Consider the following 57,671-nt stretch of genomic DNA (forward strand, 5'->3'; position numbering starts at 1 on the left):
ACAAATAGCTTGTTTGACATATCTCTTAGTTCCTGTGGAATATTTAAGTTTTTAGCAGAAGATATTAAAAGGTCATGAGCTGCTAAAGAACCCTTTTTGCCTATATTGTTAAAGGAATAATCTACGCCGTATTCGTGAGCATCCACTACAACTTCAGGCATGAATTTATTAAATGCCTTGTGTACCGCTATGGTTTCTGGAAGATCGAATTTTAAATGGTCACGATTAGAATCTATTAAAGTAGCTGTTTGTCTTTGGAAGTAGTATGAACCGTCTCCATTAAATCTTGGAACCATCACTACAGATACCTTGTCCAATACTTCAGTTCCCAAACCTCCAGAAGCTAGATTTTTTGCAACTGCAAGCATTGCTTCCCCTGCAGCTGGTTCATTTCCGTGAATTTGTCCTTGAAGCCAAACTATAGGTCTTCCAAGTTTTAATACGTCAGATGGCTTCTCATAACCTTCCTTAGTAAATACTAACATCGGTATTGGTCTTTTTTCTTGTGTATATCCTATTATAGAAACCTTCATATTCGACGATGTTTTTTGCATGTCATATATAAAATCCATCATTTCCTCATGGGAAGTAAAATCCGTCTTGCCAGCTTTAAAAGCTGGAGTTAAAATTGTTCCTGCAGGTTTTTTGAAATAGTTTTGTATTATCTCCACTGGTTGTTTATAATAGTCCTCTGCTGCGTAAGGTGCTGCAAAAACCTTTACAGATGAAAGCAACATAACTGAAAGGGTTAAAGATGACACCACTTTCTTGAAAGTTTTTTTACTTAACATTATATGTTCCCCCTTTTGAAATTATTACCATAATATTATCATAATGTAATTTTATTCCATAGTCAACCTCCATTTTGTAACATAGTTTTATATAAAATTTGAATATGACTAGAAAATATTTATAAATATTGTATAATTATTCTTATACTTAAAAGGTTTTACAAGGAGGATACTGGAAATGACATCAATTAAACGTAAGCTAAAATTTAAAAAGAAAACTAATGCGAAGAGCATGAAAAGTAAATTAGTACTAATTATGCTTTCTCTAACTTTAAGTAGTTTAATGGTACTAAGCATATTTTCAGGCTATAATATTTTTTTAAATACTGAGGTAATATTTACCAATAACATATCTGAAAATACTAAATTACTTGATTCTTATGTTCAACAACATATTTCTTCAATTAGCGATAATTTATTAACTTTTTCTTCATTACCTAGACTTAAAAATGTTAATTCAACTCTAAGCTCTTATACAAAAGTAACTAATGCTAGTGGAGAAATTAAACTAGAGCCTAAGACACCTTCTGAAAATGATCTGCTTCAAGTGCTAAAAACCTTTGCCCTTAATAATAAAGGTGTAAGATCCATATTACTTGGTGCAGAAGAAAATATGGGTTATATTGAATATCCTTTAGGGATAAAATCTAATAATTATAACCCCATAACAGAGGATTGGTATCAAATAGCAAAATCTGATGTAAACAAAGTACATATACTAGATTCTTATATGAATTCCTATGGCGAAATTACTTCTACTTTAGTAAAAGCTATTAAAGATGATAATAATAAGTTAAAAGGCGTAGCCGCCTTTAACATAAATCTAGATAATTTAAATAAAACCATAACAAATGTAAATATAGGGAAAACAGGCTTTACTGTTGTCGTAGATAAACAAGGCACAATAATAGCCCACCCTAAGAATACTGAACTTATTGGCAAACCTATAAGTAACTTAGAAATAGCTGAATTAGATGGAACTAACTTTAAAGAAAGAAAGATTTCTGCTAATGTTGACAATAAAAATTATGAAATATTTATTAGTACTTCTGCTGACCATGATTTAGGATGGAATTATATAAGTTTTATAGAAAAAGCTGAATTTACTTCTATGTTTTACTCAACTTTATTTAAAAATATAATAATACTTATGATTTGTGCTCTCATATGTATTTTAGTTTCTCTGTATATATCAAATAAAATTACTTTACCTTTAAAAGCCGTTGCTTCACATTTTCGCTCCTTAGGTAATGGAGACTTTACAGTAACCCTTAATCAAAAGTACATGGATATAGAAGATGAAATAGGAATAATGGCAAAATCAGCTAATGAAATGCAACATTCTATTAAAGAAATTTTATTAAATGTACAGAATTCAGCGCAAAACTTAGATGAACAATCCCAGCACTTATTTAATTCTTCTGAGGGAATGCTAATGGTTACTTCAGACGTATCCGCTTCTATACAAAATGTATCTAAGGGATCTTCAGAGCAATCTACAGATTTAAATAAGGTAAATTCCTTAATGAATCGTTTTTCTGAAGACCTTAAAAATATTTTAGATGACATTAATGAAGTAGAGAATAGTTCTTCTTCAATAAATAATCTACTATCAAACAGCGATAATAAAATGAACAATCTATCACAGTCTGTGGAATCAATAAATAGTAAGTTTAATAATTTAGTAACCACTATAAATACATTACATACTAATATAGATAAAATAACAGAAATTAACGTATTCATAAATAACATTGCAGAACAAACAAACCTACTAGCCCTTAATGCCGCCATAGAAGCTGCAAGAGCTGGAGAACACGGAAGAAGCTTTGCTGTAGTAGCTGACGAGGTTAGAAAATTAGCTGAACAAAGCAAAGATTCATCAATACAAATTGCAAACATTGTAGAAATGGTTGCTGGACAATCCAGCGATATAATTAGTGTATCTAACGAAGTTGAAAAAAATATGACTTACCAATTAGAAAATATAGACTTGGTTGTAAGCTCTTTTAAGGACATAAACGAAGACCTTAACAAACTTATACCAAAGATTCACTCAGTTAGCGATTCTTCAATCAAAATAGATAAAGAAAGAGGTAACATAGTAACCTTCTTAGAAAATACATCGGCTATATCAGAAGAGATTGCTGCTTCCTCACAGGAAATTGCCGCTTCCTCAGAAGAAATGAATTCTTCAATTGAAAGGCTATCTGAATCTGCTGAAATATTAAAGGATACTAGCCAAAATATAATTACAAAACTTAATGAATTTAAACTTAATTAGTGAAAAGCTCTCCTAGGAGGGCTTTTTTCATTTTATTTGTATCCATACATTTGAAGTATTCATAATTGTGTGACATAATAAAATATAGGTTTTAACGAAGGTGGAGATATTATGAAAGAATTTAAACATATTTTTGGCCCCATACCCTCAAGGAGACTGGGAATGTCCTTAGGAGTTAGTCCTATTCCCAAAAAGTATTGTAATTTTTCCTGTGTGTACTGTCAAATTGGCAGAACAGACCACATGACAGATAAAAGAGAAGATTTTTTCCCTGTAGAAAATATAATAGATGAATTTAAAGAATACATAAAAGAAAATGATGATTACCATGTGGTAACCGTTGTTGGTGAAGGTGAACCAACCTTATATAAATCCTTAGGAAAGCTCATAGCAGAACTTAAAAAATTAACATCAAAACCCATTGCAGTAATTACCAATGGAGCTAATTTAGGAGACAAATCCGTTCGCGAAGATTTAATGGAGTGCGACCTGCTTCTTCCTTCCCTAGATGCTTTTGATGAAGCTTCCTTTAAAGCTCTTCATCGTCCTCATGGCAGAGTAAAGTTTCTAAAAAGCTATGAAGGACTTGTAGAACTATCTCAAAAATTCAAAGGGGAACTTTGGATAGAAGTTATGCTCATCGAAGGAATTAACACCAGTGAAGAAGCCCTAATAAAACTTAAAGCCTTATTAGATAAAGTAAAGTATACAAAAGTTTATATAAACGCTCCTGTTAGGCCGCCAGCGGAAGGTAATATTGTAGTCCCTCCTAAGGAAAGTATAGAGAGGGCAGTTAATATTTTAGGTGGTTTTTCTATAGATACCTTGACCACAGGAAAGTTTTCTAGCGGAATTGTAGATAATTATGAAGGGATTTTGAGCATAATAAAAAGGCATCCTATGAATCAATTTGAAATTGAAGCTTTCTTAAAGGATAGGAACTGCAGTGAAGATGAGATTAAAAACATTTTTAATATATTAAAAGAGGATGTTACAGTAGAAATAATTGAGTACAAAGGCTTTTATACCTATAGAGGCTTAATATAAGGGGGAAATATATTATGCATCCAGTAAAAAGAGTAGCAGCAATCCATGATTTATCAGGCTTTGGCAGAGCCTCGCTAACTTCAATTATACCAATTTTATCTTCCATGGGAATACAAGTTTGTCCCCTTCCCACTGCTATACTTTCCACCCATACTGGTGGCTTTGAAGATTATACCTTTGTAGACTTAACAGATTCTATGGAGGGTTTTATGAATCATTGGCATTCATTAAATATAGATTTTGATTGCATATATAGTGGATTTTTAGGTTCAGTCAGACAAATTAATATAGTGTCTAAGTTTATAGATCTCTTTAGAACGGAAAATAACTTAGTAGTCATAGACCCTGTTATGGGAGATAACGGAAAGCTTTATGTTACCATGAACATGGAAATGGTTGAAAACATGAGAAATTTAATTTCTAAAGCGGACATTATTACTCCAAACTTTACAGAAGCTGCCTACCTTTTAGGAGAAGATCCTAATACGAAAATATCAGAATGTAAGGTTAAGGAATGGATGGTAAGACTCAGCGAAATGGGTCCTAAAATTGTTATAATAACCAGTGTACCTGATAATCACAAAAAACATAAAGAAACTCATGTACTTGCCTATAACAAAGAGGATAATGTGTTTTGGAAAGTAAGTAGTAAACATATCCCAGCCTTTTACCCTGGCACAGGTGATGCCTTTACCAGTGTGCTAGTTGGAGGTCTTTTACAAGGAGACAGCCTTCCCCTAGCTCTAGATAGAGGAGTGCAATTTATTTCAACTTGCATTAAAGCAAGCTATGGCTTTAAATATCCTACCAGGGAAGGTGTTCTTTTAGAAAAAGTCCTTGATACTCTAAAATTACCGGTGATAGTTAGTAGCTATGAGTTAATCTAGATAATAAATGATGAAGAAAAGAGTATAGATGATGGTAGATTTTTCCATCATCTATACTCTTTTCTCAATACTCTATTATCTAACAGCTTGCCTAACTCCTAAATCTGCGTCATCAAATCTCCCATAAGTTCATACATAAATCTCTGTTCATGGGTTATGTGCTCTAGTAATGTCTGCCATATCTTATCCTCTTTGCCATACTCTTTAACTTTATCTAGAAGGCTTAAGAAATGCATATCATGCATGCAAAACTCATTTATTAATTGTCTTAGCCCCATAACCATATAAGGCATAGGATTAGATCCTCTTTTTAATTTTTCAGCCTTAGCTTTTAGTTCACTAAAAACTTTATTTATATGCATTAGTTCATTTACAATTTCTGTAGATAAATTCTTTTTAGTTAAATCCGCTACGGTTTTAATAAAAATAGGATGCTCGCTAGAAATATCCGACCATAAAATTAATTCATTGAAAACACAGTTTAAATTATTTACTAAGGTATAGCAATACAATGTTTTTCCCCCTAAAAATTATCACAATGACAATATATGTAACTACCCCGGAGGTGGTGACAAAAAAAGGTTACAATCTGTGATATAAATCATAGGTCTCTATAAAATAATATGCTATTATATACCTAGCTTAATTTTGAGGAGGTCCTTAATGAAAAAAGTTGGTATTATAAATTGCTATGACGTTTCAACAAGATGTTCAGGCTCAGGTTGCTTTAAAGCCTTTAACAATAAAACTGGAGCCTTTGAAGAATATGAAGGAGAAGAAATAGAATTAGTAAGTTTTGTCCATTGTAATGGTTGCAATGAAGCTTCTGTAGAAGAGGTTTTAAGTAAAGCTAAAAAAATGAAAGCTGTAGGAGTAGAATATATACATCTTTCTTCTTGTGTTAAAGCTAAGTGCCCTTTATATGATAATTTCATGATAGAACTTTCAAAAGAACATAATGTGGTAGGATATACGCATAGCAAAAAGAAAGGGAGCCTTTAAGTTTATTCTTAAAGACTTCCTTTCTTTTTAAAATAAATTTTCCCCTACTACTCCGCTACCGCCAAATATTATTATATTTTTATAAGCCTTCATCCCTACATATTGTCTTTGTTCTGTTAAATCCATGGAATTACTTACAAGCATTATTGGAGCATTGTTATAGGTAGCATAAACACTTCCAACCAAGGAATCTGGAAAACTTACTCCTGATGCAATAGCAATGGCCTCTCCATTTATATTAAAATGTTTTAAAACACTCATATTAGTTTTGTATCTATCACTTCCGCTTAATCTTATTATGTCACTATCCTTTAACAGGGTTAGTTCGGATAATGTATTTTTAACATTTAAACTTACTACCCCTTCTCCCCCTACGATGTATGCCTTTGAAGGTTTTATTTTCTTAATATAAGCTTCTGCATCTTTAGTCAAAGTATTTTTAGAGGTAAGTATTATTGGGTATTTATTCATTTGAGCAATACTGGCTATACTTAATGCATCTGCAAAGCCTTCACCGCTAGCTATTATCACAGGGGTTCCCTCTGATATATTTAACTTAGTATTGGTCTTGATATTGGTATCATATCTATCCTTACCCTCAAATCTTTCAATGTTACTAATTCCTAAAGCTTTTATGGAGTTTACCAAATTATCCTGCACTGCACCTTTTCCTCCAACTATGTATACCTTACCGCTTTTATCCATATGTTCTTTAAGATAATCTATAGTCTCTTTATCATTTTTAGCATTGTTACCTATTAATAACAATGGAGCTTTTAAACTACTAGCTAAAGTACTTGCGGATATTTGATCTGTAAAATTATAACCATTGGCAATAACTACAGTAGATGCCTTCTCTGTATACATCTTTTTAGCTATGGAAGTGGCTGTTCCAAATCTATCTGCTCCCGCCAGTCTAGTTGTATTTACTATAACTTCTTCTTCCTCGCTGTAAATAGCTTTAATATCATCTATATATAAATTACCTTTAGTCATAGGCCCAATATTACCTGATGAAATTGACATTATTCTTATTCCCTGGTTTCCACTTATCTTAAAGGGAGTTACAATATTATCAGGTACTTGAGCTTTAACGTATTTCCATCCAGTCCAATCCACTCCAGATTCTGAAGTTAGATTTAGGTTTTGTACTTGGCCATTTCCATCTACTAAGGCCATTCTCATCCAATAGCCTTGTGACTCTGGAGTTCCATAAACCCACATGCCAATTCCCTTTGGTCTACCTGAAACCTCTATGTCTTCTCCAGGCCCTGCATATACTCCAAGGGTAGTATTTTTTTCGCCCTTAGTAAAATCAAAATTTATTTTTAAAGAGCCATTGCCAGTCTTCACAGGATCCTTACCATATACGCCCTTTTCTAAAGAGACTATTTCTCCTTTGCCTGTAGTATTTACCTTCCAACTTATATCCTTTTCAAAATCCCAAAGGATTTGAGACGGTTGTCCAACCGCTACGTCAATAGTAGTAGAAATATTAGTTCCTTTGAATTTAGCAGTGACTTTTCCAACACCACTTTTATCTTTTGTGTAAAGTACTCCATAGCTGTCTATTGTTCCAACATCTTCTGAAACTTCCCATACTATATCTTCATTTTTTAATTTTACATTTCTACCTTGGTATTCAGCGTTAACATTTAAAGAGATTTGAGTATTTTTCTCCGCTGAAATTTGTTTAGCGCTAGGATTTATTTTATCTGGAACAGCAATTTCCACCCAAGTTCTTCCTACAATTTCACCATTATAACTTAATAAAATTTCAACTTGTCCAGCTTTTCCAGTGGAGCTAAACAATCCATTTTGGTCAATTCCTCCAAAGGAATCATCTGAAAGGGACCAAGTCAAATTATTACTTGGAAGGGACGCTTCTTCTCCAGACTTATCTCTTCCATGGGCTTTAAATTGAACTGTAGATTCTGGAGTAAAGCTTTTGTCAAAAGGTTCAATATGAGCTGTAGCAAATTCACCATCTGATTGGTATTTTGTTACTACTAGCCATGAGTTTCCAACTCTTCTTTCTCTCCCTTCAGAAGGTTTATTACTTACGGATAGTGTATTACTAACTGGTTTTTTTGAAATATAGGTAGTAGAACCTCCACCATCTAAATTTAAAGCTTGTACCGCTCCCATATCCTTCATAAGTCTTCCTAAATCAAGTAGTGATATGCCAGCTGAGTAAGGTTCCTGTCTTCCATCAACAGTTATGAAAAATACTGAACCGTCCTCCTTTATCCCTACTGCTGTTCTTGGCTCTCTTTCAGCGGAAAGGCCCTCGTTAACATATCCATCCTTTACAAGTAGCGCACTTCCACCTAAAGCTTCTTCTAAATCGTCCTTTACTTCTTTATATGTTTCCCCATCTCCAATTATAGGAGTTCCGTCTTTTAATATACCGAAAAAATCCCACCCTGCCGCATGGCTTGTTTTAATTCCTTTTCCATCTTTATGTATCACTCCTATAGGCTCTCCAGTTACCATATAGTAAAAGTCTCCATTTACCCCTGCAACCACCTTTTCTTCTGAGGTTGAAGCTGCTTTTGCCTGAGAAGTCAAGGTTTCCATTCCATAGCCATCTTTATCTCCTGGAGTGCCTGCCTCAATGCCTACATATGGATTTTTAGTATCCACCTCTGCTACAAGCACTTCTAACCTTTTACCATATCTATCATTAAAAGAATATCTCTTTTCCTTAACTCCTGGAACTAATACAAATTCTTCCTTGTTAATTTCTTTGGATACTAAACTAGAGGTAAAATCAAATTTACCTAACGCTTGTACACTAATAGGACTAAACACATTAGCAACCACCGTTGTAAATACAATCATGCTAGCAACCCTTTTGCTAAATATACCTTTGTTTCTTACGTTCATTACTTTTCCTCCTGTATTCAATAGTACAATATAATGATACAACAAATTCTCTATGATTTGGTTACATTTACACATTATTAATAAATATTACGAAGTTTTTTTATAGAAAGTATTATTGAATTCTAAAAAGAGAGATGGCTCTTTTTAGAACTCTCTCTCTTTTAAATTATTTACTAATATTATTCATTTCCCCTTGAACTTTTAGTTGTACTTTATCTGCATGTTCCTTTAGCATGATTGAAATTATAAAGAACACTACAAGCATTCCTCCAAGTACTGCTATATCTTTTCCGAGTATGGAGTAATCTACCCCTGATATTACTTCCCTTAATCCTGATACACAGTAGGTAAATGGCATTAAAGGATTTAATACTTTAAATAATCTTGGTACAATCTCTAATGGGAATGTACCTGCGCAGGAAGTTAACTGAAATATTAATAATACTATTGAAAGCAATCTTCCCGCTTGTCCAAGTAAGAATATTAAGCATTGAATTATAGCAATAAATACAAAGGACATAAATATATTAAATGCAAAATATAAAGGTATATTGTCAGGCTTTAATCCTAATGCTAGTACTATTATACTTGCTAATACTGATTGAAGTAATCCTATAAATCCATAGGATAAGAATTTACCTGCTACAATTGAAACTGGACCTGCTTCTACATCTGCATCTACCTTATCTGTAATGATGAAGAACATCATTATTACTCCAACCCATAGGGAAAGCGGAATAAAGTAAGGTGCAAATCCTGACCCATAGTTTTTAACTGCATAAATTGGTTTTTCAGCCATTATAACTGGTTCTGAAACAAATTTACCCATGGTATCGCTATTATTTACTAGATTTTTATTTATTTTATCTGATCCTTCTTTTAGCTTATCACTAAGTTCTTCTGAACCCTCTGTAAGTTTTGTCATTCCAGTATATAATTCATCAGTACCATTGTATAATTTGCTTACTCCCTCTGATAACTGAGGTACCTTTTCATTTAATTCCTTAAGTCCACCATTTAATGCTAATGAACCATTATATAACTTATTTACTCCCTCTGATACAGTTGGCATTACCGCTATTAAGCTTTCTGCCATTTTAATATTATCTTCTGTTAATGCATTTTGTGCAACCTGTAAAAGTTTTTCATTGTCCTTTAAATCCTTCTGCATTTTTAATAACTGATTTAAAAGTTTAGGTCCATTAGCAAGGTTTTTCATCTGTTCAGGAGTTATATTTTTCTGTATTGCTAAAATTATTGGTTTAGCTGTATTTAAATCCTGTTGTAATACTTGCAATTTATCTAAACTAGCTTGCATATTTTTATCTGTACTAACCTTATTAACTAATGATTTAACCGCAGTTAAGCTTTCTCCATTTTTATCTAAATCACCCTTCAAAGTTGCTAACTGTGGAAGAATATTATTTAAGTACTCTACATTTTCTTTACTTAAAGATGTCTTAACATTATTTATAAGGGCAGTGTTTTCTTTAACCTGATTTTGCATCAACGCTAAATCATTTAAACTTGCATCAGCATTTCCTAACTTTTCAAGGCTATCCAGCAAGGATACTAGCTTATCAGAGTTATTTAACATTGACATTAATGGAAGCATTTTGTTCATATCAATTGTACTTAAGCTTTCTGTATCCTTTAGTAGTTTATTTACATTGGCCATATTTTCAGCCTTTGTCAATGTTTTAATCTCTGGTATATTTGTTAATGAATTTATATCTATTTCTTTAAAATCTAGTGCAACTTTTCCTAAGACCTGTATATTTTGTGGAGTCATAATTCCAGGTACTATTTCTAATATTGATGTGTCTGCATCTTTTAATACTACAGCATCCTTCATTAAAGTTTCAGCACCCTTAATTGTATTAGGATTTTTTAATGCTTCTAATGAGCCCTTTGAAGATAACCTTGTTAATTTATCTAAATTAACTTTAAATAATTTTAATCCATTACTTAATTCAGATGATCCGTTGTAAAGCTTCCTTACTCCTTCTTCCATGGTAGGAACGTTTTTCTTAAACTCTACAACTCCACCTTTAAGTTTTTCTGTTCCTTCTTGTGCCTTTATCATTCCATCTTTTAATTGCGTACTTCCATCAGCGGCTTTATTTAAGCCATCCTTTAATTCAAAAAGACTATCAAAAGTAGCTTTTGTATATTCTTTTGTTATACTTTTTACAATTTCAGCTTTTAATTCTCCAGAAACCTTGCCATTAATTTGAGCTGCAAGAAAGTTTTTCTTATCATTAGATGTATAAATTATTTCAGGTTGCTCAGGCTTTCCATCCTTTGCGCTTATAATCTTTTTTGAAAAATCTTCTGGAATAACGAACATAGCATAATAACCTTTTTTTGCTTTTAATCCTTTTTCTGCTTCATCAATAGAAACAAATTTCCAGCCAATTTTATCATTACCTTTTAAGTTATCAACTACATTTTTTCCATAATTAACTTCTTCATTATCTTTTATGCTTCCTTTATCCATATTTACTACAGCAACGGGCATGTCATGTAATCTATTGTATGGATCCCAAAAGGCATATAGGTAAAGTAAGCTATACAAAAGAGGAACTATTATTATTGCAGTAACAGATACTCTTATGAATCTGTTTTTAAATATACTTGAAATATCTCTTTTAGCTACCTTTAAAAAATTCATTATTTCACCTCTCCTTTAATGTTATGTTTTTATACTGACCAGTCAGTTATATTTATACTGCTTTTTTCGATATTTGTCAATTATTTTTTTTAACTATTTGCATATAAAAAAGAGACCTAAGCACCTAGTACTTAAGCCTCTATTCCTGTTAATATATAATTCATAAGATTATCTACTACTTCATCCACATTATTTTTATCACTGTTTATAAGCTCATACACTGCAGTAGAGCATAACATTCCAAAAATAGTGTATGCCATAAAAGATTTTTCTCCACTTTTTATAAATCCATCCTTCATAGCTTCCTCTAAATATTCTTCAATATCCTTTATATACTCATGTATGCTATCTCTTAACTGAAGTTGCCTCAATTCCTGACCCCAAAGTTGACTCATTACAACTTTAAAAAAGTCTCTTTTTTCATAAACTAAGCTTATCTGAACTTTGCATAAAGTTTTAAGCTTTAATATTGAATTACTTTCTTCTTTCACTGCCCCTTCAATTCTGCCTTTAATTAAATTCATGCCTTCTTCTATTATATATTTAAATATTTCTTCCTTGCTTTTAAAATGATAATATAAGGTTCCCTTTGCCACTCCAGCTTGTGCCGCTACCTCATCCATAGTAGCCCCATCATAGCCATATATAGAAAAAACCTTTATGGCTGACTCAAATATTGATCTCTTTGTTTTATTCATAATAACCCTCTCTAACTCTTTATTGACCAGTCAGTATAATCTTAAGTACATTATACTATTTTTTATATATAACACAATAGATTGAAAAAAAGAGATAGCTCTTTTTAGAACTATCTCTAACCCTTTTATTCTATAATAACTTCTTCATTCTTTAGATATTCTTCTAACATTTGCTTTTGAATCTTAGCTTTCTGTAGGCTTGGGTTATCCTTTCTTATTAATTCATAAACAGATGCTCCAACTATTTCTGTGGCTGTTCTAAATCTTTCTTCACTAATTCTATCTATAGTGTCATAAGGCTGATGGTACCATGGTTCTAAATCTGCTGTTACAGGATCTCTCCATATGAAGTTTCCTGCATCAATGCCCGCTGCCCAGAAAGATACATGGTCACTTGCTCCTCTTTTAAATGGAGCTTTTATAACCTCTCCATAGCCTAATCTTTGAGCTACTTCTCTAGCTGTTCTAGCAACTAAATTATCTTCTCCATCATTAACATTAACATATAATGTAGTTTGCTTTTCTCCTGCTGTACCTACCATGTCCATGTTAAAGTTTGCTATAATTCTAGTCTTTTCATCTTCTGATAGAGTAGAAACATAATAAGCTGATCCTAATAATCCAACTTCTTCAGAGCCACAAGCAACGAAACGTATTTCTGTATCTATTGGGAAGGAAGAAAATATACGAGCAAGTTCTAGCATTGCCGCTACTCCAGTGATGTTATCATTTGCTCCTGGAGCTGTTGGCACTGAATCATAGTGAGCAGATACCACTACTATATTTCCATTGTCCTGATTTTTATGAGGCTTTCTTGTAGCTATAACATTTTGAGATGTATTGTATCTATTTATTTTTAAGTTTACAACACTTCCTTCTTCTAGCATTTCGCCAGCATCTTTATTTAATGTAGCATAAGGAATTGTACTTATAACTGTGGAAGATATACTTAATCTTCTCCAATCGTCATTTTGAATTATTACTGCTTTCGCTCCCGCTTCTTCTGCATTTACTAATATTGATTTATACATAGCAGTAGTCTTTTGAGATGCTTTAACAAGAGCAATATTTCCTTTTACTTTGTCAGTAAACTCTTCTTTTGCTCCAAATCCACAATTTACGATTTCTCCAGTAACTCCATCTTCAGAAGTAATTACTGTACCTTTATTCACTTGAATATGTAGGTCCTTAATTTCTGGTTTTAACATTTTTAAATATCCAACGTTATTTTCATAAGTAAACTCTTGAACTTGTACATCGTATTTATATCCTTCAAATTCTCTAGCAATATACTGGGCAGCTTGTCTCTCTTCTGGAGAACTAGCTACTTTAGGTCCAAGATTAACTGATAAATCTTCTAATGTTTTCATCATTCTCTTAACACTAATTCTTGAAATAACCTTTTGATCAAAGGCAATTGGTGATGCATAAGCAGTTACAGAAAAGCATAAAACCATTAAGCTGGTGAGTAAAAATGTAATTTTCTTTTTGATTTTCATCGATAAACCTCCTAAAATTATATTTGTAATCAATATAATCTTTATGCGAATGTGATTTTAAATAGTACTATATTTCATATAAAAAAGAGATAGCTCTCTTTTAGAACTATCTCTAATGAAATTTGCTATTGCAGCTCCAAACTATTTTCAAGAGTTGCTACAGCAGCCATATATGAAATTATATCTTGCTGCAATGTATTCTTAGCCTTAGAAAGCTGAAGCTCTGCACTTAATAAATCTAAATAAGTTATTTGTCCTAGATTATAGTTTTCTTGTGCAATTTCTAAATTGATTTCAGCAGCTTCTATGTTTAACTTATCAGCTTCTATACCATTTTCTAAAGATTTTAAAGTATTATATTGAGTCCTTAGTCGAACTTCTATGGAATTTGGCATCTGCTCTAATTGATTCTTTAAACCTTCAAGCTTAATTTCTGTTGAATCTTTATTAGCATTTGAAAATCTGTCATAAATATTATATTCAATCTCAGTGTTTTCAATCTCCTGCTTTAATGCCTTTATATTATAACTGTTTTCTATTGCAGTTTGTATCCTTTTATAAATGAGGGAATCATTAAACTTTACATACTCTATAGGCTTTGAAGTAAGTACTATCTCTGTATTAAGATCAATTCCTAAATCATTTTTTAGAGAGATTACTGAAGATTTCATTTTACTCTGTGCTGAGCTAAGGTTTGCCTCATATGTTGCCATAGTAGCTTTAAACTGCTCAATATCTGAAGCCTTAGCCAGTCCCACATTAATCTTGGCATTTATCGAGTTCATTTCCTTCTGTAGTTTTGATATTTCTTCATTTATGTAATCTATATTTTGCTGTGCCGCAAGTATATTTTGATATTCATTTGTTATTGTTACTTTAGCAGTTTTTAAATTAACTTCTCTTTCATGCTTTTTATTATTTAAATTATATAGGGCTACAGGAACATTTAATTTTAAAGTCTTTTCACCATCTTCCTCCAAAGAATTACTTCCACTATCTTTATAAGCCATTGCTTGATGATACTGTCTATCTAAAATTTCAATATATCTATCATCAAGGAGTATTTGATTATAACTAGTTTCCACACGCTTCAATGCATCTTCTAATGAAAGATTTAGTGACGCACTGCCATCGGCTATTATTTTTGAATTTATTTCAGAACTACTAGTAGAATTATCTACAACTGCATACACGGGTAATGAAATCCCTACTGCCATTACCAATGCCATAAAAACAGCAAATTTCTTTTTCATATACTCACCTCTTAAGTTATTTTAATCCAGGTCCAACGCCAGTAGCATTGTTCATTTTTACTTGCTCTAACCATGCATCTAATTGAGCATTTTTTAGATTAATTTGTGCCTCAGCTTTTGCGCTTTCAGCCTCTAAAAACTGATTTATGGTAATGGTATCATTATCATACTTTATTTTCGCTGATTCATAATTTGATTTTGCAAGGTCATAATTAATCTGCTGATTTTCCATAGCCTTCATACATCCTACAAGAGTCTTATAGCCATTGGTAATCTCTAGTTGAATATTTATTTTAGCTTTTTCTAAATCACTTTCAGCTCTATCAATTTCATATTGGGTTTTCTTAACGTAAAACATATAATCCGTACGAAGAGAGCCTTTATCATATTCAAATTCCTTTTTCTTTGCATCCAGTGTACTTTGAGCATTAACTATTTCTCCCCTGCTAACTAGTGCATCCTTTATATAATCATCTAAAGATTTAATTTTCTTTACAGGAACTATATTATTGTCAATTAATGCAGCGTAACTTTTTGATATATCCCTTCCCATTGCCAAGTTAATATCCATATAAGCTGAATCAAGACTCTTTTCAAAATTAGTTAGCTTATAGTCAGATTTCAAATAATTTATTTCTGCAAGTCTTGCATTACTTTTAGATATTGAACCATTGCTTAGCTGCAGCTGAGCTTTAGTATTTGCTTTCTTCAAACTATCATTTAATTCCTTCTGAATATTTACCGCATAATTTGCCTTTAAAAGTGATATAAATTTAGAATATGCGTCAATTCTTACAGAGTTTGTGTTAACCACTTCATTAGTTATAAATTGATTAAGCAAATTTTCTGCTGATATGGGATTATACACTACCATTTTAGCTAAATCTCCCCTACCCATGGATAGTCCCATTTGGGCGGCAGCTTTTGCATTATAGTATATATTTTGAGCATTTTCCGTTTGTTTAATGGATGTTTTAATTAATGTGGAATTCTTAATTGTTTCTATTGCAGTTTTTTCAATATCCAAGGTATCTGCATTATTGTTCTGAGCTGCTATAACATTACCACTGGAAACCATCATTACTCCAGCAATAAGAAAAGTAATTAGCTTTTTTCTATTCATTTACTTTTTCCTTTCTTACTCAATTCTTCGATTCTCACTTAATAAAAACTATTCATATCTTAAGGCCTCTATTGGATCTAACTTTGCAGCTTGATTTGCTGGATATAGCCCAAAGAATATACCAACCAACGAAGAGAAACCAAAAGATACAAGTATTACTTTTAATGATACAGGAACATCAACATGTATAATACTACTTGCCAGTTTCCCAAGAGATATTCCAAGTATTGTTCCTATAGTTCCCCCTATTAAGCAAAGAATAACAGACTCCATCAAAAATTGAATTTTAATATCTCTGGTTTTGGCTCCTATGGCCTTTCTAATACCTATTTCCCTAGTTCTTTCAGTTACAGATACAAGCATTATATTCATAACTCCTATACCTCCAACCACAAGAGATATGCCAGCTATAGCTCCTAGCACTAGGGTTAAAGTACCAAGCACCTTATCTATGGTTTCAAGTTCCTTAAATCCCTGTTGTGCTGAATACTTATCCTTATTTTTATGAGAGTTTTCTAAGAGTCTTACCATTTTATTGCTTACTTCTGTTGCATTATCCATATCTGAAAGAATAACTGAAAGACCTTGTATGTCTGTATTTGTAAACAATTCATCTCCTAAAGTTATTGGCATCAAGATAAGACCTGGCATATTGTCTCCAAATGCTGCACTCATACCTCCATTTGGGTCTTTACAAACGCCTATTATATTTAAATCCATATACTTATCTCTTACATTAATCTTTACTTTTTCTCCAACAATATCTATATCTCCAAATAACTTTTTTGCGGTAGGTTCGTCTAAAACTACTACATTTTTTCTTGTATCTATATCATGATCATTTAAATATCTTCCCTTTAACATTTTAATATTATAAACCTTTTGGGAATCAGCATTAGTAGCTCCTATTCTCACGGACTTGGACTTTTTTTCTGTTTTCAAGGACCCCATGCCCCCTATTTCTGGCATTACATGGGTTACTTCGGGAATATTTCCCTTAAGCATTTCTATATCTTCCATAGTAAAATAATCTCTTTTTTCTATGTTATTATCATCGGATGAATTTATTTTTAAATTTATTAGGTTAGTTCCTAAGTCTGAAAATTCTCCAGCTATAAAGTTTTTAGTACCATCTCCTATAGAAACTATGGTAATTACTGAGGATATACCTATAATTATTCCTAACATAGTAAGAAAGGATCTTAACTTATTTGCTCTTACACTTTGAAGAGCGGATTGAAAACTTTCAAAAATATTCATTATTCCCCCTCCTTACTATTAATTACAGTTCTTTTTTCTACAGGCTTATCTGATATTATGTTTCCATCTTTAAATACTATAGCTCTTTTAGTATGCATTGCAATGTCTGGTTCGTGGGTAACCATGACTATAGTAACGCCTTCATCATTAAGTTCTTGAAATATACCCATAATTTCCTCACTAGATTTACTGTCCAAGTTTCCAGTAGGTTCATCTGCAAGTATTATGGATGGACTATTTACCAAAGCTCTAGCAATAGCAACTCTTTGTTTTTGTCCCCCAGATAATTCATTGGGTTTATGATGAATTCTATCTGAAAGTCCCACCCTATCTAAGGCTAATTTTGCTTTTTCTTCCCTCTCACTTTTAGGATATCCAGCATACATCATAGGTAACTCCACGTTCGCTAATGCTGTAAGCTTGGGAAGTAAATTGAAAGCCTGAAATACAAAACCTATTTTCTTATTTCTTATTTCAGCTAAACTATTGTCATCTAAAGAAGATATATCCTCACCATCTAAAATATACTTACCTGAAGTTAATCTATCAAGACAGCCCAAAATATTCATAAGAGTTGATTTACCAGAACCTGAAGCCCCCATTATAGCAACAAATTCTTTTTCTTCTATAGAAAGATTAATTTCTTTTAACGCTTTTAGTTTAATTGCTCCTGTATCATACACCTTAACAATATCATTAAGATTTATTATCACAATATATTCCTCCTTTAATTATTTGTTAAGTGAAACCACGTCACCTTCTTTAAGTTTTTCAGGAGGATTTATTACATATGTTTCTCCTTCTTCAAGTCCTTCTAAAACTTCTATATCATACTCTGATTCTAAGCCTGTTTTAATATATTTTTTTGAAACTTTATTATCATTTATTACATATACATATTTTTTCTTTTCAGCCCTATCTTCCTTTACTGCATCAAAACCAACTGCTATAGATGAAGGACTTTCGTTTAAAATAATTTCTGCACTTCCCTCATAACCTGCTTTTATAAGTTCATCTATACTATCAAAAGTAATTTTAACTCCAACCTTAAATTCTTGATTTCCACCAGTAGCATTAATTTTTGCTTGTGCTATATCTTGTATATCTGCAACCACACCAGCATACTCTTTATCTATACCTTTTACTTTTATTGTCGCCTTTTGTCCTTTTCTAAGATTAACAGCATCGTACTGACTTACATCTAAAGAAAGTTTATACTTGGATGTATCATCAACTATAACCAAATCTCCAGTCTTTGGGTATTGATTTTCCTTAGCATCATTTCTTACAACTTTTCCATCTACATTTGCTCTTATATTGCATTGTTCAATTTTATCTTGTAAATTAGCTATATCTGCTTCTATAAGGGCTATCTGATTTCTTTGAGTTGATATTTTATCACTACTGCTAACAGTTAAATTTGATAGTGAATTTTTTGCATTATTTAATGAAAGTTGGGCAGTCTTCATTGCATTTTCAGCATCTGTTAAAGCTTTCTCTGCTCCATCAAATTCATTTTTTGAAACAAAGCCTTTGTCAAATAAAGCCTTTGTTTGTGAATATTTTTTATTTAAATCATCGTAGTTATTTTTTGCATTTTGTAGAGATATCTCTGATTGTGAAACCGAATTTTTTGCATTATTTATTTCGTTCGCTAAACTTGTACCTTGCAGCTGATTCAGTTGGATATTAGCATTTTGAAGATTAATTTTTTGTTTTTGAAGCTGATTCTTCAAATCTGAGGCGTCTAATTGAGCTATGATATCTTCTTTTTTAACAACTTGTCCTTCTTTAACCAAAACTTTTACAACTTTTGTAGACGGATTTAATGCCACTTCATTTCTATGGTTAGCTTCAATATTTCCAGTAGCTGAAGCTGTTTGCACTATTCTCTTTTTTGAAGCTTTTCCTGTATCTACTTTTATGGAAGCATCCTTATTTCCTTTACTAACAGACATTCCTATTGATATTAAAGCTATTAAGGCAATTGCAAAAATACTGAGGTTTTTCTTCGTAAGTTTGAGTTTAAATTTAAATTTATCTTTCTTTTCCATGATCTATCTCCTTCTTTTAATGAAATTATTTCACATACATGATAATTTTACCACAGGAGTGCCTACATTTCCATATAACAAACCTTAACTGTTACTTAAGAATTCATTAAATTTAAATATATAAAAAAGAGATAGCTTTTACACTATCTCTTTTGACTTTAACTATTTACTAACCACCTTCAAGAATTGAGGATAATCATTATAAGCTACTTCCTTCATTGGTAGCAAAGTCACCAATGAGTTTTCTTTTTCATTAACCCAGTTAAATACCATACAAGAACTTAAGCTTGGTTTAAACATATTAACAGCTTCATCCTTCAAAAGCATTTTTAAGTTATAAGCTGCATATATAAAAGCTGCTTTTTTCTTGTTTATATTTTTATATTTTCTCATATTTATAAGCCCAGAAGCTACCCCTGCTAAATAGAAGGAAGGGTTGTAAAGTACATTGCGACTGTCCGATACAATTAGCTTTAGGTTTTCTCTAAGTTTAGGCATAAGTTGTCTTAAAAGACTCATACCTTTCCCCTGAGGTATATCTACCTCCATTATCCCTTCACTTAAACTATTACAGGTTTTAATCCATAGGTCTTTATCACAATTTTGGCTAATTTCTATATAATCTCCTAAGGTAATGGATTCAAGATATCTTAAATCATGAAACACATTACAGTCTTCTAGCAAATCACAAAAATCAATTATAATTGGTTTATCTTCTGTTATAATAATGTTGTCCCCTTGAAAATCTCCATGAGCATAAGAGGTTAAACAAGTTATTTTTAATCCATTCCATACATCTTCATTATTAAAGAAATAATAAGGATTAGGCAGAATATTATCTGTACCATCTAAGGATATCCATTTTATCTCCTTAGGCACTCCAATACTACTGAAAGCATCTTTATATTTTTCATCCATATATCTATAGGACAATTCTCCTTTTACTATTTCTAATGGAGACATAAGTCTTTTTTCATGGTCTTTATTCCACATAAATAAAAATCTTGTTATTTTAGAAATTATACTATCTTTAAGCTCATCTTCATTGACTACCTTATCTAAAAAAGTTTCACTTTTATATATATGGTCTCCTGCTAAATCATACAGATTAGCATATAATAAGCTTTGTTTATTTTTTATTTCATAATTTGTTATAAGCTTGGCTATATATTTATGCATATTATTATTTGAAGCAATTTCATAGGCCTTTTGAAATACTTTACCTTCATTAGAGCTGCTTATCTTCAAAATACCTACCTTATTATCAGCCCCGTACTCAACTAAGTATACTACTGCCCCTGACCTGCCACCACTGAATTTATTTAATATCTCCACTGGCGCAATTTTATCCTGTAGTTCTTCACTAATTAAGTTTATTCTACTCAGTATATCAGTAATTTCCATTAGCTAACCCACCTTATAAGTATAATATTGTGTTATAAGTATTATACTATAAAATCATAAGGATATAATTAAATAATGGTAAATATATTATGAATTTTAATTATTCTATAGGCCCCCTACATCCTTTTTCAAGACTATCTCTATTAATAAGCATTCTTATTAACAAACCCCTTAAACACTGTAAGAAACATTATTTTTATATCCAGCCAAAAATTCCAGTTTTCTATATAGTAAATATCACACTCTATTCTCTTCTCAATGGAGGTATCTCCACGCCATCCATTAACCTGAGCCCAACCTGTTATTCCAGGTCTTACTTGATGCTTAATCATATACTTAGGTATTTCTTCTTTAAATTGTTCCACAAAATAAGGCCTTTCTGGTCTTGGCCCCACTAGGCTCATATCTCCTTTAAGTACATTAAAAAACTGCGGTAATTCATCTATAGAGGTTTTTCTTATAAAAGTACCCAACTTAGTTTTTCTTGGGTCATGAGAAGTTGTCCATTTTGCAACCTCTTCCTCATCCTTTTGAACTCTCATAGATCTAAATTTATACATAATAAAACTTCTTTTATTTAGCCCTACTCTTTCTTGTTTAAATATTATAGGACCTGGTGATGTTATTTTTATCAAGCAAGCAGTTAAAATCATTATAGGAGAAAAAATGATTAAAGCTATAGCCGCTCCTATAATATCTATAATTCTTTTTATAAATTTATTTATCATGTTATCTAAAGGTACATATCTTATATTTATTACTGGAAGTCCTTCAAGCTCTTCCACATAGGGTTTAGCAGGTATATATTTGTAGTAATCGGGGATTATTTGAGTTCTTACGCCGCTCTTTTCACAAGTATCAATTATTTTACCTAAAGCATCATATTGCTTTATATTTAAGGTTATGAAGACCTCGTCAACTTCAAAATCATTGAGATACTTTTCCAATGTATCCATACCATCAAAGGATACTCCACTAAAGTTAAATTTTTCTTTTATAGAAACAGCTGCAACTTCTTCTAGGGCTTTTAAATCTTTTATGTTATTATCCAAAATAGCTATTATATTATATCCCCACTGCTTATTTCTCTTTATTCTTTTTAAAAACTCAAAAGTTAAAGAATTATATCCTATGACAACAATGTGCTTTAAATTATATCCTTTTCTTCTAAGATTTCTAAGAATAAGTCTTATTATAGCTCTTTCCAAAACCGTTATCACAACGTTGGATATACCTAGTATGAAGAGTAAATACCTTGAATAGTTTACTTTTTTAGTAATATAAAGCATGAGAATAAATATTGTAATTCCAACTACATTGGCTTTTAAAATATTTATGCTCTCTTCATAAAAGTTTTTATACCTTTGGGGTGTATAAAGTTTTAATGAGGCATAAAGAATTAGATAAACAGGTATTATGCACAAAGTAGGAATTAAATAGTAATAAAAATTAACAGTAGTAGCATCTTGAGAATAAATTAAGCCACTTTTAAATCTTAAAAACCAGGCAAATATTAAGGAAACTAATATGGCTAAAGCATCTAATATAATCCCAAGTGCATTTAGATACCTTTGATTCTGTTTAATCAAAATATCACCTACCTTCTTATCATTTTTTCTTCTTAAATATATTAACCATATAAGTTAAAATAAGTTTTAATGCTATTCCTATATATACTAGTAAAGTAATAAAAATGTTATATTTTTTTCTATAGTGCTTATTATAAAATAAGTACATGGCTCTATGGAACTCATAAATGGTTTTTACTCTTTTCTTTTTACTAGAAGCTCCTTTATAGTGTATAGTAAGGGCTTTTGGATAATAGATTATTCTATATCCTCCTTCTTTTATTCTATGGCACCAGTCAATGTCTTCTCCATACATAAAAAAACTTTCATCGAGAAGCCCCACTTTATCTATAGCTTCTCTTCTCACCATCATAAAGGCTCCTACTACAGCATCTACCTCACCCGTTTCAAACTCTGATAGATGACCCATATGATAACGCCCAAAGTTCTTATTTCCTGGGAAAAGTTTGTCTAATTTTAATATATAGTGTAGTGAAGCTTTAGGAGTTGGAAACCCTCTTTTGCAAGCCTTATCTAAGCTTCCATCAGGAAGTACCACTCTACACCCCAGAACTCCAGCTTCAGGATGGTTATCCATATAAGCCACAGATTTTTGAAGGCAATTTTCTTTAACCACTGTATCTGAGTTAAGAATGAGTATATATCTTCCCTTAGATTCTTTTATAGCTATGTTATTTGCCTTTGAGAAACCTAAGTTGGCATTGTTTTCAATAAGCTTAATCCCTGGAAAGCTTTCTTTTATCATTTCACAACTGCCATCTTTAGAGCCATTATCGGAAACTATTATTTCGTAAGTCACCGCTTGTCCCACAGTATTTATAACTGATTCTACGGTTTGCTTTAAAAGTTCTTTTGTGTTGTAGTTTACTATTATTATTGATAAGTCCATGGTTGAACTACCTTTCTAGAATTTTAATTAGCTTGTATATAAAATATTTAAATGTATTTACTACCATTATTGCCTCTATTTTAACATAATTGAAGAGATTTTTATAATAGAACTTTGTCTTGTTTATGTGTTTTAAGTTTTTAAAGGCTTCTTTAATTCCTTCTCTATACTCTTTTTCAAATCCCTTCGTATAAAAAAACATATATTTTATTAAAAATCCTAAAAAAATAAAGGGAATATTTATTATAAGCTGAATTAAAGGCATATTTTTATATACTACATAAATATTATTTCTAGCGGCTAATTTTACTTTAAAACTATTATATTTACTTCCTGTAGTGGCACTGCCTATATGATATACTTTAGCCTTGCTAGAGTAAAAATTCCTATACCCATGAATTTTAGCTCTGTAGCTTATATCTACATCTTCCATATAAGCAAAAAAGCTCTCATCAAAATAGCCTATTTCCCCGAAAATCTTTTTACGATAGATAGCAGCACCAGCACAGCTACTAAAAACTTCACAGTCTTTAATATACTTTTCTATAAAAGCTCCGTCTCCTCTTTTATATGCCCAAGCTAAAAGACAATATTCATCTCCAGCATCATCTATTTTATCTTTTTCACGATAACGTATCATTTTGCTGGAAACAGAAAATATTTTAGAGTCTCTTTCAATAGCTTCTACTAAATTAAACAACCAATCTTCAAAAACTACAGTATCATTATTTAAAAGAACCACATAATCTCCCATTGATTCTTTTATTCCTCTATTTACAGCAACACTAAAACCGTAATTTTTATCCATTTTAATTAACTTTATACCTGGATAATTTTCTTCTATGATATTTAGACTATTATCAGTAGATGCATTATCTACTATTATAATTTCAAAGTTAGTAAAAGATTGTTTAGATAGGGAATCTAAACAATCTTTTAAATATTTTTCTCCGTTGTAGTTTGGTATTATTATAGATATTTTCATAATATATTCCTTATGTATTTTTTCACTTTCCTTACATTATTTTGATATAAGTTCTTGAATTTTTTATAAAGATTTCAGAACATATAAATTTACTAATTCACTAATAATACTGGCCATATGATAAAATTGTGTCTTATTCATTCTATGATTTACATAATTCATTACTACGGACAATAAAATTAATGAGTTTACGCGCTATATTTACTACCTCTAATGCAATATTTGTGTGGTGATTTGTATTTAGCACCAATTCTACAAACTTTTTTATTTAATTTTGTAATATTCAACATACCAATCTGCAAATTTTTGAAGTCCATCTTCAATTGATGTAGATGGCTTAAAATCTATAGCTGCTTGCAGTCTGTTCGTTGAAGCATATGTTGCTGGTACGTCTCCTGCCTTTAAAGGTTCAAATATTTTTTCAAATTCTACTTTTCTTCCCAAAGCATTGCTTAAAGCCTTTTCTAAGGTTCCGATAAATGCCATCAACTTTTCAGGTGAATTATTTCCAATATTAAATACTTTATGGGCAGCAGCATTTTCTTTTTTTTCTGGTGGATTGCTTAATAGCCTTTCAATCCCTTCTACTATATCGTCAACATATGTAAAATCTCTATATAAGTCATTTTTAAAATTACCATTATTAAATATTTTAATTGGCTCGCCAGCAAAGTACTTATTAGCGAAATCGAAGTAAGCCATATCTGGTCTACCCATAGGACCGTAAACTGTAAAGAATCTAAGCCCTGTAGCTGGAATTTTGTAAAGATGGCTATAAGTATGAGCCATTAATTCATTAGATTTTTTAGTGGCTGCATAGAGTGATACTGGATTATCTACAAAATCAGATTCCTCAAAAGGTACTTTTTTATTAGAACCATATACTGAACTGGATGATGCATACACAAGGTGTTCTACAGGATTATATTTACAAGCTTCAAGGATATTAAAAAAGCCAATTATATTGCTTCCAATATATATATCTGGGTTCTCTATAGAATATCTAACCCCAGCTTGCGCTGCTAAGTTTACTACTATATTAGGTTTGTACTCTTCAAAGGCATTCATTATCATAGCCTTATCTGAAATATCTCCCTTGATAAATTTAAAGTTTTCAAAGAGTTTAAGCTTTTCCAATCTTGCATACTTAAGATTTACATCATAATAATCATTTATATTATCAATACCTATTACTTTGCAACCTTTCTCTAAAAGCTTTTTGGATAAATAAAATCCAATAAAACCTGCAGTTCCAGTAATTAAAAATGTTTTAGTTGTATCTAAAGGTTTGTAACTCAATTGTTTTCCTCCTTTAATTTTTGGTTGCAGCTGCTTCAGAAAGTGCCTCAGAAATTTCAACGTATGGTCTTCCTATAGAATAGTACTCTACCCCTAGCTTTTTCATTTCTTCAACATTATATATGTTTCTTCCATCATAAACCAAAGGAGTTCTCATAAATTTCTTATACTCTACTGGCTTAATAGCTTTAACCTCACCCCATTCAGTAAAGATAAAACATACATTAGCATTTTCCAAAGCTTCTTCTATATTATCAACATACTTTATAGCACCTTGTCCCACTTTTCCTTCAGGATATACCTTTTTAAAATTCTCTTTGCCTACTGGGTCATAAGCATAAATATCTGCTCCACAGTCTAATAATAAAGGTATATTTTCAAGAGACGGTGCTTCTCTTAAATCATCGGTTCCTGGTTTAAATGTAAGCCCTAGAACTGCTACTTTTAAGCCATTAAATGTAATAAGACGTCTAGAAGCCTTTTTATATAATATGGTCTTTTGATCACTATTTACATCAATGGCAGCTTTAATTGTTCTAAGTTCATATCCATTTTGTCTTGCTAAATATTCAAGAGCCTTTGTATCCTTAGGGAAACAGGAGCCCCCAAAGCCAATACCAGCATTTAAGAACTTGCTTCCAATACGCTCATCAAAACTCATACCTTTTGCTACATCTTGAATATTTGCTCCTACAAGCTCGCAAAGGTTAGCAATATCGTTCATATAGGATATTTTAAGTGCAAGAAAGTCATTGGATGCATACTTTATCATTTCTGCTGATCTTCTACTTACAGATACTATAGGAATATTAAAAGGCTCATATATCTTCATAAGCATATCTTCTGCCCATTTACTTTCTGTTCCTATAATAATTCTTGCAGCATGAAGAGTATCATGCACTGCTGTACCTTGAGCTAAAAACTCGGGGTTAGAAGCTACCTCAACTCTAATTCTTCTATTACAACCAGCACCATTTCCAACACAAATCTCACCATCATGCGGTAAGAAATCTTTTATAAACTGCTCTACTTTATCATTAGTGCCTACAGGTACTGTAGATTTTACTACTACAAGACAATCCTTTTCTACTGTTTCAGATATTTGCCTTGCAACGGTGGCTAAGTAACTTAAGTTTGCAGAACCATCTGGCTGCTCTGGAGTTCCAACTCCTATAAATATAGCATCTGCATCTCTGTAAGCTTTTTTATAATCTGTACTATAATAGAGCCTACCAGCTGCATAATTCTTCCTCATCAAACCTTCCAAATCCTGTTCATAGATTGGCGAGATTCCCTTTTTCATCAATTCTACTTTCTTTTCATCAATATCTACGCAGGTGACTTGATGACCTACTTCAGCAAAACATACTCCTGCCACTAATCCTACATAACCTGTCCCTGCTACTGCAATTTTGTACATATTCTTTCCCCCTAAGTATGATCAAAATATAATTGTAAAATATCAAATTTATTTATTTTTAGAGTGCTTACTATTTAAAACGTGTATTAACCAAAAGGCTAAAGAAACACTAGCTAAATCTATCGTAAGCTCTAATTTCTTATTCACTATTATTCTCCTGATATATTTACCACATTTAATCAAATTTTTTATCCTATAAGTTTTATTCTGCATTAGCTTTTCTTAAACACAACTAACTTTCCAAAAACGTAGTTTAAAATAATAACTATAATTTGTAATAAATATTTACTAACAACTTTATTAATACCTAAAAATTCTACCATATAAATTAATCCAAAATAATCTAAAATCCCTGTAAAACCTCGCGTAAGTATAAAACGAATAAATTCATTAAATAATTGGTAAATGTTACTTTTCTTGCTTCTAAAAACAATTACTTTATTAGTAATATAAGCAAACAGTTTTCCTAAAATAAGTGAAATCAAATTTGCAGTTTTATAGCTTATATTAAAAAACAAAAGCCCTTGATATATAAAAATTCCAACAAACATTGTTAAAACGCCAAAAATAGTATAAGTCACTATTTCTCTACTACATTTTTTTTTTATTATAGACTTAATAAAATTTGTTGTTTTCATTTTAATAAATTACACCTATACCCTTTTCTTTACTAATCTAGCAGGAACTCCAGCAACAATAGAATACGGCTCTACATCATTTAATACAACACTTCCTGCACCTATAATACTTCCAGTTCCTATTTTAACTCCACCAGTGATAACAACGTTTGCTCCTATCCATACATTATTTTCAATTAAAATTTTATTCAATTTCTTTTTTTGTAATTTAATGGGGACATGAATATCCTCATATCCATGAGAAAAAGAAATTATAGAAACTTTAGGTCCTATACTTACATAGTCTCCAATTTCAATTCCACCATTTCCATCAATCCAATCATATTCATTAAATGAAACATTATCTCCGACAATTACATTCTCTGGAAACTTGATTGTTACATCAGATGCTATTCTTAGTCCTTTCCCACATTTTTTTAAAAATATTTTATATAATATCATTCTTAATGGTATTCCTAAAGCTGATGGCACATATTTTGCTATGCCTAAAATTAGATCTCTACATATATATTTCAATACAATATCATAAAAACTTATCTTTTCATTAATTATTATCGGCATTCTCATTATGTGGAAACCACCTTTTCATTTCCTTATTTGTTTTCTTTAATTTCTTTTATGCTATAAGATTTATCTATCTTACTTCCATAATATATTTTTGAAAGCATATCTCCTAATAACCCAAATATAAATAACTGTAGACCTGTTATAATAAAAAATATAGTAAGTATTGGTTGAAAGTTATCTGATAAATCTTCACCTGTTAAAAATAATACAACTGTCCAAATTGCAAAAAAAATTCCACATCCTAAAGTCACTATTCCTGCACTTCCCATTAAATGTAGTGGCCTAACGGCAAACTTATGCCAAAACCAAACAGAAATCATATCTACAAATCCTTTAAAAGTACGTTTCCAGTTGTATTTTGTAACACCTGCTGTTCTAGCTCTATGATTTACAACAACCTCTCCGACATTAAAACCTTTAATTTCTAACAGAGCTGGAATAAATCGATGCATTTCTCCATACAAATTTACATTTTCAAAACATTCTTTTTTATATATCTTCAGAGAACAACCACTATCATGAATATTATCTTTTACAATTAACCCTCTTAAAAGATTTGCACCTCTTGAAGTGAACTTTTTCATAAAAGTATCTTTTCTATATTTTCTCCAACCTGAAACAACATCCAAGTCATTCTCTTCTAAATAATTAATTAAATTTGGAATATCTGCTGGATCATTTTGCCTATCCCCATCCATTGTGATTATATAATCATATTTTGCTGACTTAATTCCAGCATCCATAGCTGCTGTTTGTCCAAAATTTCGCCTAAATCTAATATATTTTAATGGATTTAAATTCATAGCCCTTTCATAAGTTTTATCCTTTGAACCATCATCTATAAAAATAATTTCATAATCATAATTTAATTCTTCACATACTTCTTTAATTTCCTTATGTAGCTCTTCTACATTATCCTCTTCATTAAATATTGGTACTACTATTGATATTCCTCGCATTATTTGTCCTCCTACCTCAATAATTTAATTTCTTTATTCAAAATAAACATCGTAAGCATATACAGAGTTATTCCAAATACTGATAAAATAATAGAAATCTTAAGCCCGGGTGGAGTGTACTTTAATTCAATATTGTGGTAGCCTTCTTTAATATATGCTCCCATAAAACCTACATTTATATTTTCCAATTCCACTGGATTTCCATCTACATTTAAAGACCATCCTTTATCATATGGTATTGAAAGAAACATCATTTTACTTTCATTTAATTCAATGTTTCCTTGTATATTGTTTTGTCCAAATGAAGTAACCTTTAACTGATTTCTTTTTAATTCAAGTACATTATTTCTATATTCCTCATAATAATCTTCTCCAATCATACTACTTATTTTAAAATTACTTATATTTATGTCATTAGTATTACTCATTTCTAGCTTAATACGTTTAATATCCTTTTGATTTATATCAAATGTATGATTAGGATTGTTAATGTCAACTCCAAATGTAATCATATTATTTGTATTGTATTTTTGACCATCCACAGCCCAATATATTTTACCAAAAAATTGATTATTATCTAATTTCACATTATCAGAGCTTTTATTTATATCAAAACTTATAGTAATAAGGTCATTTCGTTCATTCGTATTAATCACAACTTCTTCGCCATTTCTATATTTATCTAATGTCTTTACTATATTCTCTTCTCTTAGTTTTTCCTTATTAATTCCATAATTGAAAGTATTTAATTTATGAATGGTATCATTATCTTTATTTACTACACATGCTTCTAATAAAACATCCCTTTTCTGCTCTACTGTTAATTGTTTAAAATCATCATATGTAATATAATTACTATATGCATAACCTAGTGGTAGGCTATATTTGTTTTTTAAAACAATAATACCATCATCCTCTGGAATCCTCTCATATCCATATTCTGAAATCTCATTTGTTCTTGATAAAATATATTTCACTCCTAGCATGGTATTAACTTGAGTATATCCACTAAATCCATTAATATAGGAGTTTGACCCTAACACTAATGGTGCATTGATATCATTAATAAAATTAGTAATATATTTTGAATGTGAAGATCCACCTTGATAAGATTGAGTTCCATAATATCCTTGAATAAGTGAATCACATAAAAATACCGAATTATAATTTTTGGAAATTCTATAAAACCCATTATTTTCTTCTTCATTAAGTCTCTTCACTACTTCATTTGTGGAATCATAGTACCCTTTGTTATTGATATAATCTTTTTCAATTGTTCCTCTATCATTTACTATTGGATATGATAGTACAATAACTTCTATTATTGTAAGACTCAAAATCATTACCTCTGAAACATATTTGTATTTTTTAATTCCTAAAAACAACATATAATAAAATAAAACTAAAATTACAACTTTAATAAGCTCAGTAATTTCCAATCCTTGATATTTTACAAAATAAAGTAGACCTAATGGACTCAATATTAAAATAATAGTAAATAATAATAGTCTAGTATTAATCTTTTTACCATTAATAATCTCATTTAAAGAATAAGATGATAAATATAAGAATACAACCATTATCCAAAATGATGATACTTTAAATTGCATTGTAACCATTCCACTGGCTATATATCTAATACCAGGAGACAAAATATACAAAATTGCTATCCCTAAAGCGCCTCCAAAGAATATCTTTTTCTTTTTATCTAAATCATTAAAAATTTGTGGAATAAGAATTAATGTCGTCAATCCACAATAATATAATGGACCCTCCAGTAAATTTCCACTTCCACTATATTTTGAAATTCCTAACAATCCATGTGACACTGTTCTTGCATATGAAGTAATAAGTTCAGAATTACTATTTATAGTAAAAATACTCTTTATCAAATTATTAAAGTCAAAGCTTAAATTTGACACCCTCGCTCCAGTAAAATTAAAAACTAAATTAGGTATTAAATATATAGATGACAATAGTACACCTATTGTATATAACATTAATATCCATGCAACAAACTTAATAAATGACTTTGCTGAAAAGTTGTTTTCAGATAAATATCTAAATATTGCATAGACCATTAATATTCCACTATATAAAAAGAAATAGTATCCTTTTAATGTTATAATGAGGAATAATATTGCTATAGGTAACCATTTAAAATTATTTTTTTTGTAAAACATTTCAAAGGAATATAAAAGGAACGCTACACAAACTACTTCATTAGGATATCCAACCCAGGATCCTCTTGCAATTATTTGTCCACAAAATGCGTATCCTAGTGCACTTATAATACTTGGATATCTTGAAATTTCCATAACCCTTAAATACTTATAGAATAATACCCCTGCTAGTATTACCTTTGTAAATTGAAATAGCCCTAATAAATAAGTAACTAAATTTTCACCAAACAGTGCAATTAATAAATTGAATGGGTCTAAATATTGTGTAAAAAAGTTTTGACCTAAACCAACATTAAAAGACCACATTGGAATAGACTTATACTTATAAATATATTTAGCATTGTAAATCATCCCTGGAAAAGTTTGGAAGTACGAATCGCTTCCAATATCATTAAAAACATATATTTTTTCAAAAATGATATATTTCCAATAAAGAATTATAGCTGGAATAATTATAACTAATAGAATTATAAGTGGCATAAACTTATTATACTTTTTTAATTTATTTTCTAAATCTCTATTTAATGTTTCTAATATCTTGCCATTAGTATATCTACTAATTATTAAATCAACCAGCAATAATATAAAAAATGCAAAGAAGTCTATTACAAGTAATATACCTATTTTATTTAAATTATAATTTGCTACAGATTTAAATTCCTTTGTCGCATCATGGTTAAATATAATTTGCATATCTTCAGTTTCATCTATTAATTGAATGCTATTATCTACCACTCTTATATCTTTTATATTATTTGTTCTTTCTATTTGTTTAGCTATATCTTTTCCATTCCAATTCAATAGTTCTTTTCTATATTTAAATAGTTTTATATTTTTAATTATTACATTTTCACTAATATTTATTGGATCAAATCTAATTTGAATTGCTTCAAAGTATTTGCTAGGAATATTAATTATAACTTTATCGTTATTAACTATTCCCTTAAAACTATTTTCTTCCGAATATCCTTTACCTAAATCAAAAAAAATCTGTGCTACTGAATTATCATATTTCCCACTAAAATCAACTTCTAATCTTATATTTTCATTAGGCAACTTCGCTACAGCAATAAAATTTATTATAATTATAAGAATTAATTTTATTATAAGATTACTTTTTATCCTAATAAAATGTTTATTCATTTTTTCTCCTTGTTTAATTCATTTATAATTCATATAGTGAATATATTGTTTTTATTATCTACTTTAAACTAAAATCTTCCCTATCAAGCGTTAAATTAGGATTATAATACGGATCACCCTCTTCAAGTTCTTTCTTCCATCTTTCTTGAAATCTTCTAACCTCACCATTGAATCTAGCTTGTTTTTCTGGTGTATCTTCGTAACCTCTTGATATTGATTCGTAATGATATAATTCAGCATAGGGTGTCCACACAATTAGATAATTAGTTTGTCTAATTCTCATACATAAATCCACATCATTAAAAGCGACCTCAAATGCTTCATCAAATCCATTAATTTCATTAAAAACATTTTTTCTCATCATAAGACAAGCAGCTGTTACACCTGATACATTTCTTGAAAAGTACAGGTTCCCCATATAACCAGTAGCGTCTTTATCAAAATGTCTAAAATAATGCCCTGCTAACGTTAATAAACCAATTCCTAGACCCGCATGTTGGATAGTATTGTTGGGATAATACAATTTTGCACCTACTGCACCTACATCTTCTCTCTGAGAATACATTAACATCTCTTCTAACCAATTTTCACTTATAATTTCTATATCATTATTCAGGAATAAGAGATGTTCCCCTTTTGCATAAGTAACACCAAAATTATTAATAGCAGAATAATTAAATTTACCATTGCTTTCATATGTAACAACCTTAATATTCGTATACTTTTCCAACGTTTTATAATAATCAAAAGTTTGTTCTTCCACACTATTATTCTCTATTACTATTATTTCTATATTTTTATAAGTTGATTTTTCTAAAATAGAATTTATACATCTAGAAAGATCTATAATATGGTCTTTATTGGGTATCAATATGGAAATCAATGGATTGTATACTATCTCATATTTTATTCTATAAATATTAGGGTGCACTGCAGAACTCTCTACTGTAGCTTTTAAATTACATCTTTCTAAATGCTCCATCACAGCATTAATTCCTGACTTAATAGTGTATGGTTTTGCATAGGGGTCAGATGCAACAGAGTTCAAACTCACTCTCCAGTGATATAGTATTTGAGGTACATGGACAATATTTTGTGCTTTTTCAGTTAGCCTTAAAATCATATCATGGTCTTGTGAACCATCAAACTCTTTTCTGAATAACCCAACTTTATCAAGTAAACTCTTTTTAAATACCGTAAAATGACAAATATAATTATTTGTTCTTAAATTATCTATTGCAAAATCCGGCTTAAAATACGGATCAAATCGTATATTAACATCTGTCTCAAACTTATCTTCATCACAATATATAAAATCAGCATCATGCTCACATATAACTTTCATATATTCAAATAATGCTGATGGATGCAAAAGATCATCATGATCGAAAAGCGCTATATACTCTCCTGTTGCCATTTTAATACACTCATTTGTATTTTCAGAAATACCACCATTTCTTTCTAATATCTTATATTTTATACGCTTGTCTTTTTTTATGTAATCAGCTACTATTCTTTTAACATAACTATGCTCTTTATCGCTTCCATCAGCAAGACATAGTTCCCAATTACCATAAGTTTGGTCAATACAAGAATTAACCATTTCACATAAAAAACTTTTAGGAGTGTTATAAAGAGGTACAACTATACTAAATTTAATATCTTTTGAAAATTTAGTATTAACTTGAATTTGTCTTTCTTCTTCTGTCAAAATATTTTGTTTAGCATGTTCATTGTATCCCTTAACATTTTTAAATCTATTTTTTATCTTTATTAAAGTATGCTTGGTACCATTTTGTTTTAAAGATTTTAACCCCTTGTAAAACAAATACGTATATCTATTACATTTTAATAACTTTTTAGTTCCATCTAAAACCACTCTAATAGGTTTTGTTATCCTCCAACAAGTTGAATTTGATATAATATTATGGGCAGTTTCTATAGTAGATAATTTATTAGTTAAATCATTTCTTTGTGCTATTGCAGCATTATAATGCAATTTATAGTGTTCCAATTCATTCTTTAAATTTTTTATGTTTTTTTCTCTTTCTATTAATTCTTTATTTAAGAAATTATTATATTGAATTCTTTCCATTACTTCCTTATTTAATAGGTTATTTTGTTCTGTTTTTTCTGCTATCTCTTTATTCAATAAATTATTATATTCAGCTTTTTCCATTACTTCCTTATTTAATAGGTCATTTTGTTCTATTTTCTCTATTAATTCTTTATTCAATAAATTATTTTGTTCGGACATTCCAATTATTAAACTTAACTTACTTAAAACCGTAGTCGCTAAAACATCTTCCAAAATACTAATACTAGCTTGTATTTTTAACCATTGTGTTGAAGTTTGAGTAAAATTAATCATTATTTGAGGGTCATTGTTATTAAAAATAATATAGTCATCAACACAAAATCCATTTAGTACTTCATAATCTAGTGTTTCATTGTTTGAAATTATGTTCATTCCAGTTATAACACAATTTTTTCCTTCAATTGGATCAAAACGAACTGCTTTCACATTTTTTGAAATATCTATAAACATTTCTATAAATCCTGTAGAACTATCAATTTTATAATAATGGTTTACTTTTGACTCTTCATTAAAACCATTTCCACTATCTAAATATAATGTGGCTTGTTCATTTTTATCTAATTTTTCGTTGTTAATTATAATTTCATTTATAGCTTGTATATCTTGAATATTTTTATATAAAAAATCTAAATATCTTTGCGGCAAGTTGCAATCAAAAACACTTTTTATACTGTTTTCTAGATAATCTTTTAAGTCTAAGTCATTTGTCATAACTAAAAATTTACGATAATTATTTTCTCCAACATCATGACTGAAAATATTTTGTTTATAAAAATCATCAATTTTATCTCTTAGATCCAATAATTTTAAAGCATTGTAAGTATAAAATATTGATTTGGTCATATCTTCCCACAATAAAACATCTCCATGTTCGAACATGAAATGACCCTTACATATTTTATCAAGCGTAAATTTTAAATTCTCAACTTTTGGTAATCCATTATCAATATGTTCCTTTAACCAAATGTGCTCTTCCCCAAATATAGCTTTATAGTACTCATTAGCACGTAACTCTGCGCTAATAACTGCTTCGCTGTTAAAAGGAAAACAATGTAGATTTAGCAACTTAGCAACTCTATTCGTTTCATTTAAAAAACTTTCTCTTTTATCTTTTGGTATATGTTCAAAAACATCTGAAGACACAACAATATCAAATTGTTTATCTTTGATATACTTCAGATTTGTAGCGTCAGCTTTTATAAATTTAACATTATCCCCAATATTGTTAGGAACTTTTAAATCTGAATATGTGATATTTTCATTAGGTAAAACTTCCCCTAAGTTCAATTGTTCATTAGATCCAACTTCTAAAATATTTAATCGATCTATATTATAGTATTTTTTAACACCATCAACTAAAATCTGTATAGTTTTATATCTTTGATATTGATCAAAAGTCACTATATTATCCTCCTAAAATCTATGGCTCTTACACTTTACTTAATTACGCTCCATTTATGATCTATAAATAACTTTCCTTCTGCAAAGTATTCATTGGTTACTAAAATTCTCTTTGCGTCAGTTTTATAATCAATGCATACTATTCCTTCATTATTGAAAATACCTACATCTATACTATAACTACCACCTAATAGAGTTATAGATGGTATACTATATTTAACTTTATGCCTTCCATATTTGTTAGGAACATATATTTTATCCAAATATGTGTTCGGTCCAAAAATATAGTCTCTATCAGGCGTATATAATGCAACACCTAATAAAAATCCTGGGATTTCATCCTCATATATTTCATATTCGATGACAACTTCTAAACTATCAAAAGTTTTAAATTTTAATGTATTGCACGTAATGTTTGTAATTCTCCCTAACATGTCTGTTGATGGTCTAATAATAGATTTTTCATTTTCTTCTTTTTCTCGCTGAATAGATTCGTATTCAGCTATATCAATCTCCGCTTCTCCGTCCTGTAGCATAAAAGCTTCATACTTATCTACTATTTTACTAGATTCTCCCATACCAATAACTTTACCTTTATTAATCCATAATGCATTAGTACAAAATCTCTTTACTTGTTCGGTTGCATGTGAAACAAATAGAATAGTTGTTCCTTTCTCTTTAAGTTGTTTCATTTTATCAATGCATTTTATTTGAAATCTAGTATCCCCAACAGACAAAGCTTCATCCACTATTAAAATATCCGGTTCTACATTTATCGCCACTGCAAAGGCCAGCCTTGCAAACATGCCTGATGAATATGTTTTTACTGGTTGGTTTATAAATTCACCTATATCTGCAAATTCCATTATTGAATTTACTCTTTTGTCCATTTCTTCTTTTGTGTATCCCATCATTGTTCCATTAAGATATATATTCTCAATTCCTGTATACTCAGGGTTAAATCCTGCTCCAAGCTCTAATAATGCTGATATTTTACCGTTTACCTCAATACTTCCTGATGACGGAGTTAGTACTCCTGTTATTATTTTTAACAAGGTTGATTTTCCCGAACCATTAGTTCCTATTATTCCTACAGTCTCACCTTTTTTTACTTCAAAAGATATATTATTTAATGCATAATGCTCTCTACTGTATTTGTTTTTTGATAAACTTAAAGACTCCTTCATTCTATCTATAGGCTTATCATATAATTTATATATCTTACTTAAATTTTCTACTTTTATAGCTACGTCTGACATTTCTACCTCCTTCTACAGTACATCGGCAAAATGTGGTTTTAATTTCTTAAATATCATTGCTCCAAAAGCAAATAATCCTAATGCTACTATCCAGAAGTATGCTGTCTGAAAATATCTTTGGAAGAACCAAACATGATTTATAAGTGTATCTCTATATCCTTCTACTATATAGTACATAGGATTTAATTTTACTATCCATTGAAAGCGTTGAGGAACTATTGTATAACTCCACATTATTGGTGTCATCCACATTCCCACTTGCAAAAATATATTTATTATTTGTCCAAGATCTTTAAAAAATAATACTATAGCTGAAGTTGCGTAAGATATACCTAGTACTATAAAAAATGTGCAAAAAGAGTAATATATTAATTGTATTGTATATTTCGAAGGATAAAATCCATATATTGAACTTACCACAAATAAAAATCCTATAAACACTAGATGCACAAATAAGGCTGATATTATTTTTACTATTGGTAGTATGCTTATTTTAAATACAACTTTCTTTACTAAATAACTATACTCTAACATACAATTGGTAGCATTAAGCAATGCTTCTTGAAAGAAAAACCATGGTACTAGACCTACCATAAACCACAATATAAATGGTACATCTTTCATTGGAGAACCAGCTTTTAAACCAAATTCAAATACAAACCAATATATTAATATAGTCACTATGGGCTGAATGAATGCCCAGGTTATACCTAAATATGATCCAGCATATTTAGTTTTAAAATCATTTTTTGCTAGGTTCCATATAAGGGTTTTATTATTATTCAATTCCTGAACCAATGTAAACACACTTTTTGATTTTTTTAAAAGTATTAATAGTAGCATGTCTATTAACAGACAGATTATTAATTTAAGCATGTTATTTAATTTATTTTCATGCTGAGAAAAACTTAATATTACATCTGAATCAATTTTATACGTTATATATGGGTCATTACCTGTTGTTTTTATATCTAAAAATTTCTCTACTTGTTGTGCTTGCCCAATTTGAAATCCATTATTTTTATCTAGTACTTTATTTATATCTAAATCTATATTTTTACCAAGATAGGATAGCTTAATATTCCTCATCTTTATATTGGAAGGTTGATTTCCCAAATCAAATCTTAAATTTGTATTATCTTTGGGAATAGTAAATTTTAATATCTCTTCTTCATTTATATTTGTATAGTTTAATTTTTGGGATTGTTCTTCATTCCATGAAGTATTATTTCCATAAAATAATTGGTATGTATCTTCTTTATCCGATATTAACTTGTAACTTAAAGTTATATTTTTACCTTCTAAATTACAATAATTAAATACTAATATATTTGATATAATCACTAAAAATATTAATATTGTTAGCTTTATAAATTTCCTTTTATTCATATCTAAAATAGTCCTCTTATTTCTTTTAAGTACCTCTCCAACGCCTTTTCCCACCTAGGCAACAAGTCAAACCCATCCTCCTCAAGACTCCTCTTAGAAAGCCTAGAATTTAAAGGTCTTATAGCTTTAGTCTTATACTCACTCGTAGGGATAGGATTTATTCTACAGTTTAGTCCTGTCTTTTTCATAATTTCTGTAGCAAATTCTGCCCAGGAGCAGAACCCTTCGTTAGTTGCATGGTATACTCCATACTTCTCACTTTGTGCCATATGGCATAAAATCGGTGCTAAGTCTGCTGTATAAGTAGGGCTTCCTATTTGATCGCACACCACATTTAAGCTTTCTTTTTCTTTTCCTAGCTTAAGCATGGTTTTAACAAAGTTATTACCATTCAACCCAAATACCCAAGAGACTCTAACTATAAAGTATTTATTTAAATTTTCTTTTACCTTTAGTTCACCCTCATATTTAGTTTTTCCATAAACTGAAAGAGGATTAATATTTCCATCTACTTCAAAAGGAATATCTCCTTTTCCATCAAAAACATAGTCTGTAGATATGTAAATCATTTTAGCATTTACCTTTCTACAAGCTTTTGCTACATTTTCAGTTCCATTTACATTTATCTTATAACAAATTTCTCTTTCCTCTTCTGCCTTATCCACCGCTGTATATGCAGCACAGTGTATAACACACTCTGGATTTAATTTTATAATATAATCATCAACAGCATTTTCATCTGTTATGTCTAATTCTTTTTTATCAATACCTAAACAATCTATGCTTCTTTTATTTAACTCTTTTACCACGTCAAAGCCTAGTTGTCCATTAACCCCAGTAACTAAAATCATTCTTATCTACTCCCATACATTTTCTCGTAATAGTTTTGATACTCCCCACTGATTATATTTTCCCACCAATGTCTATTATCTAAATACCACTTAATAGTTTTTTTAATTCCTTCATCAAAGGTTGTTGTAGGAAGCCATCCTAGTTCATTATTAATTTTTGTAGGGTCTATAGCATAACGCATATCATGTCCTGCACGGTCAGTTACATATTTAATTAAATCCTCTGATTTTCCTAGTTCACGAAGAATAGTTTTTACTACTTCTAGGTTGGTGCGTTCATTATGTCCACCAATGTTATATACTTCCCCTACAGTCCCTTTGTGAATGATTAAGTCAATAGCTCTGCAGTGGTCCTCTACATATAACCAATCACGTACATTTTCTCCAGTTCCGTATACAGGCAATTCCTTATCATTTAATGCATTTGCTATCATTAATGGAATTAACTTTTCCGGAAAATGATAGGGTCCATAATTATTAGAGCAACGTGAAATAGTTACAGGTACTTTAAAAGTACGGTAATATGCTCCAACTAAAAGATCCGCAGAGGCTTTACTTGCTGAATAAGGGCTTGATGTATGAAGTGGAGTTTCCTCTGTAAAGAAAAGGTCTGGTCTATCTAGTGGTAAATCTCCATAAACTTCATCCGTAGATACTTGATGATATCTCTTTATTCCATATTTTCTGCAAGCATCAAGTAACACTCCAGTACCCATAACATTGGTTTTTAAAAATATGCCTGGGTCTTCAATGGAACGGTCTACGTGACTTTCTGCTGCAAAGTTAACTACTATATCAGGTTTTTCATTTTCGAACATATTAAAAACTTCTTCTCTGTCTGCTATGTCTATTTTATAAAAACTAAAATTAGGATTGTCCTTAACTGAATCTAAGGTTTCCATGTTGCCTGCATAGGTTAAACTATCTACACAAATTATTTTATAATCCTTATATTTATTAATAATATAGTGAACAAAGTTTCCACCTATGAAACCTGCTCCACCGGTTACTACAATTTTCATACAGCTAATCTCCTTTATTTAAAATCTATAGTAAAATTACAATCGCTATCCTTAAGAAGAGGTGCTTTTCCATCTTTTTCTGAAACTATGGGATTTTCTACATTCCAATCCACATTTATATCGGGATCACACCAAAGGATGCTTCTATCTCTTTCATAGTTATAATAGTTATCTGCTTTATACACAAACTCCACATCATCAGTCAAGGTTAAAAACCCGTGACCAAATCCACGAGGAATAAATAATTGTCTCTTATTATCTGCTGAAAGCTCTACAGCTACCCATTGTTTATAGGTAGGAGAGCCTTTTCTTAAATCCACTGCCACATCTAGCACTGATCCCTTAACACAGCGAACTAATTTTGCTTGTGCATACTCACCATTTTGGAAATGTATACCTCTAAGAGTTCCCTTTTCCTTTGAATATGAGTGATTATCTTGTACAAACTCACATTCTATTTCTGGTGTTTTAATTTTAGAGTAGGTTTCCATAAACCATCCCCTTTCATCACCAAAAACTTTAGGCTCTATAATATACACGTCCTCTAATTTAGTTTTAATCAAATTCATATCATACACCCTTTATTCCCTTGTTATTGCTATTTCCGTTAATGTATTAAAATCAATGGCCATTTCTTCATTTACTATATTCATGAGATATTTTCCATAATCTGTTTTAAGCAGAGGCTCTGCTAATTTTATAAGCTGTTCCTCATTTATATAACCTTTCCTATAAGCTATTTCTTCAAGACAAGCTACATATAAACCCTGCCTTGTCTGTATGGCTTCTACAAAGTTAGCTGCATCAAGAAGCCCCTTGTGAGTACCTGTATCAAACCAAGCCATACCTCTTCCAAAAAGCTCTACTTTTAATTTGTTTATTTTTAAGTATTCATTGTTTACTGAAGTTATTTCCAGCTCTCCTCTTTTAGATGGTTTAATGTTTTTAGCTATTTCTATAACCTTATTGTCATAAAAATATAGCCCTGGTACTGCATAATTTGACTTTGGATTTTTAGGCTTTTCTTCTATGGATATTACATTATTATTTTTATCAAATTCTACTACTCCAAAATCTTTGGGATTACTTACATGATATCCAAATATAGTAGCCCCTTCTTTTCTTTCTGCTGCTCTTTCTAGTCTCTCTGTAAATCCATATCCGAAGAATATATTATCTCCTAATATTAGGCATACATTATCATCGCCTATAAATTTTTCACCTATTATAAATGCCTCCGCAAGCCCTCTAGGCTCTTCCTGTATTGCATATTCTATACTTAAACCAAGTTCACTGCCATCCTTAAATAGCTCTTTAAAACACTCTATATCCCTTGGAGTTGAAATTATGAGTATTTCGTTTATCCCCGATAGCATTAGTACAGACATGGGATAATATATCATGGGTTTATCATATATTGGTAGTATTTGTTTGGATACAGACTTTGTTATTGGATAAAGTCTTGTGCCTGACCCTCCTGCTAATATTATACCTTTCATTGTTATCCTCCTCACTACATCTTAGTATTAAGCTTTTTCTCCTGGCTTATCATATGGTTTATAGCAATGCCTGTGCCCAATATTATCCAAAATACAGGTGCTACAGATACTACGCTATCATTAAACAATCCGGCTCCAAGATAACCACAAACTGCTATAAAAATTGAAACTCCGGCTATAGAAAGAAAATCATCATACTCGCTTTTAAAATACAAGGATATACTTTTTACAATATACATTCCAAATAAAGCAAGCAGTGCAATAAGTGATAATATTCCTGTACTTAATGCCGTTTGCAAATATAGGTTATGAGGCTTATCTACTATTTGCCACATATCTCCATAATAAGCATACATTTTACCTTTAAAATCCTGCTGTGGAAAATATGCTGCAAAGGTATCAGGTCCATATCCTTTAACTATTGTATTTTTCAATAAAGGAATAGATCTAGACCATATGTATCCCCTTGAAGATCCTAGTCTTTCTTTTCCTTTAAATCCCCAAGATTCCACTGGTTCAGTTTTAAGTATATTTCCTCTATTATCAGAAAGTTTTATCTCGTTATTTGCTATTTTAAAATATAGCTTTATACTGTCTTTTTTTATAACAAAAATATTTTCATCTCCTATTCTTACAAACTGCATACGATAATTCTTGTAATTAGAAGATTTTATAGTAAATTCACCAGTTTCCTTTATAGCTTCTAGTGATAGTTTATTGTTATTTACATCATTAAAGATAACTCCACCATCTTCTTCTTTAAGTATTAATGTTTCAGTAGGAGTTATAATTTTAGCAGCATTTCCTGACACTTCTATTCCTTGTAATGGTAGCTTACTTATTTCCTTTAAACTTTCATCAGAATCTTGTGTTATCTCTTTAACATCAGTTAATAGCGATTTAAATCTATTAGCAACAGCTCCTTTAGAAGTCACATTTAATCCAAGAAATATAAATATTAAAACAGCTATGCCGCTTAAAAAATATTTGAAGTTTCTTTTTATATACTTATTCATTACAATTAAAAGCATAATAAATGCAAAAACTGTACCGATAATTCCTGAACGTGCATTAGATCCAATTAAATTTATAGCCATTAAAAGAGTAATCAACGCTAATATACATTTAACTTTTTTATTTTTTATTAATATAAACATAGAAAAAGTTAATGGAAATAACATAGCCATATAACTTCCTACATAGTTATAATGGTATAGGGTAGAGTAAATTTCATATTTATTAAATTTAAATATAATTTTGTCATTTTCCAACATATATTTTGAAGGAATCATTATGCTTTTACCAATATTAGTTTTCCATAAGTCATAGCCCATATATTGAAATAAACCTATCAATCCTATTATAGTAGCTCCTATAAGTAAAGATACAATCATGGCCTTTACATGGTCTTCTTTTTCTACTAAATTCATAGTTAAAAACAATATAATCATATATGCTAGCAGTATGTACATTCCTTCATACCTATCTGGAAAGCCTTTTAGGGCAATTTCCTTATATTCGGAGGTTAATGTAGATATAATTACAAATAAAGAATATATCCCTATAGGTATGTAATAGTCATAGCTTTTCCTTACAAAGTTTTTACCATTTTCATAAAACTTTACTAAAAGCATGATAAAAGCAAAAACTGTAAATATATTAATCCATACAGTTTTATAATAAGAAAAAAAGTCAAAATTCTGCTGTTGCCCATTCCAAAATAGATAAGATGGTCCGCTAAGTGGTACAACTTTCAAGTGAACCATAAGCGGTACACATACTATCATCATTATCAAAGGTATTAAATGATAGTATTTTGTATTATCGTAATATTTTTCCAAATCCTTTACCTCCCAAAATAAAGTGGTATTCCCTTATATATTGTAGCATATTGACAATTAATAATAAAGACAAATAAAGCCTAAAATGGCTTTATCATTAATTACATAAATAAAAGAGATAGCCATTATAAGGCTATCTCTTTCTGTATTTTTTTATTAATAATATTATTTTTCTATTACAATAGTAATTGTTTTAGTTAATGAGTTGTTTGTTACAGCACTAATTGTTACTGAACCCTTAGCATCTTCAGATACAGTAAGTCTTCCATCATTATTGATAGATACACTTCCTGTTAATCCAGTTTTATCAACAACTCTGAATCCAGCTAATTGCATTGCTTTTTTACCATATTGGTCTTTAGCAAAGATAACAACATTAGATTCATTTACTGCCTTTCCATTTGAGTCATATTTAGCCATGTAAGCATCAGTTACGAAGTTAGCTTTCTTTTTATCTTTTATTGTAATAATATCGTTACTTTCTGTTACAACTAACTCTTTAGCTTTAGTTACTGGATCTGTATAGAACTGTTCTATATCAACACCAATAGATGTAGTTTTTGGAGCTTCTGTAGAGGATTTAATAGTTGTAGTTACTGCATGTAATGCATTGTTATGCTCAACAGTCACTGTAGCTACTGTTGATGATCCTGTTTTTGATGAATCAGTTACTTTTCCAGCATAAACTTTTCCACCATCAAATGCATAATTAACACCTGAATCAGTTGTAGTTCCTAAGAACTCACTTGTATTATCAACTGCAACAGATACTACTGGAGTTCCTGCTAATAATACTTTTGTTCCTCCTGATGTCTTACCATATACCTTAAGAGTAGCTCCATATGCCTTGTCTCTAGGAGTTAATTCCTTTTCACCTAATTTAACTGAATTAGCGTAAATAGGATCTTTTACTTCATTAACTGTAAATCCTTTAATATCATCTTTCTTTATAATTGATAGTGATACAGTTTTCTTATCTACTTCTTGTTTTTTACCATCAACTTCTCTTAACAATGTAAATGTAAGAGTAGCTGCTCCACCTTTTGCATTTTTTGCTGCGATGTTAGCTACAGCATATCCATTTTCTAAGTCAACATCAACTACGTCGTTATTAACAGTTGCATCTCCTGATACTTTAACTCTTACTGTGTTACCTTTATTATTTGAAACCATATCTATTTCTCTGCCATATTGGTCTTTAACTTTTATTCCACCTTTATCAGCACCAAGATCTATTTTTTGCTGAGCTCCATCTTCCATAGCGCTTACAAGAACTGAAGAATCAACTTCTATTTTTTCAGCATAAGCCTTCTCTTGAATATTTAATGTTATATTGCTCATGTTAGGTGTATTTTTTACATTGGCAGTTAAGAACATTGTTGATTTAGCAGAAGCTACTTTCTTTAATACTAATTTAGCTGTACCATCTGCTCTTCTTTCAAATTTAAGTCCGCTATTATCCCCTGAATTATATGCAGGAGTTAAAGTAACATTTTTCTCAAGGTCGTCAACTTTAGTAACTTTATTTCCTTGTTGGTCAAATGCTTCAAATGGGATTTCAACATCAGTATCTCCCTCTGCAACAGTAACAGTAGGAGTCATTAGAGCAATCTTATCTACTCTGTTAGCTCTCTTTACTGTAGTGTTTAATGATGCATTTTTTCCTGTAAAAGTCATTGCCATGATTGTTACAGGAACATCAAAAGCATAATCGTCATTTTCTTTTACTCTTATTTCAATTGCTGCATTATTAGAATCTGAAGGATCTTGAACTAATCTAGCTGAAAGAATATTAGAATTAGTTACAGTTAACTCATTCTCATATCCGCCTACCTTACTACTATTATCAGTTAATATTAATCCTTTTGATATCAATTCAAAATTCTTTGTTTCATTTCCGCTCATGTCATAAGCTGTGTATGGTAAATAATAAACTTTGCCAGCATCCCCCATACTTAATGTTTCTTTTAACTCTCCAAACTTAATATCGGATAATGTTCCAATTACTGTTGAAGTAGCTAAAGTAGCAGTAATAGAAGTTCCAGTTGTAGTGTCATATCCAGTGATTACCACATTTGGGAACTGAATTAAAGAAGTATTTGAGTTTGGTGTAATTATAAGGTTACCACCAGCTTTCTTCTCTATTTCACCTACTCCTGTCTGGAATTTAATATTAGTTGCAAGATATGATGTTGTTATATCATTTCCATATTGGTCATATACTTTATAAGTTGCATATCCTCTTTCTACGTCTTTTTCTACTACAGTTCCATTTGCTTCTGTAACACTTTGTTTTCCACGATAAACAGAAAGCTTTGTTGAAGTTATTTCAATTTTTTCAACCTTTTGTTGTTTAATATCTATCTTCTCAGTTTTCATTTCCTTTGAGTCATTTTTAACTACTACTGTGTAAGTTCCTTCTGGATAATTTGAACTATTTACTAATGTAGCTTCTGTCTTAGCTTCGTTCCAATTAACTGTTGCAGTTATAGGAGTTGTTCCTCTACTAACTTCAAAGGTTAATTTTGAAGTATCTTCAACAGCTTTGTTGAATGTAACTTTGAAACTGCTAGCGCTAGCAGCTTTTATTGTACTAACTGTTAATTCGCCTGTTACTGGATTAACTATATTTTTAACATCGTTGAATATAGCGTTTTCTAATGATCCAGTTCCACCTACTAAATAAACTTTAGTATCTGCTCCTAAGTTTTCTTTGATATATTCTTTAGCATTAGTTGTGAAAGCATTAGCATTTTTGTTTGAACTTAATACTACTGGTGCTCCAACTTTTGCAGCTGCAGCTGATGCAACTAAAGCGTCAGCAAACTGAGTTGCAGTTGCTCCACCAAATGCCATGTATATATTATCAAACTTTAAGTCATCTTTGTATTTCTTTAATACTTCTAAGTTAGTTGCAAATCTGTCTGCACCACTTGCAACTCTTGTTCCTTTTACGGATTCAATTACTGATGATGGTAAAACTGCTGCTCCACCAACTGCAGAAACTTCTAATCCTTCAGCAACAGCTTTAACTACTGCTGGAACTTCGTTTTTGTTTGCGAATAATACTGGTGCACCTTTAGTAGCAGCTATTGAAGCTACTGATAAAGCGTCAGCATATCCGTCTTGTCCATTAACTAAGAAAGCTTCTTTCTTTCCTGTTAATTTTAAAACTTCTTTGGCAACGTTAGCGTTTGTTTCATATCTTGAAGCTCCGCCAAATCTGCTTACTTCATAAGTTTTGTCTAATTCATCAGCCATAGCTTTAGTTACGGAACCTTCTCCACCAACTATAACTACTTTTTCAGCTTTAAGATCTTTTAGAGTAGCTAAAAGTTCTGCTGTTGGCTTGTCTACCTTGTTTGTTAAAAGGATTGGTGCGTTTAATGCTTTTGCAAGTGGAGTTGCACTCACCGCGTCTGCATATCCGTATCCATTAACTAAAACTACTGTTTTTGCTTCAGCGAAAGCTTTTTTAGCAACACTTACTGCTGTATTTTCTCTTCCAGCACCTTCTAGTCTTTCAACGCTTGCTGCTGCACTTACTGGTACTGCAGTTAATGTTGACGTAAGTATTAAGCTCATTACTGTAGCACTTGCTAGTGCCTTGTGGCTCTTTTTACTCATATTATGATAACCTCCTCATTTAAGTGAAATTAAATTATTGTTTTTTATTTTTTATTTATATATTGTAATTAATATATAACACATTTATATAAATGGCAATTGCGCCATTTAAGGCTCAATGGTAATTATATCATATGTATAGGTTGTTTACCATTATTATTAAAAGATTTTATAATAAATATAAAATCAAACAAAAACTTTTTCTATAAAGTAGTTTGTTTTGCATATTTAACCTCTTTTACTATTATACAATAACATCTTTACTTTTTCCATACCTTTTTAATTAGAAAATCAAACCATTAATGCCAAATAGTTATTTTTCTTATTTTAAGATATAGCTGTACACTTTAAGTCTTTATATTCTACAAAACTTTAATAATTCCTTCTAGAAAAATAAATTTTTTATAATTTTATTTTTCTTTTAATCTTATTAAAAATCATACTTATTATTAGAGGAATTATTATGGATATTATAAATGAAGATATTAAAAATTCTAAACTTCCTATGCTTATTTTATATCCCTTAAATATTTTAATATAATAATAAATTATTAAAGGATGAGCAAAATATATTGCAAAAGAATTAATGGATATATTTTTTAGAAATTTAAATAGCCTTCCTTGTGAAAAATCCCTACTTAATATATATATAGTAAATATTATAGAATATATAATTATTGAAGGTCTTATAAAGGTAGTGGCATAGTCTAAACTTTTACCCACCTTTATGCTAATAAATGTCTCTATTAATATACCTGATAGGCATATTAATAATATGCAGCTTATTAAAGCTTTATGACACTTAAATTTTTCTCTATACTTTTTTATATTTTCACTTAAATATATTCCTAAACAAAAATAAAATAACCAAAATATTGGATTTCTTTTCGAATAAAAATCAAGTGATAGATTTGGAATATTAAAATAATGGGCTGAGGTAATTACCCCTCCAGATAGGATTAAAGCTAATATTACACCCCATATTTTTTTACTCACTATATATAGTACGGGGAAAAACAAATAAAGTTCGATAATTAAGGGTAAAAAATAAAGATGATAAAAAATTTTATCTCCCTTTAAAAAAAGTTCAAGCCAACTATTGTAATTAAAGTTTTTATTTATAATTGTTAAATAAATAATTCCCCATAATATATAAGGAGGAATTACTTTCAGCAATCTTTTTTTATAAAACCTTAAAAGGTTTTTATCTTTTTTATAACTTAATCCTAAACCTAATCCTGAGAATATAATAAATAAGGGCACAGAGAACCTAGATAATTGATTAAGTATTATAGCTACCTTGTAGCTTTGGCTACCTTTCGTAGCTGCTCCAATGACAAAGGCAGAAATATGTATCATTACCACAGCAAAGGTAGCATATGCTTTTCCCATGTCTATCTCAGTAAAATTATATTTTGCCATAATAACCACTCTTTTCTAGAATTTTCTTTTGCCACCTATTATATCACATATTGATTTTTTTGCATATTATGTTAAACTTATTTTATAGTTATAATTATATAGTATTTATTTGGTTGAAAGTCCACATAATATTGTATATAATAAGACGTGGAACTACACTTAAGTAAAAGGAGAATTGGCATATGAGCTTATACAATGAGTGGAAAGAGTTGGTTGTATTTTTCGTTCAAACTAGGGGTGAAGATGAGTTTTGGAGCGAACTAAATAGGGTACAAGAAAAGATAATCCCAGCAATACTTAAAAGTTATAGAACAGTTATGAGAGGTGCTTTAAAAAACCTAGCAAAGAAATTAGATGTTTCAGAAATATCCTTTGTTGGATTTTTAGATGGAATTAATTCCTCTTTAAAAAAACCTATAGATTTAGAAAGCGTAACAGAGAATTCAAGAATAAGTTTAGATATAGATTTTGAAAAGCTTTATATTTCATTATTAGAAGCAGAGGTAGATAACTTATACAATCTACCAGAATGGAATTTAATTTTTGGAAAGGATAAGCTAACAGATTTAAAACTTGCTTATTCCGAAGAAAAAACCATTACCGTATCTAAAATAGGAAGAAATGACCCTTGTCCTTGTGGTAGTGAAAAGAAATATAAAAATTGTTGTGGCAAAAATCTTTAATTTTTGTATTTCTTCTCCTTTTTTAATAAAAAAATTATGATAGCCCCAAAGAATAAAAGACGGTTAATCCGTCTTTTATTCTTTGGGGCTATTCTACTTATCCGCTTTGCGGTAGCCGCTAGGCTGTCAGTTGAAAATATATTTTAAAACTTTATATAAAATAAACATTTTAGGTTAAATTTATCCTAAATGTGATATAATAATTTTAGAGGAGGTGTTTTTCATGTTGGTTAATACCCAGAAAATAGTTTCAATATCGGAAGCAAATCAGAACTTCTCAAAGATAGCGAAAATAGTTGATGAAGATAAGTCTGTAGTGATAATGAAAAATAATAAACCTAAATATATACTTTTGGATTTTGAAGAGTTTAGTAAAGAGTCTCTTTCCGATGAAGAGGAGTTAGATTTAATAGCTGATAGGATACTGGCTGATAATATAGACGCATTTAAGGAACTAGCTAAATGAAGTATATATCAGTTGACTATATTTTAAAGCTTCATAGTAAATTGATATTAGCAACAGGTGAATTAAATCAAGAAAATGTAGTTACATGGATAAATGCGCATAAGTAATAAATTTTATAATAACCTAAAGGGATTTTAGCACCGCTAAAATCCCTTCATTAACTTTCAACTATTAACTGAATTTAGAGTCCTACTGGAGGACTCTAAATTCATACCCATTATCCTTCAAATATTTAATTATTTCAGGTAGGGCTTGTACAGTTGTTTCCTTTCCGTTGGCATCATGCATTAATACATATAATGTATTTTTCCCTGCTGAAGTTTCTATGAATCTAGATATTAATTTTTCTTTTGTTACATACACCGCTTCTGCATCTCCGTTTAAAGAGTTCCAATCTATAGAATTATATCCTGCTTCCTTTGCTGCTTTAATATATTCTGTTCTTCCAAAAGATCCTCCTGGAAATCTTATAATCTTAGATTTATACTCTCCAAGTACTTTCCTAATAGTATCTTCATTCTTTTTCATATCTTCTAAGAAATTTGATGTACTAGAATATAATTTATTATAATTATGACTATAGCTATGATTTGCTATAGCATGTCCCTCATTACTTTCCCTTTTTAATATATCTGGATTTTGTTCTACCATATTTCCTAATACGAAAAAAGTAGCTTTAACGCCTTGTTCCTTTAATACATCTAATATTTGAGGGGTTACTGTTCTGCTTGGCCCATCATCAAAGGTTAGATAAACAACCTTTCCCTTATTAGAAAAGTCCATTCCTCCATCATGATTTGTATTGGTCTGCTTCTCTGGCTCTCTTATAGGAACTCCCTTTCTATTGTCTACGGGTCGTCCTTCTACTCTATTATTTAACTGTAAATTTCCCTCTTCAGAAGACAATGGTTTTTCTTCTTTTCCTGCTAAAGCAGTGGTAGATGTTTTACTCTGAAAGTACCTGGCTCCCGACCATGCTGAAACAGAAAATAATCCTACTAAAAATATTGCTGTAGTAAAAGCTTTTAAAAAACTACTTTTCCTTCTCTTTCTTCTCATAAAGTCACCCCTTGTTTAAAGTACATATAACAGAATACAAAGAATAGATTTTGTTTCCTGCTATTTATTATCTATAATATAATTTTATCATCAATCTCAATCTAATTTGTAACAAACTATTTACAGTTATAGCTTTTTATTTATCTATTCTCTATACTCTACTACAATTAATTCCGGCGGACTATTTACTTGATTTATAAAGGATAGCTTTACTACATTATATTTCTTTTGATTTAACGTAGAGGTGTACTTTATTACTGCTTCCCTTTCTTCTTCTCCACCTTCATGGCCGTAATATATAACTAAAAGGATTACTCCTCCCTTTTCTAATATTTCTAGGGACTTTTCTATGGCCTTTATAGTGGTTTCTCCCTTTGTAGTTAAATGGCGAGAAGTTCCTGGTAGATATCCTAGATTAAACATTACTACCTTAACCTTTTCATTAACATATCTATGTAAATTTTCGTGTCCATCTAAAATAATTTCTACATTATTAATATATATGTTTAAACTATTAAGTTTTTCTCTTGTAATGTTTATTGCTTCTTCCTGGACATCAAAGGCATAAACCCTCCCCTCGTCCCCTACTAAATTTCTTAAAAAAATCGTGTCATTTCCCTTACCCATGGTAGCATCTATAGCTACATCCCCAGGCCTTAACTTTATCTTACATATTTCCTTAGCTAAATTAGCTGAGTTTGTGAAAAATTCCCTATGCATGTTCTCATCTCCGTAAAATTTATTAATATATATTATTATACTATAGCCTTGATTACAAATCCTAACATTTTTCCCTTAAATCTATCTTTTACAGATAAAAAATTTATTGTAGAATATAAAAGGAATTAAAAGTAATTTTATTGAAAAAATTTGAAAATAAGAGGTGGTATTTTGATTAAATACGAAATTCCTTTTAACTTTGATTTGGATTTGCTTAATTTTTTAGATAGTTATATAGATAAAGAGTGGATTGAGTTTTTGTTTCTTCCTCCTTTTAAAGGACATTCCTCTAATGCTCGTAGCCATGTGGATGGAAGCTGTAAAGCTTCTTGGACTTACAAAGAGCCTGATACCTTAGAGGAATACGATTTTTATATAAAGGAAATTCAAAAGAAAGGTTTTACTCCTGGAGTACTTTTTCAAAAGGAAGAGCCTTTAGCTATGGATGTAGTGAAGCATTATTTAGACCTTGGAATTAATACCTTTGTAGTAAATTCAGATAAACTTGCCTCTGATTTAAAAAAGATTAATTCTAAATATAAAGTTATAGCTTCCATTACCAAAACCTTAAGCGCTCAGGATTTATGGGAAAAAGACTATACTATGTATGATAAAATAGTTCTTCATTTCCCTTTTAACAGAGCTTTATCAAAGCTAAAAGAGCTTCCTTATTATTATAAATATAGCCTTTTGGTGAATTCTTATTGTTTATATAATTGCCATATTGCAAAAGAACATTGGAATAGTACCTCGGAAAACTCCCACAGTATAAATTGTCTTAAAGGGGATAGAAAAGACGACCTTATTTATATTCCCCCTGAATATACAAAGCTTTTTGCACCCCATGTAGATAGCTTTAAAATTCAAGGGAGAGAATATCCTACCCATATTCTAGGTGAAGAAATATATTGTTATTACAAAGGCCTCCACAATCCTTTTGCTGGAGCAATTTATAACAGGCTTTCTCCTTTTAATGCTGAAGAGTATTTTAATAAAGGAAAGGATTTACCTTTTGTAAATTACAAACCTAATAATCTTCCTAATATGCCTACAAGTGCATAAAACACAAAAATAAACCTTACATTACGCAAGGTTTATTTTCATTTTATAAAATAATTAACTACAAGTTTTTGGAAGCTGAAACTCTCCTCTAAAGGTTAAAACCTGAGTTTTGTCAAGATTTGCAGCAAGACAATCGCAATCTTCTAATCTTACAGTTAAGCTAGCTTTAAGCGCATTACATGGTATAGCTTTAGGAGTACTTTGAGCTTGAGTTGGCGCAGTTCCTTGGTGTCCTACTACTTGGTTTACGCATATGGAACTTTGGCAGCATACAGATGCTGTATTTTGATCATTGCTTAATTGTGTAAGAGCTATATTAGCTGTACTATTAATACCGCAAGTTCCTTGAACATTACTAAGGCTAGCAATATATTGAATACAACCAATTACTCTAATTGGATATATATTAGCAGTTATTGGAGAACATGCATCTGTTGTAATTGTAACTTGACATGGAGTTGGATCAACAAAGCAGTATAAACAGCTTTTAACAGCTAAACTTCTAGTTCCGCGAGGTCCCCCTGTTCCTGTAAGAGCACTTAATACATTAAAACCAATAGGTACTGGTACCTTACAGCAATATTGAACTCTATCATTGCATGGAGGACATGCGCTGCTGCAAGTACATGTTGATTGTTGTTGAGATACTACGCCATCGCCACATTCAGCGCATCCAGTTTTCTCTACGTTTTCTAAAATAACTGGTGGTTCTAAAATAGGCAATTCCATTACTCCTTCATCTAATGTGGTAGCTATTTGCTCACTTAATTTATCCATTTCCATTAATATTTCTTGGATATCTTTCATAATACAATCTCCTTTAAAACATATTTTGAAAAAAAGTTTTTCTAATTACATAATATGTGGCTTTTCCTTAGAGGTTACAGCTTTTTCTATACTTTAAGTTATAAATCCTAGCATATTTAGCATATGTTATACATAAGTAGTAATTCTTATAGGAGAATAAAAATGATAGTAAATGAGAGAAACTTTTACATAATTAAGCAAAATAACGGAAATTTATGGAATTTCTTCTATGATAAAAATATGAGAATAGCATGTGAAACTTTAATAGAAAATCAATGGTCAAACCATCTTATTACAAAAGAGTATAGCGATAATTTTCATGTGACTTTACTTCCTAATGATAATATATGTGTTTTTTACAAAGACTTTATTGGAAATATAATGATAAAAATCTATGATGAAGGAAAATGGAGTAGCGAGAAAATTATTCAAAGTTTTAATAAAGATATTTTTGAAACGGATTTTAGAGGAATTGCTATTAAGGATAAAATTCACTTAGTTTACAGTGTATTAAATAAAGCTAATAATACTGTAACAATTTTTCATCAAAAGATTAGAGAAACACTCCAATTATCCCACGCTAAAATTGTGGATATAATTAATTCAAAACAAAATCTTTCTTTTAAGCTTGGAGTTACAGAAAAGGATGAACTAATCATTATGTATGAAAGGTTAATAAGCAGTTATGAAATTGGATATAGGATAATGAATAAAGAAAATGAACGCTGGTCTAATTTTTATATTATCGATAGAAGTAAATACTCTTATGTAGATTACTCTTTTTTATCTTTTAATAATTCACTACATGTTGTAGCCATAAAAAAAGATGATAACATAGGTAGCGTGGTTTACTACAAAGGAAACTTGTCTATTTTCAATTATGATGAGATTTTTAGAGATAAAAATTTACTTTCTTGTTGTTTATATATGATAGAAGGGACCCCTTTTAGCAGTTGGGTAAATGATAATACTATTTATTATGATTTTTTTATAAATAACAATGCCATACCTCCTTATGAAGAGTCTTTAACTTCACTAGAGATAACTAAAGCCACCTATGCTTCAAATTTTTTAAAAGCTAAAAATTCTTTAATATCCCCTGAAATATACTTAAATAACGAATATAATTATTCCCCTATATTAAATGAAAATCTTCTTAATTATATAATGGAAAACTATAAAAACTTCATAGATAGTACAGATATTATTAAGGAAAAGGATAATTTAATTAATAAGCTTAAGCAGGACAATCTATCTAAATCAAATAAGTTAAATAGCATACGAGAGGAATTTAAAAGATTTAAAGATAATAGAAATCTTTTAAATGAAAGCATAAATTTTCTGCAAGAAAGCTTAGTAGCTAAAGAAGAAGAAATTAAAGAGCTACAGGAAAAAATAGCTCTATTAAATTCACCATTGAAGAGATTTTTTAATAATTTAAAATAGCACAGGAAAACAGCTTGCAAAGTTAAACCTTTGTAAGCTGTTTTTAGTTGTTTAGTTAATACGTTTAGATTTCTAGCAAGGACTTTTATCCATAACTAAAACACTAACAATCTAAATAACTCATAAATAACTATTAACTAAAAACCTAAGGACTAATATACTATAGTGAACCCTTTCTTAGGGCAATCAAAATGCACAAATAATGTATAAAATAGGAGTGATACCATGTTCAATGTAACTTGGATACCAATAAATAATAATGTTTTAACAGATGATTTAGGGCAAGGTCAATGTGGCATTGATATTGTTGGAGACAATACTCACCCAGCTCTTTTTATTGGTCGCGACTCTCAATTTGTTTATTTTAGAATGAGAGTTAACTGCGACCCAAGAATGAATAATAAACCTGACCTTGAAAATAGAGTGTGGGGTGTTTTAATCAAAGATACTCTTGGTACGCCACTTTTTACAGTGAGAGTAAATGCAAAAAATGATCCTGACTCTAACGCCGTTCAAGTATACACTGCGGATAATGCTAATCCTTTTTTAGTTCAGAAATGCTCTAACACTATAGCTTACGGAGATTCAGGAAATGTACAAATAAATATTGCCGATTCTAGTTTATTTTCATTCCAAGATTATTTCCTAGATTTTAGAGTTCCACTTTCTTGTTTTTCTCCTAACTTCTTTGATGGACAGTTAATATATTGTGGCTTTACTTCGGATGATGCGCAAAATATTAACAAGGAAGTTCCACCACCATACACTCACGGGAATACAAATAATTCAGCTTTATGTGGTGCTACTCCACCACCACAGCCTAGGGTTCGCATAACTAAAACCGTGTCGCCTTTGGCTGTTACTAACTGCCCAACTCCGCAAACTTTTACAGTTGTAATTAGAGTTGAAAACCTTACAAATGAAGATATAACTGTGACTATAACCGATACTATCAATCCAGCATTCGTAACAGCTCAACACGTTCATACTTTCCTTAACCTACTCATTCCCGCTATGGGATTTGCAGAAGTAGGCTATACTGTAGATGGCTTTTTCCCAAATGTAGGTAACTTCCCATTCAACACAGCAGTAGTTACTGAAAATGGTCAAGTAATTGGTGAAGTAGTAGGTCCAAATATAGCTGTAGCTCCTTGCGGTAGAGGTGTGTTTATATTGTAACCAACTAATTTTTCTAGAATATTATATAGTAAAAATAAATTATAAAAGGATGGAGAAATATATGTTTTTTGATTTTCTAAATAAAAAAACTAAAAATATAGAAGAACCTGAATCTTCAAATGAATTAGCAATGGGATGTGCTTGCGAACCCTGTGAAGCTACTGCTGATTGTTCCTCCACAGTAACTTTTACCTTTCAAACTTGTATGAGAGGACCAGCTCCTGATGTTGGCACATTTGTTCCTATAGAATTTTTAGATGATAATTTAACATGCGTTATTGAAAGATGCCATGCATTAGTTCAAGTTCCAGATCCATGTAATCCAACCGATCCATCAAGAAAAATACCATGCACAGTATGCTTAAACAGATATAGATATGTAGGTTGTATAGACTTTATTGCAAATATTCCTAGAAAAGGCAGAGAAGTTTTTGCTTGTTTTTCTGGTTGCGAGCTAATTGATAGAATAAGATGCTACTCCTGTGCTGATGATTGTAGAACATGTCCACCTGCAGCAGGATTTATCCAGCCCGGTGCTACAGCTCAAGTTACCAGCATAAATTGTACTTCTGGTGACCTTGCTATTGTAACTGTAACTGTTACCTTAAACTTAACTAACCCTTGCAGTTAACAATAGTTTAATCTTAATTTAAGCTAGGGATATAGAAAAGCCTATATTCCTGGCTTTTGTCAAATATATGCTTTTAGGATCGTGGTAATATGAAAAATAAAGAAAAAAAGAAATGGACTATTTTAATTTACGCAGATGGAAACAACGAAATGGAAGAGGTTATTTATAAATCCATAGAGGATTGCATAGGGGTAGGTATTAATAAAGATATAAATGTGGTAATACAGATTGGTATTCTTAGCAGTGGTGTAAAAAGATATTATTTAAATTCTTCAGAGCCTATTGTTCTACAAGATTTAAGTAAAACTAATATGGCTGACCCCAATAATTTATATAATTTTGTAAGCTTTGGAACTAAAGAATTTCCTGCCCATCATTATATGCTTATACTTTCTGGACATGGTGCTGATTTTATAGGCGGCTTAACAGATACAAGCCTAGAGGATAATTACATCATGGGAATACCAGAAATGGTTAAAGCCATAGGGCTTGGAAGTATACATTCCAGATCTATTATTGATATTTTAATATTAGATATGTGTTTTATGAATTCTATAGAGATTCTTTATGAACTAACTCAATACAATGAGAGTATAAAATCAATGATAACCTATACCAATTTCGCTCCTTACAGCGGGTTAAATTATAATATTTTAATTAGAAGCATGGGGG

45 protein-coding genes (2 of these 45 cut by a window edge) are annotated in these 57,671 nt (G+C 30.5%); 11 read left to right on the forward strand and 34 right to left on the reverse strand.

Annotation, left to right across the window (positions count from 1 at the left end; translation table 11 throughout):
* Nucleotides 1–791: the start of a M14 family metallopeptidase gene (locus ABDZ69_RS12190; protein ID WP_343770009.1), read on the reverse strand. It extends 874 nt beyond the left edge of the window; the window shows 791 of its 1,665 coding nt (coding positions 1–791); its start codon is at nucleotides 789–791; its stop codon lies off the left edge, out of view.
* Nucleotides 792–969: 178 nt separating this feature from the next.
* Between ABDZ69_RS12190 and ABDZ69_RS12195 the strand changes: the two genes are divergently transcribed.
* The 3 genes from ABDZ69_RS12195 (at nucleotide 970) to ABDZ69_RS12205 (ending at nucleotide 5,009) form a co-directional block, all read left to right on the forward strand.
* Nucleotides 970–3,075 (forward strand): methyl-accepting chemotaxis protein, encoded by a 2,106-nt coding sequence (locus ABDZ69_RS12195; RefSeq protein WP_343770010.1) that lies wholly within the window; start codon nucleotides 970–972, stop codon nucleotides 3,073–3,075.
* A gap of 111 nt (nucleotides 3,076–3,186) precedes the next feature.
* Nucleotides 3,187–4,122 (forward strand): radical SAM protein, encoded by a 936-nt coding sequence (locus ABDZ69_RS12200; RefSeq protein WP_343770011.1) that lies wholly within the window; start codon nucleotides 3,187–3,189, stop codon nucleotides 4,120–4,122.
* A 14-nt stretch (nucleotides 4,123–4,136) separates the two neighbouring features.
* Complete coding sequence (locus ABDZ69_RS12205; RefSeq protein WP_343770013.1) at nucleotides 4,137–5,009, forward strand: pyridoxamine kinase; 873 nt, start codon at nucleotides 4,137–4,139, stop codon at nucleotides 5,007–5,009.
* A gap of 98 nt (nucleotides 5,010–5,107) precedes the next feature.
* Here the strand turns inward: ABDZ69_RS12205 and ABDZ69_RS12210 are convergent, their stop codons facing one another.
* On the reverse strand, nucleotides 5,108–5,521 hold the full coding sequence (locus ABDZ69_RS12210) for a DUF2935 domain-containing protein (RefSeq protein ID WP_343770015.1): 414 nt from the start codon (nucleotides 5,519–5,521) through the stop codon (nucleotides 5,108–5,110).
* A gap of 151 nt (nucleotides 5,522–5,672) precedes the next feature.
* Here ABDZ69_RS12210 and ABDZ69_RS12215 point away from each other — a divergent pair, with 151 nt between their 5' ends.
* The gene (locus tag ABDZ69_RS12215) at nucleotides 5,673–6,011 is read left to right on the forward strand and encodes a CGGC domain-containing protein (protein WP_343770016.1); all 339 of its coding nucleotides are present in this window, start codon (nucleotides 5,673–5,675) and stop codon (nucleotides 6,009–6,011) included.
* Nucleotides 6,012–6,038: 27 nt separating this feature from the next.
* On the opposite strand, the gene ABDZ69_RS12220 is transcribed toward ABDZ69_RS12215, so the two are convergent.
* The 29 genes from ABDZ69_RS12220 to ABDZ69_RS12360 all read right to left on the reverse strand — a co-directional run bounded on the left by ABDZ69_RS12220 (nucleotide 6,039) and on the right by ABDZ69_RS12360 (nucleotide 48,946).
* Nucleotides 6,039–8,900: a cell wall-binding repeat-containing protein gene (locus ABDZ69_RS12220; protein WP_343770018.1), complete on the reverse strand. Its 2,862-nt coding sequence runs from the start codon at nucleotides 8,898–8,900 to the stop codon at nucleotides 6,039–6,041.
* Nucleotides 8,901–9,066: 166 nt separating this feature from the next.
* Nucleotides 9,067–11,574, reverse strand: a complete 2,508-nt coding sequence (locus ABDZ69_RS12225; protein WP_343770020.1) for a YhgE/Pip domain-containing protein — start codon at nucleotides 11,572–11,574, stop codon at nucleotides 9,067–9,069.
* Between the two features lie 131 nt (nucleotides 11,575–11,705).
* A complete protein-coding gene (locus ABDZ69_RS12230; protein WP_343770022.1) occupies nucleotides 11,706–12,272 on the reverse strand; it encodes a TetR/AcrR family transcriptional regulator in 567 nt (188 codons plus the stop codon).
* Between the two features lie 125 nt (nucleotides 12,273–12,397).
* Entirely contained in the window at nucleotides 12,398–13,771 is a 1,374-nt protein-coding gene (locus ABDZ69_RS12235) for a M28 family peptidase (RefSeq protein WP_343770024.1), read from the reverse strand.
* A 125-nt stretch (nucleotides 13,772–13,896) separates the two neighbouring features.
* Complete coding sequence (locus ABDZ69_RS12240; protein ID WP_343770026.1) at nucleotides 13,897–15,024, reverse strand: TolC family protein; 1,128 nt, start codon at nucleotides 15,022–15,024, stop codon at nucleotides 13,897–13,899.
* Between the two features lie 16 nt (nucleotides 15,025–15,040).
* Entirely contained in the window at nucleotides 15,041–16,147 is a 1,107-nt protein-coding gene (locus tag ABDZ69_RS12245) for a TolC family protein (protein ID WP_343770028.1), read from the reverse strand.
* A 48-nt stretch (nucleotides 16,148–16,195) separates the two neighbouring features.
* Complete coding sequence (locus tag ABDZ69_RS12250) at nucleotides 16,196–17,407, reverse strand: ABC transporter permease (protein WP_343770030.1); 1,212 nt, start codon at nucleotides 17,405–17,407, stop codon at nucleotides 16,196–16,198.
* Nucleotides 17,407–18,120 (reverse strand): ABC transporter ATP-binding protein, encoded by a 714-nt coding sequence (locus ABDZ69_RS12255; protein ID WP_343770033.1) that lies wholly within the window; start codon nucleotides 18,118–18,120, stop codon nucleotides 17,407–17,409. Before ABDZ69_RS12255 ends, ABDZ69_RS12250 begins: the two co-directional genes overlap by 1 nt.
* Before the next feature lie 18 nt (nucleotides 18,121–18,138).
* Complete coding sequence (locus tag ABDZ69_RS12260) at nucleotides 18,139–19,461, reverse strand: HlyD family secretion protein (RefSeq protein ID WP_343770034.1); 1,323 nt, start codon at nucleotides 19,459–19,461, stop codon at nucleotides 18,139–18,141.
* A 162-nt stretch (nucleotides 19,462–19,623) separates the two neighbouring features.
* Nucleotides 19,624–20,865 (reverse strand): hypothetical protein, encoded by a 1,242-nt coding sequence (locus ABDZ69_RS12265; protein ID WP_343770035.1) that lies wholly within the window; start codon nucleotides 20,863–20,865, stop codon nucleotides 19,624–19,626.
* Between the two features lie 143 nt (nucleotides 20,866–21,008).
* Nucleotides 21,009–22,454: an undecaprenyl-phosphate glucose phosphotransferase gene (locus ABDZ69_RS12270; protein ID WP_343770037.1), complete on the reverse strand. Its 1,446-nt coding sequence runs from the start codon at nucleotides 22,452–22,454 to the stop codon at nucleotides 21,009–21,011.
* A 19-nt stretch (nucleotides 22,455–22,473) separates the two neighbouring features.
* Complete coding sequence (locus ABDZ69_RS12275; protein ID WP_343770038.1) at nucleotides 22,474–23,343, reverse strand: glycosyltransferase family 2 protein; 870 nt, start codon at nucleotides 23,341–23,343, stop codon at nucleotides 22,474–22,476.
* Nucleotides 23,344–23,350: 7 nt separating this feature from the next.
* Nucleotides 23,351–24,328 (reverse strand): glycosyltransferase family 2 protein, encoded by a 978-nt coding sequence (locus ABDZ69_RS12280; RefSeq protein WP_343770040.1) that lies wholly within the window; start codon nucleotides 24,326–24,328, stop codon nucleotides 23,351–23,353.
* Between the two features lie 264 nt (nucleotides 24,329–24,592).
* A complete protein-coding gene (locus ABDZ69_RS12285) occupies nucleotides 24,593–25,627 on the reverse strand; it encodes a GDP-mannose 4,6-dehydratase (RefSeq protein WP_343770042.1) in 1,035 nt (344 codons plus the stop codon).
* A 13-nt stretch (nucleotides 25,628–25,640) separates the two neighbouring features.
* Nucleotides 25,641–27,047, reverse strand: coding sequence for a UDP-glucose dehydrogenase family protein (locus ABDZ69_RS12290; protein ID WP_343770044.1), 1,407 nt, complete (start codon nucleotides 27,045–27,047; stop codon nucleotides 25,641–25,643).
* Nucleotides 27,048–27,259: 212 nt separating this feature from the next.
* Nucleotides 27,260–27,685: a GtrA family protein gene (locus tag ABDZ69_RS12295; protein WP_343770045.1), complete on the reverse strand. Its 426-nt coding sequence runs from the start codon at nucleotides 27,683–27,685 to the stop codon at nucleotides 27,260–27,262.
* A gap of 15 nt (nucleotides 27,686–27,700) precedes the next feature.
* Nucleotides 27,701–28,252: an acyltransferase gene (locus ABDZ69_RS12300; protein WP_343770047.1), complete on the reverse strand. Its 552-nt coding sequence runs from the start codon at nucleotides 28,250–28,252 to the stop codon at nucleotides 27,701–27,703.
* Between the two features lie 26 nt (nucleotides 28,253–28,278).
* Nucleotides 28,279–29,211 carry a glycosyltransferase family 2 protein gene (locus ABDZ69_RS12305; protein WP_343770049.1) on the reverse strand — a complete coding sequence of 311 codons (933 nt, stop codon included), beginning with the start codon at nucleotides 29,209–29,211 and terminating at the stop codon, nucleotides 28,279–28,281.
* A gap of 11 nt (nucleotides 29,212–29,222) precedes the next feature.
* Nucleotides 29,223–32,537: a YfhO family protein gene (locus tag ABDZ69_RS12310; protein ID WP_343770051.1), complete on the reverse strand. Its 3,315-nt coding sequence runs from the start codon at nucleotides 32,535–32,537 to the stop codon at nucleotides 29,223–29,225.
* Nucleotides 32,538–32,595: 58 nt separating this feature from the next.
* Nucleotides 32,596–36,036 carry a glycosyltransferase gene (locus ABDZ69_RS12315; RefSeq protein ID WP_343770052.1) on the reverse strand — a complete coding sequence of 1,147 codons (3,441 nt, stop codon included), beginning with the start codon at nucleotides 36,034–36,036 and terminating at the stop codon, nucleotides 32,596–32,598.
* A gap of 35 nt (nucleotides 36,037–36,071) precedes the next feature.
* The gene (locus tag ABDZ69_RS12320; RefSeq protein WP_343770053.1) at nucleotides 36,072–37,295 is read right to left on the reverse strand and encodes an ABC transporter ATP-binding protein; all 1,224 of its coding nucleotides are present in this window, start codon (nucleotides 37,293–37,295) and stop codon (nucleotides 36,072–36,074) included.
* A gap of 12 nt (nucleotides 37,296–37,307) precedes the next feature.
* A complete protein-coding gene (locus ABDZ69_RS12325; protein ID WP_343770054.1) occupies nucleotides 37,308–38,684 on the reverse strand; it encodes an ABC transporter permease in 1,377 nt (458 codons plus the stop codon).
* 2 nt (nucleotides 38,685–38,686) lie between these two features.
* Entirely contained in the window at nucleotides 38,687–39,535 is an 849-nt protein-coding gene (rfbD, locus tag ABDZ69_RS12330; protein WP_343770056.1) for a dTDP-4-dehydrorhamnose reductase, read from the reverse strand.
* A 2-nt stretch (nucleotides 39,536–39,537) separates the two neighbouring features.
* Nucleotides 39,538–40,557, reverse strand: coding sequence for a dTDP-glucose 4,6-dehydratase (gene rfbB / locus ABDZ69_RS12335; protein WP_343770058.1), 1,020 nt, complete (start codon nucleotides 40,555–40,557; stop codon nucleotides 39,538–39,540).
* Between the two features lie 14 nt (nucleotides 40,558–40,571).
* Nucleotides 40,572–41,126, reverse strand: coding sequence for a dTDP-4-dehydrorhamnose 3,5-epimerase (gene rfbC / locus ABDZ69_RS12340; protein WP_343770061.1), 555 nt, complete (start codon nucleotides 41,124–41,126; stop codon nucleotides 40,572–40,574).
* A gap of 12 nt (nucleotides 41,127–41,138) precedes the next feature.
* On the reverse strand, nucleotides 41,139–42,056 hold the full coding sequence (rfbA, locus tag ABDZ69_RS12345; RefSeq protein ID WP_343770063.1) for a glucose-1-phosphate thymidylyltransferase RfbA: 918 nt from the start codon (nucleotides 42,054–42,056) through the stop codon (nucleotides 41,139–41,141).
* Nucleotides 42,057–42,070: 14 nt separating this feature from the next.
* Entirely contained in the window at nucleotides 42,071–43,897 is a 1,827-nt protein-coding gene (locus ABDZ69_RS12350; RefSeq protein ID WP_343770065.1) for an O-antigen ligase family protein, read from the reverse strand.
* A gap of 165 nt (nucleotides 43,898–44,062) precedes the next feature.
* Nucleotides 44,063–47,524, reverse strand: a complete 3,462-nt coding sequence (locus tag ABDZ69_RS12355; protein WP_343770067.1) for a cell wall-binding repeat-containing protein — start codon at nucleotides 47,522–47,524, stop codon at nucleotides 44,063–44,065.
* A gap of 402 nt (nucleotides 47,525–47,926) precedes the next feature.
* Complete coding sequence (locus ABDZ69_RS12360) at nucleotides 47,927–48,946, reverse strand: acyltransferase (protein ID WP_343770069.1); 1,020 nt, start codon at nucleotides 48,944–48,946, stop codon at nucleotides 47,927–47,929.
* Between the two features lie 182 nt (nucleotides 48,947–49,128).
* Between ABDZ69_RS12360 and ABDZ69_RS12365 the strand changes: the two genes are divergently transcribed.
* On the forward strand, nucleotides 49,129–49,629 hold the full coding sequence (locus tag ABDZ69_RS12365; RefSeq protein WP_343770071.1) for an SEC-C metal-binding domain-containing protein: 501 nt from the start codon (nucleotides 49,129–49,131) through the stop codon (nucleotides 49,627–49,629).
* 223 nt (nucleotides 49,630–49,852) lie between these two features.
* On the forward strand, nucleotides 49,853–50,095 hold the full coding sequence (locus ABDZ69_RS12370) for a type II toxin-antitoxin system prevent-host-death family antitoxin (protein WP_343770073.1): 243 nt from the start codon (nucleotides 49,853–49,855) through the stop codon (nucleotides 50,093–50,095).
* Between the two features lie 189 nt (nucleotides 50,096–50,284).
* Here ABDZ69_RS12370 and ABDZ69_RS12375 read toward each other — a convergent pair whose 3' ends face one another.
* Together ABDZ69_RS12375 and mnmM are read right to left on the reverse strand one after the other, a co-directional pair.
* The gene (locus ABDZ69_RS12375; protein WP_343770076.1) at nucleotides 50,285–51,154 is read right to left on the reverse strand and encodes a polysaccharide deacetylase family protein; all 870 of its coding nucleotides are present in this window, start codon (nucleotides 51,152–51,154) and stop codon (nucleotides 50,285–50,287) included.
* A 144-nt stretch (nucleotides 51,155–51,298) separates the two neighbouring features.
* The gene (gene mnmM / locus ABDZ69_RS12380; RefSeq protein WP_343770078.1) at nucleotides 51,299–51,874 is read right to left on the reverse strand and encodes a tRNA 5-(aminomethyl)-2-thiouridylate-methyltransferase MnmM; all 576 of its coding nucleotides are present in this window, start codon (nucleotides 51,872–51,874) and stop codon (nucleotides 51,299–51,301) included.
* A gap of 171 nt (nucleotides 51,875–52,045) precedes the next feature.
* Here mnmM and ABDZ69_RS12385 point away from each other — a divergent pair, with 171 nt between their 5' ends.
* Nucleotides 52,046–52,936, forward strand: coding sequence for a hypothetical protein (locus tag ABDZ69_RS12385; RefSeq protein WP_343770080.1), 891 nt, complete (start codon nucleotides 52,046–52,048; stop codon nucleotides 52,934–52,936).
* A gap of 54 nt (nucleotides 52,937–52,990) precedes the next feature.
* On the opposite strand, the gene ABDZ69_RS12390 is transcribed toward ABDZ69_RS12385, so the two are convergent.
* Nucleotides 52,991–53,743, reverse strand: a complete 753-nt coding sequence (locus ABDZ69_RS12390; protein WP_343770082.1) for a hypothetical protein — start codon at nucleotides 53,741–53,743, stop codon at nucleotides 52,991–52,993.
* A 162-nt stretch (nucleotides 53,744–53,905) separates the two neighbouring features.
* On the opposite strand from ABDZ69_RS12390, the gene ABDZ69_RS12395 reads away from it, so the two are divergent.
* The 4 genes from ABDZ69_RS12395 to ABDZ69_RS12410 all read left to right on the forward strand — a co-directional run.
* The gene (locus ABDZ69_RS12395) at nucleotides 53,906–55,189 is read left to right on the forward strand and encodes a hypothetical protein (RefSeq protein ID WP_343770084.1); all 1,284 of its coding nucleotides are present in this window, start codon (nucleotides 53,906–53,908) and stop codon (nucleotides 55,187–55,189) included.
* 225 nt (nucleotides 55,190–55,414) lie between these two features.
* Nucleotides 55,415–56,368 (forward strand): hypothetical protein, encoded by a 954-nt coding sequence (locus ABDZ69_RS12400; protein ID WP_343770086.1) that lies wholly within the window; start codon nucleotides 55,415–55,417, stop codon nucleotides 56,366–56,368.
* 61 nt (nucleotides 56,369–56,429) lie between these two features.
* Nucleotides 56,430–56,999, forward strand: a complete 570-nt coding sequence (locus ABDZ69_RS12405) for a hypothetical protein (RefSeq protein WP_343770087.1) — start codon at nucleotides 56,430–56,432, stop codon at nucleotides 56,997–56,999.
* An 89-nt stretch (nucleotides 57,000–57,088) separates the two neighbouring features.
* On the forward strand, nucleotides 57,089–57,671 hold the 5' portion of the coding sequence (locus tag ABDZ69_RS12410; RefSeq protein ID WP_343770088.1) for a clostripain-related cysteine peptidase. Its footprint extends 461 nt past the window's final position; only the first 583 of its 1,044 coding nucleotides appear in the window; its start codon is at nucleotides 57,089–57,091; its stop codon lies beyond the right edge, outside the window.

This window comes from Clostridium malenominatum, assembly GCF_039521365.1.
GTDB classification, from domain to species: domain Bacteria; phylum Bacillota; class Clostridia; order Clostridiales; family Clostridiaceae; genus Clostridium_AW; species Clostridium_AW malenominatum.

Excerpts from the sequence above, each read along its gene's own strand:
- ABDZ69_RS12195 (WP_343770010.1), top strand. The coding sequence starts at position 970 with ATGACATCAATTAAACGTAAGCTAAAATTTAAAAAGAAAACTAATGCG.
- ABDZ69_RS12200 (WP_343770011.1), top strand. The coding sequence starts at position 3,187 with ATGAAAGAATTTAAACATATTTTTGGCCCCATACCCTCAAGGAGACTG.
- ABDZ69_RS12205 (WP_343770013.1), top strand. The coding sequence starts at position 4,137 with ATGCATCCAGTAAAAAGAGTAGCAGCAATCCATGATTTATCAGGCTTT.
- ABDZ69_RS12215 (WP_343770016.1), top strand. The coding sequence starts at position 5,673 with ATGAAAAAAGTTGGTATTATAAATTGCTATGACGTTTCAACAAGATGT.
- ABDZ69_RS12220 (WP_343770018.1), bottom strand. The coding sequence starts at position 8,900 with ATGAACGTAAGAAACAAAGGTATATTTAGCAAAAGGGTTGCTAGCATG.
- ABDZ69_RS12225 (WP_343770020.1), bottom strand. The coding sequence starts at position 11,574 with ATGAATTTTTTAAAGGTAGCTAAAAGAGATATTTCAAGTATATTTAAA.
- ABDZ69_RS12230 (WP_343770022.1), bottom strand. The coding sequence starts at position 12,272 with ATGAATAAAACAAAGAGATCAATATTTGAGTCAGCCATAAAGGTTTTT.
- ABDZ69_RS12235 (WP_343770024.1), bottom strand. The coding sequence starts at position 13,771 with ATGAAAATCAAAAAGAAAATTACATTTTTACTCACCAGCTTAATGGTT.
- ABDZ69_RS12240 (WP_343770026.1), bottom strand. The coding sequence starts at position 15,024 with ATGAAAAAGAAATTTGCTGTTTTTATGGCATTGGTAATGGCAGTAGGG.
- ABDZ69_RS12245 (WP_343770028.1), bottom strand. The coding sequence starts at position 16,147 with ATGAATAGAAAAAAGCTAATTACTTTTCTTATTGCTGGAGTAATGATG.
- ABDZ69_RS12250 (WP_343770030.1), bottom strand. The coding sequence starts at position 17,407 with ATGAATATTTTTGAAAGTTTTCAATCCGCTCTTCAAAGTGTAAGAGCA.
- ABDZ69_RS12260 (WP_343770034.1), bottom strand. The coding sequence starts at position 19,461 with ATGGAAAAGAAAGATAAATTTAAATTTAAACTCAAACTTACGAAGAAA.
- ABDZ69_RS12265 (WP_343770035.1), bottom strand. The coding sequence starts at position 20,865 with ATGGAAATTACTGATATACTGAGTAGAATAAACTTAATTAGTGAAGAA.
- ABDZ69_RS12275 (WP_343770038.1), bottom strand. The coding sequence starts at position 23,343 with ATGGACTTATCAATAATAATAGTAAACTACAACACAAAAGAACTTTTA.
- ABDZ69_RS12280 (WP_343770040.1), bottom strand. The coding sequence starts at position 24,328 with ATGAAAATATCTATAATAATACCAAACTACAACGGAGAAAAATATTTA.
- ABDZ69_RS12290 (WP_343770044.1), bottom strand. The coding sequence starts at position 27,047 with ATGTACAAAATTGCAGTAGCAGGGACAGGTTATGTAGGATTAGTGGCA.
- ABDZ69_RS12295 (WP_343770045.1), bottom strand. The coding sequence starts at position 27,685 with ATGAAAACAACAAATTTTATTAAGTCTATAATAAAAAAAAAATGTAGT.
- ABDZ69_RS12300 (WP_343770047.1), bottom strand. The coding sequence starts at position 28,252 with ATGAGAATGCCGATAATAATTAATGAAAAGATAAGTTTTTATGATATT.
- ABDZ69_RS12305 (WP_343770049.1), bottom strand. The coding sequence starts at position 29,211 with ATGCGAGGAATATCAATAGTAGTACCAATATTTAATGAAGAGGATAAT.
- ABDZ69_RS12310 (WP_343770051.1), bottom strand. The coding sequence starts at position 32,537 with ATGAATAAACATTTTATTAGGATAAAAAGTAATCTTATAATAAAATTA.
- ABDZ69_RS12320 (WP_343770053.1), bottom strand. The coding sequence starts at position 37,295 with ATGTCAGACGTAGCTATAAAAGTAGAAAATTTAAGTAAGATATATAAA.
- ABDZ69_RS12325 (WP_343770054.1), bottom strand. The coding sequence starts at position 38,684 with ATGAATAAAAGGAAATTTATAAAGCTAACAATATTAATATTTTTAGTG.
- rfbD (WP_343770056.1), bottom strand. The coding sequence starts at position 39,535 with ATGATTTTAGTTACTGGGGTTAATGGACAACTAGGCTTTGACGTGGTA.
- rfbB (WP_343770058.1), bottom strand. The coding sequence starts at position 40,557 with ATGAAAATTGTAGTAACCGGTGGAGCAGGTTTCATAGGTGGAAACTTT.
- rfbC (WP_343770061.1), bottom strand. The coding sequence starts at position 41,126 with ATGAATTTGATTAAAACTAAATTAGAGGACGTGTATATTATAGAGCCT.
- rfbA (WP_343770063.1), bottom strand. The coding sequence starts at position 42,056 with ATGAAAGGTATAATATTAGCAGGAGGGTCAGGCACAAGACTTTATCCA.
- ABDZ69_RS12355 (WP_343770067.1), bottom strand. The coding sequence starts at position 47,524 with ATGAGTAAAAAGAGCCACAAGGCACTAGCAAGTGCTACAGTAATGAGC.
- ABDZ69_RS12360 (WP_343770069.1), bottom strand. The coding sequence starts at position 48,946 with ATGGCAAAATATAATTTTACTGAGATAGACATGGGAAAAGCATATGCT.
- ABDZ69_RS12365 (WP_343770071.1), top strand. The coding sequence starts at position 49,129 with ATGAGCTTATACAATGAGTGGAAAGAGTTGGTTGTATTTTTCGTTCAA.
- ABDZ69_RS12370 (WP_343770073.1), top strand. The coding sequence starts at position 49,853 with ATGTTGGTTAATACCCAGAAAATAGTTTCAATATCGGAAGCAAATCAG.
- ABDZ69_RS12375 (WP_343770076.1), bottom strand. The coding sequence starts at position 51,154 with ATGAGAAGAAAGAGAAGGAAAAGTAGTTTTTTAAAAGCTTTTACTACA.
- mnmM (WP_343770078.1), bottom strand. The coding sequence starts at position 51,874 with ATGCATAGGGAATTTTTCACAAACTCAGCTAATTTAGCTAAGGAAATA.
- ABDZ69_RS12390 (WP_343770082.1), bottom strand. The coding sequence starts at position 53,743 with ATGAAAGATATCCAAGAAATATTAATGGAAATGGATAAATTAAGTGAG.
- ABDZ69_RS12395 (WP_343770084.1), top strand. The coding sequence starts at position 53,906 with ATGATAGTAAATGAGAGAAACTTTTACATAATTAAGCAAAATAACGGA.
- ABDZ69_RS12400 (WP_343770086.1), top strand. The coding sequence starts at position 55,415 with ATGTTCAATGTAACTTGGATACCAATAAATAATAATGTTTTAACAGAT.
- ABDZ69_RS12405 (WP_343770087.1), top strand. The coding sequence starts at position 56,430 with ATGTTTTTTGATTTTCTAAATAAAAAAACTAAAAATATAGAAGAACCT.